Genomic DNA, 57016 nt, shown 5'->3' on the forward strand with positions numbered 1-57016 from the left:
CTTCCAGCAAACGCTCGTCTCCCACGGGCGCCGCCGGATTGAAGCTAATTGACCGGCTTCAATCCGGCGGAACAACCGGGACAGCACGGAGACGGGATGTGGCCACGGTGGGGAATTCCCGCGCTAGCTATGTGGCTGGGCAACGGCCCAACGCCCGACTCTAGACAAGGATAGCCCAAGACGGATTACGGAAGTGCGGTAGCCAACCCGCGAATAAGAGCATGATCGACCGTCGTCTCAAGGGCTCATCCCGTCCCCGTGCTGTCCATCAACGGCAAACATCCTGTGGCAAAGACATGGGGCGGAAAAGTTCATCTACCACGCTTGACCACGGTCATAAGAGCTAGCAGTCGATAACCGGTGGTCGACGCGCATCACGGCCAAGGCCCTGAGGGCGCTGGAGCCCGGCCAGGGCATGAGTGCCAGCATGCGGCTCAGCTGGCGGCCGATCGACGCCTGAGGCTCACCGGATCGGCGTCTCGCCGCGAAACAGCGGCTGGTGCGCCCGCATCAAGGCCGTAATCCGGTCGGCGACTTTTCGTACCGGCGGGGAGTGACGTTCCTCGTGGTGGGTGACGACCCATTGGTCGGTTTCGAGTTCGGGGATAGGCTGAGCGACGCGAACCAGCCGCGGATCGCTGTCACCGACGAAGCACGGAAAGATCGAAAGGCCGGCGCCGGCGGCCACCAGTTCGCGCACCGAATGGGTGTTGTTGCCGCGTACGGCGATGCGGTCGCCGTGATGGGCTTGCAGCCAGCGCGCCGAGGCAATGTTTGCCCCTTCGCCGGTGACGCCGACGAACAACCCGGCGGCGATGCCGTTGATCATGTGGCGTCCGGAATAAATGGCGTGGGCGACCTTGCCGCTCTGACGCCCGGCCAGCCACTGCTCGGTCGGGCGCTCGCTGCGGATGCCGATGTCGGCGGCACGGCGGCCGATGTCGACCCGGTCGGTGGTGGTGACGAGCTCCACCCTTATGCCGTCATCGACCGTCCAGATCTCGCCGATATGGGCGGAAACGAAGGCTGAGGTCCATGGCCCGGCCGAGATGCGGACAATGCGGTCGGGCAGGTTTCCCTCGCGCCAGCGGGTCAGCGACTGCATTGCTGCCTCGACGTCTTCGGCGCGCCGCAGCAGTTCTTCACCGACCGGGGTCAGCCGGTAGCCGGTCTGCTGACGCACGAACAGCGGTTCGCCGATCTGCTTTTCGAGCGCGGTGACGCGTCGTCCAAGGGTGGCTGCGCTGAGGCGCGTGGTTCCCGTCGCTGCGCTCAAGCCACCCAGCCGCGCAACGTCGAGAAACAACCTCAGATCGTCCCAGCCGATATCCATTTTGCAGAAATGAAAAACTCCTTGCGACCGTGGCTGTAGCGCGAAGCGGGCATCACGCGCAAGTATGCAGGTATTGGAGGCGTTGGACAATCCTGCTTGGCGGGACAGTGACAAGCGCCTCGGCTGGCCAAGAAGCCAGCGCAATCCTTTCGATCGCGCATGCGCTTCGCGCAGATGCTTTGCGCTTTCGACCAACCCAAGCGCTCGGGCATTCTGCGCGCCAAAGGAGACGATCATGTTGTATGAACTTCGACACCGTTTCGCCCGCTGGCTTGCCTATCGCCAGACGCTTGCGAGCTTGAGGCAGGCCCCGGACAGCGCACTGGCGGATGCTGGCATTTCTCGCGAAGAGATCCGCGAGCGTGCCCAGCACGCCAGCCTGCGTCGTTGAGATAATGGAGGCGGGCATGCAGATGATGGAGCTTTGGGATGGCCGCTCGGTACCGCGCATCGGGATCGGCACCTGGGCGGCGGGTGGCGCCGCGCGCTGGCGTGACACGGCGACCATCTATGGCGAGGTCGACGACATCAGGTCGCAAGCCGCGCTGGCGATGGCCTATGACATCGGCGCGCGGGTGTTCGACACGGCTGCCGCCTATGGCGCCGGCAATGCCGAGCTGATCCTCGGGCGGGCGTTGAAGGGCAAGGACGGAGCCGTCATCGTCACAAAGGTCGGCTATTTCGGCGATCCCGAAACGCGCAAGATCGCTCCCGAGGATGCCTCTGCCGCGGCGATCCGGACATCGATCGACAATTCGCGGCAGCGCCTGCAGCGCGATTGTATCGACGTCGCGCTGCTGCATATCAACGAGTATCCGATCGAGCGCGCCGGCGAGGCGTTCGATACGCTCGGCCTGTTGCATCAGGAGGGCAAGATCGGCGGCTTCGGCTGGAGCACCGATCACCGCGAACGGCTTGCCGCCTACGCGCCGCGCGAGGGTTTCGTCGCCGTAGAGAACGACTTCAATGTGTTTACCCCGGCGAACGAGCTGATGGCCGTTGCGGTGCGCGAGAACCTCGTCTCGTTCAGCCGGCTGCCGCTGGCAATGGGGCTGCTCACCGGCAAATACACGCCGGCCATGAAGCTGCCCGCCGATGACGTGCGCGGCGGGAATGCCGAATGGATGGTGTTTTTCAGGGATGGCGCCGCCAACCCGCAATATCTGTCAAGGCTCGCGGCAATCCGCGACCTGCTCACCTCGGACGGACGCACGCTTGCGCAGGGCGCGCTCGGCTGGATCCTCGCCAAGTCGGCAATCGCCTTGCCGGTTCCCGGCTTCACGCGGCCCGAGCAGGTCGAGGACAATCTCGGTGCGCTGGAAAAAGGGCCGCTGCCGGCAGCGGTGATGGCCGAGATCGACGCCGTGCTGAATATTGCCGAGACCGCCTAGAGACGCGCGAGAGCTTGTGCGCCGTTAATCAGGGCGCTGCCGAGAACTCCCGAGCTGGACCAAGCGAATGCCGTAGTGGAGAGGTGCCATCGAGGTCTGTCTGCAAGACCAGAAGGGTCAGGTGAGACCGCCTAAAGGCGTCCTTCTTCCGCCGCGCCGAATGATTACAGAATACTAGCCTGCCGAATCTCGGCGTGGCCAGGTGCCGGTCATTGGGCGAGCGCGGCCGGGGTCGCCACTTCGTCCATGGAGTCGATCGTCGCAGCGGCGATGGGGTCGCTGACGACAAGCGCGTCGCCATTTCGCAGGATCTCGAATTCGATGGCCGGTTGGCCGATCGTTTGGGGCACCGAGATGACAATGCGCTGCCCCTGCCCGAGCGTGGAAATGAAGCGGATCGGCAGCTCGTCTGCGCCTGAAGCCAGCGTCGCAACGACCCGGTAGCCAGCCTGCTCGACCGTGTAATAGATAACGCCGTCGAAGCCAGGCAAATGAATGCTGTTTCCGTTGCCGGGCGTCATCTCGGCCGCCGCGGACGCGCCTGTTAGGAAAAAGCCCCATAATGCAAATGCTGTCAAAAGTCTGGTCATCATCATTCCTCCTGAAGGCAGAATTCTCGAACAGTTCGGCTGTCACTACGCAGGTGATCTGCGGCGGCTTGGCCGGGTGCTGCGTGCCGAACGGTTTCTCGCCGATACCTTGGCGATTTTGGCAACGGGCGTCTGTGACCTTCCTCACGAAGTGACGCGCCGGCTCTGCTTTTAGCTCTAGTGTCCAGTGCTTGCCTTCAACAGATCATCCGAATGGAATTTCCTGGAATTCTCTGGCGTTACCCGGAAGAATTGCTGGTCGCATCGCATTGTGGCCAGTTCCGCTTCTGCAGGCGAGCTCACGGGCCACAAGGTGAGACCGTCGATCTCGGCAGCTTGCTGCGCACATCGGAGCGAAGGCACGCAATTAAAGAGCTAAAAGTTTGGTATGATTCCAGGATGAATCGTATCGTAACCTAGGCGCGGCTCCGATTTGCCTTTTTGATTGGCTTGCGGAATTGCGCCTGAGACAGTTCCGGTCGAACGGCAATCCAACTCAGTGCCCCTCTTTTTCTTGATCGTGCCTGACAGATCGGCGCAGGGTGGCGTTACTGCTTTTCTGACCACCACCTTTTTCTCGTGCGCAACGGTGACGCTGGATCCGGCAATCACAATTGCCGCGCAAATCATGGCTGATCTCATTTTAATTCCTCCCTACAGCGCATCCCGCAAAAATGTGGGTCGACTGTCCTTGAGGCGACGGCGGGCACGGGCAGTCGAGCCTGGCCGGTCGGTGCGGCTTCCGGCTTTCTAAGGTTGTAACTATATTAGCTAACGTGCAAGTAAGGCTTTCCGGAGTCGGGCATGGCTTCACGCGGCGAAGTGGACTGTCAATTTTCGGCCATCTATCTTCGCGCGATGCGTGGACGAGTTCATTCGGAGAGCAGTTTGGGGAAGAACGTTGTTTCCACCTCTCCCGAGCCGCACATCAAGTAACTGGACTCGGAGAGGCAATCCACGTCGAGCCGACAGGACCGCTTGGGGTTTTCCGCCTACGCCTACCGGTTCATTGACTTGCGATACAGTCGATTAACTGCGTACAATACCACTTAGTTAGCCTGTGCGTCTGTATTCCAGGATCGGGGGAGCAAATGGCAAAGGGGTTCACTAGGCGTAGCGCTCTGATCAACGGGGTGGCGCTCACCGCCTCCTTCGCCATCACCGGGGCATTCGCGATAGCACCTTCGGCAAAGGCAGAGGAGCAGATCGAATCGATCACGTGGGCGCTGCCCAGCATACCCGACACGCTCTTCATTCCGCATGCCTGGACGATCTATACCGGGGCGATCATGTCGCTCGTCCAGGAAGGACCGCTGGCCTTCGGCGACGATCTCGCTCTCAAACCCGCATCGGCCGACAAGTGGGAGCAGGTCGATCCGACGACGATCAAGTATCACCTGCGGAGCGCCGTTAAATTTGGCGACGGAAGTCCGCTAACGGCTGACGATATCGTCGCTACTTTCAAGTATCACATGAACCCGGATTCCGGCTCGCAGCTCGCCTCCTTCTACAACTCTGTTGTGACCGTCGAGGCGACGGCTCCCGATGAGGTGACCGTCAAATTGAAGGCGCCGAACGTCCAGTTCGCCTATACGGCCGCTCACATGGCGGGTTTCGTCTTCAAGCAAGAACAGCTCGCAGATAAGAACATCGGAACGCCCGAGGTTCTGCCGCTTGGTACCGGCCCCTATAAGCTTGTTGAATTCGTCCCGACAGATCATGTCATCCTCGAAGCGCGCGACGACTACTGGGGGTCGAAGCCAGTGATCAAACGGATCACGATCCAGGCGATTCCAGATCGACAGGCCCGGCTTCTCGCCATGCAGAACAGCGACATCGACGGTACCTTCGACCTCGCCATCTCCGACGTCGACCAGTGGAAGGCGTTAGGCAACGTCGACATCGTCACCGCGCCGTCGCTTGGCATGTTCTCGCTGATTCTCGACCATTCGGCGCCGCCGTTCGACGATATCCATGTGCGCCGTGCCGTCGCCTATGCCGTGGATCGGGAAGGTCTGGTCAAGGCGCTCCTCAAGGGCAACGGCGAGGCGGCGACGGCATTGAACCCACCCGAGATGTGGTCGGGAGTTCTGTCTCCTGACGAGGTCCGCGCCTTCTACGCTACCTTGCCGAGCTACCCGTTCGACCTGGCGAAGGCGAAGGCCGAGCTAGCACAATCCAGCCATCCGGACGGCTTTGACGTCACCATCCCCGCACCGACCGCCGATCCTTATATGGTCAACATCATGCAGTCGGTGGTGGAGAACCTGAAGCAGATCGGTATCCGTGCAAGTATCCAGGAGATCGACCATAACACTTGGCTCGCGCAGTACTTTCGACACGAGAACCTTGGCATGCAGATCATGGCGTATTATCCGGACTTCGCCGACGCGGCCAACTACCCCTACCTATTCTTTTCGAGTGCGACGGCAGTGAAGGATGGTATGAACGGCTCGAACTTCAAGAACGCCGAAGTCGATGCATTCCTGAAGACCGCCAACGAGAAGGCCGATCCGAAGGCGCGTGCCGATGCGCTGAAGGGCGTGTTTAAGATCGCCAACGAGGACGTCGCGATCGTGCCGATCTTCTGGCCCGCCTCGGCGATGGCGATCAACAACAAGTACAAGCTCACCGGCTATACCGCCTTCTGGTACACTATCCCGTGGGCGATCCGGGGTTTTGGCCTTAAATAAGGGGGATCGCGGGGCCACTTGGCCACGGATATTTTCATCATTTTCGCCGCATCGACCTGCGCGCGCTCGTGCGTCTGGCCGAGAATTGCTAAAGGTGTCGGCAGATGGACTTTTTTGAAGCGAGCCTCGGACGACTTCACCAGCTGCGCTTCCCTTCGGATCTCTCCTTCACCCGCGATGGCACGGCGGTCGTTGCCGCTGTTCGTCCCGCCGTGCACGAACCGCGGCAATCGCCGCAGAGCCGCGTTTGGCGCTTTTCCCTGGATGGAGCCGAAGCGGTGCAGCTGACCAACGGGCCAGGCGGCGACGGCCTGCCGCATCTGTCGCCGGTCGACGGTACGCTGGCGTTTGTTTCCGATCGCGCTTTGCAAGGAAGAATGTCGCTGTTCCTCAAGGACGATCAGGGCGAGCGGCCATTAGGGGACGTCGCCGGCACCATCGAGGACATGCGGTGGGCGCCCGACGGCGAGAGCCTGATCGTTATGGCCGCTGATCGCGGCCTCGACGGCGGCGCGACCAATGGTGCGCAGCGCCTGACCTGGGGAGAGCCCGACGATCCCGCGGTGACGAGCCCGGCGAATGCGCGGCGCCGCCTGTTCCGCGTTAGGACGGACGACGGATCGACGGTCGAGGTCGGGCCCTCCAAGCTCAGCGTCTGGGAATTCGAACTCCTCGGCGATAATGCCGCCCTTGCGATTGTCTCCGCCGACCCGAGCGAGCGCGGCTGGTATCATGCCGCACTAGCCAAGATCGATCTTGCGACACGAGGCGCTACGATCCTGCATCGCTCGTGCTGGCAGCTCTTGGCCCCCTCGGCCAACCCGTGCGCCAAGCGCATCGCCTTCCTCGATGGGTGGTCCAGCGACCGTGGCCTCGTTGCCAGCGACATCAGCATCCTCGACATTGCCACAGGCAAGATCAGTACCGTCGCTCCGAGCGGCATGTCGAGCATTACGTCGATGAAGTGGCGTGACGACGACAGCCTCTGGTTCACCGGCTGGTCGCGGCTCGGCTCCGTCTATGGAGTCACACGCCTCGACGGTAGCATCGAGTGGATGACGCGGGAGGATGCGATCATCGGCATGAACAGCTTCAGCGCCGGCATAACGACCGCGCCCGACAAGAAGGGTTTCGCAGCGGTGCGCGAGAGCGATGGAGCGCCACCTGAAATAGTATTCAAGTCCGGCGCGGAAGCTTTCGCATGGTCGGCGGTCTCCAATCTGAACGGCGACGTAGCCAGGGACTTCAACGCCTACCCGGAGGTCCGCGCCATTGCCTGGAAAGGCGCAGATGGTGTCGAGCTGGAGGGGCTGGTCCTGCTGCCACGCGATGGCGCTAAGGAGCCGAGGCCGACCATCGTGGACATCCACGGCGGCCCGAGCTGGGCGGTTAGACGCGCCTACAATCCGGGCGACGCGCTGCCGTTCGCGACGGCCGGCTACGCCGTGTTCCTTCCCAATTACCGTGGCAGTGTTGGCTGGGGGAAGGCGTTCGGGATGCTGAATATCGGCGACCCAGCGGGGGCCGAGTTCCAGGATATCCTCGCCGGCCTGGACAAATGCGTCGCAGCGGGCATTAGCGACCCCGACCGGCTCGGCATCAGCGGCGCCAGCTACGGCGGCTATCTCACGGCGTGGGCGGTCGCGACGACCAACCGGTTCAAAGCGGCGGTGATGGTCTCCGGCATCGCCAATCAACTCTCGAGCCACTATTCCTGCAACCACGACTTCCATGCTTTCATCAACGGCGGGCCGCTTTCGGAGGAGCGCTATCGCCGCGTAGCGGTCGACCGTTCGGCAATCACACGGCTCGACAAACCCACGACGCCGACATTGATGATCCATGGCGACGGGGACCGATGCACCCCGCTCGGCCAGGCGCAGGAATTATATGCGGCGCTGCTCGAGCGCGGCGTCGAGTCGGAGCTGGTCGTCTATCCGCGTGAAGGCCATGGCGTGCGCGAGCGCGATCATCAGCTCGACGCATGGCGCCGTACGATTGGCTGGTTCGACCGCTATCTCGGGTCGCCCCGGTGAAGGGCTCGAGCGTCGTCGTCTTTGTCATGCGGCGGTTCGCCGTGGCGATCCCGCTCCTCCTCATAATCTCGTTCGGCGTCTTCGCGCTGGTCCACATCGCGCCCGGGGACCCAGTGCGCTCCCTGCTCGGCGCGCGCGCGTCAGACCCGGCAACGCTCGCTGCCATCCGCGAGCGCTACCACTTGAACGATCCATTGCTCGTGCAGTACTTCAAGTGGCTGTCGCAGGTGGTCCAAGGCGACCTGGGCGTCTCAATCCAGGGCAACCGGGCGGTGACGAGCACCATCGCCGATCGGCTCCCCGTCACTGTCTTCCTGAGCTTGATGAGCACCGTTCTCGTTCTCGGCGTCGGAATCGCGCTCGGGGCGGTCGCCGCCTTCCGCCGCGGTACGCGGCTCGACCGAGCAGTCGTCATGTTCGGCGTTGTCGGCATCAGCTCTCCGGCCTTCGTCACCGGCATTTTCCTTCTCTATGTCTTCGGCTCTCTTCTGCACTGGTTCCCGATCTTCGGTCCGGGGACCGGATTCCTCGACCGTGCCTGGCACCTGACGCTTCCGGCGCTTGCTCTTGCGATCTCGGTCATGGCGATCGTCGTCAAGATCACGCGCGCGGCGATGATCGAGGAGCTGGACCGAGACTACGTCACCTTTGCGCGGGCGCGCGGCCTGAGTTCGCGGCGCATTGCGTTCGCCTACGTGCTCAGGAACGCCCTGATTCCCGTGGTCACGGCAGCAGGGCTCATCGTCGTCGGGATCGTCGCCGGCGCGATTTACGTCGAGGTAACCTTTTCTTTGCCAGGTCTCGGCGCCTTGACGGTCGATGCGGTCCAGAAGCGCGACATCCCGACGATCCAAGGCACCACGCTGCTCTTCTCTGTCTTCGTCGTGCTGGTCAACCTGGCGATCGACGTGATCTACACGCTGATCGACCCGCGTATCCGCTTCGGCAGAGTCGAGTCATGAGCGCCCCAGCCATCGCAGAGACGCGAAAGACGAAGCTGCCACGGCACCTGCCGATCGTCATTCTCATTGCCGCGCTAATTATCACGGTGGTGGTGATCTGCGCCGTCTTTGGGGAGGGGATCGCCCCCTATTCGCCCTTCCTCCAGCGTCTCGGGGTCGGCGATACGCCGCCTTCCGCTGCCCACATCGCGGGAACGGATCTTCTCGGCCGCGATGTCCTGTCGCGCGTAATCTACGGGGCGAGGACGGCCTTGGTCGGCCCAGTCGTCGTCGCCACCGGAGCTTTCGCGATCGCGACCCTGCTTGGCCTTCTTTCGGGCTATCTCGGTGGCTTGGTCGATTCGGCGATCATGCGCTGGGTGGATTTCATGGTCGCGTTGCCGGGACCGCTCGTGGCAATCGTCGTCGTCGGCGTGGTGGGCGGCGGATATTGGACCGCCGTCTTCGTTCTGGTCGTCCTTTTTACCGCCCCCGATACGCGCATCGTGCGGAGCGCGGTCCTCGAACAGCGGCCGCTTCCCTATATCGACGCCGCACGCACGCTCGGCATCTCGAAGGCGCGTATTCTGTTCGTTCATATCCTCCCTAACGTGCTGCCGATCATCCTGGCCTATGTCGTCCTCGACTTCGCCTTCGCGCTGGTCAATCTCGCCGGGCTGTCGTTCCTCGGCCTCGGCGTTGAGCCCGGGACCCCTGACTGGGGTCGGATGCTGTTCGAGAACCGCAATATCCTCTTCTCCAATCCGGTTGCGCTGCTCCTGCCCGCGGCAATGATCATCCTTACCGCGGTCAGCATGAACCTCATCGGCGACTGGCTGTTCGAGCGGATTGCAAAGTGAACACGGCCGTAGCGCGCGCGGGTCAGGAGGGTCCGCTCCTCACCGTCGAGGGGCTAGCGATTTCACACGGCGCGGTGCCCATCACGACCTCCTTGAGCATCGTAGTCGAGCGGGGCGAGACCATTGCGATCGTCGGCGAATCGGGCTCCGGAAAATCGCTCACTGCACGAGCGATCGCCGGCATCTTGCCGCCGGGTATAAATGCGGCAGGCGCCGTCACGCTCGACGGCATGCCCCTGATGCGGCTTGCCGAGAGGGAACTGCGCAAGATCCGCGGTTTTCGCGTGTCGATGCTTATGCAGGATCCGTTCACGATGCTGAATCCGCTCTTGCGAAGCGGCGACCACATCGACGAGATGCTGCGCGGGCGGCCTGATTTCGCCTCGCGCGCTGCGCGCGCGGCGGAGGTGAAACGCCGCCTCGCGGAAGTCGGCATTGTCGACGAGGATGTAGCCCGCCGCATGCCATTCCAGCTGTCGGGCGGCATGTGCCAGCGCGTGGCACTTGCCGCCGCCCTTGCTCGCGACCCGGAGCTGCTCATCGCCGACGAGCCCTCGACGGCGCTCGACGTAACGACCCAGGCGGAGATCATCAGGCTCCTGCGGCGTGTCCAGCGCGAGCGGCACATGAGCCTCATCCTCATTACCCACAACCTGCGGCTCGCATTCTCGACCTGCGAGCGCATCTATGTGCTTTACGCCGGTTCGCTGCTCGAAGTCGGCGACGGTGCCGCCGTCGAGCGCCAGCCGTTCCATCCTTACACCTTAGGACTTCTGCTGTCGGAACCGCCGGCCGATATTCGCGTGCCCCGGCTCGTCGCGATCCGGGGCTCCGTGCCGCGCGCGGCCGATGTGATCGACCGCTGCGGCTTCGCCGACCGCTGCGACTGGGCGAAGCAGATCTGCCGCGCCAGCAAGCCGCCGCTGGCCGCCCGCGATGCGAGCCGGTTCACCGCATGCGTTCGCCAGGACGAGATTCAGGGCGAACTCGATGCGCTGCGCACGGCGGCGCTCTCCGCGGCACCGATAACGCTGCGCCGGGACGAGACCGAAGGGCCTCTCGTCCGCGTCGACGCGCTCGTCAAGACGTTCGTCGGCCCGCGGGGCCGTGCGATCCGCGCGGTAAAGGACGTATCGCTGCGCATCATGCCCGGTGAGAGCGTTGGCCTCGTCGGCGAGTCCGGCTCGGGCAAGACCACTCTCGGGCGCTGCCTCGTCGGCCTCGAAACGCCAACTGCCGGCGACATCCGCATCAACGGCCTCGCGGCAGCAGATTTCGGCGCCATGGCGAAGGCCGACCGCGCCCGCGTTCGCCAGACAATCCAGATGATCTTTCAGGATCCGTATTCGACACTCAATCCGAGGCACAGCGTCGGCCAGGCGCTGAGCGAGGCGCTCGGAGCCTCCGCGGGCGCCACCGGCCCGGCGACGCCGGAACGGATTGCGACGCTGCTGGCGGAAGTCGGCTTGTCCGCCGCGTACGCCACGCGCCGTCCGGCGTCGCTCTCGGGCGGCGAGCGCCAACGGGTCGCCATCGCGCGCGCGCTTGCCGTCAAACCGGCAATCCTCGTCTGCGACGAACCGGTATCGGCCCTCGACGTCTCGGTGCAGGCGCAGGTGCTCAACCTCTTCAAGCGCCTGCAGGCTGAGCATGGGCTGTCATATCTCTTCATCACGCACGACCTCGCTGTCGTCCGCCAGATCGCCGAGCGCATCTATGTCCTTTATCTCGGCGAGATCGTCGAGGAGGGACCGACGGAGAGGGTCATCGGCGACCCGAAGCACCCCTATACGCGTCGCCTCATCGAATCGATCCCCCGCTCGGCCAACCAAGATGCGCCGTGACGCAACTCACCAGCATGGCATTCGGTGCATCCCTGCGTGCGCCTGCTGGGCACGCCGCGCCAAGTTGAGCGCGGCGTCCGCGGATCGCAGCGCACACCCGAATGCAGTATCGTGGGATGAATCCGATGCCGTCGTTTCGCGTTTCGTTACCGCACCCACAGCCCAAGTGTTGCGGGCGCGCAATTGGACTCCTCCCAACACATTGCTTAGACTGAGCGGTGAGCCATGCCAGCCAGGAGCCTCTGCAATGATACGGGAGGAGAGTATCCGGCGGCTCGCCGCCATTCTCTCTCTATTGACGTTGCGGGCTGTAGCCGGCTGATGCACAAAGATGACTCAAGTGCTCCTCGTTCTGCAGTTGCCAATCGAGGAACTCGGCGCGCCGCTGGAGCGCGCCGGGAGCGAGTGCTATTGTCACCGAGCGTTGACCGAACGGAAGGCCTCAGATGAAATTTGGCGTCCTCGGCCCCCTGGAAGTTAGAGCCGACCATGGCGTGCAGGTACAGGCCATCCTCGGCCAGGGCACGGCGTTCCAACCCGAAACGCCGCGGAGGCCGGAAGCGGCTTCCTCGGCTCCGGCTAAGCCGGCAGCGCCAGAAGCGCGGGAGCCGAGGCCGGACGCCCGCAAGACGGTCACGATCCTCTTCACCGACATCGTCGACTCCTCGCGGCTCAGCCTCTCCCTCGATCCCGAAGCGCTCCGGAACCTGCTCACCCGTTACTTCGGCGAGCTGAGCGCCGTCGTTCAACGGCACGGCGGAATCGTGGAGAAGTACATCGGGGACGCGATCATGGCTGTGTTCGGCGTGCCGCTCCTCCACGAAGACGATGCGCTGCGGGCGGTGCGGGCGGCGGTGGAGATGCGCGACACACTTGCCATCCTCAACCACGAGCTCGAAGCCGGTTGGGGCGTCCGCCTTTTGAACCGGATCGGCATCAACACCGGAGAGGTGGTCGCCGGCGACAACACGCAGGGATATTTGTCAGTCGCCGGAGATGCCGTCAATGTCGCGAAGCGCCTCGAGGAGGCAGCGACGGCGAATGAGATCCTGATAGGGGAGCCGACGCACAGGCTCGTGCGCGATGCGGTCGTCGTCGAGCCGAGCGGGCCGCGCGCGCTCAAGCACGGTGGGACCATCCGCGCCCTCGTCGTGGTAGAAGTCCTCGCCCACGCTCCCGGCCTTGCGCGCCGCTTCGACTCGCCTTTCATCGGGCGGGAACGCCAACGAGCCTTGCTCGCGACCGTCTTCCGCAACGCGGTCGGCGACAGGACCTGTCACCTGGTCACCATTCTCGGCGACGCGGGTGTGGGAAAGTCGCGGCTCGTACGGGAGTTCGCGAGCGACCTTGCCGAAGGTGTCACGGTCTTGCGCGGCCGCTGTCTGCCCTATGGCGAGGGCATCACCTACTGGCCGTTGGCCGAGATCGTCCGGGAGCTCACGCGCGCGGAGGGACTGGACTCCAACGAGCAGCTCGCAGCGGCGATCGGGGCGCGGCTCACAGGCGACGAGAAAGCCGGGCTGATTGCCGAGCGTGTGACCGGGGCGCTCGGGCTTGACGGCGCGGGACAAGGGACGACCGAGGAGACCGCCTGGGCCGTCCGGAAGCTGTTCGAGGCGCTCGCGCGAGCGGGGCCGCTCGTTGTCGTGGTGGACGACGTCCATTGGGCCGAGCCGACGTTCCTCGACCTGATCGAGCACGTCGCCGACTTCTCACGCGATTTCCCGATCCTGCTCATCTGCATCGCGCGGCCGGAGCTCTTAGACACGCGTCCTGGCTGGGGGGCCGGCAAGCGCAACGCGACGTCGATCCTCCTCGAGCGGCTCAGCGACGCGGAATGCCGCGAGCTGATCTCCAACCTGCTTGGCCGCGCGCCTCTGCCGCCAGCTGCCGAGTCGAGGATCTCCAGCGCGGCCGAGGGCAATGCGCTCTTCGCCGAGGAACTCGTGGCGATGCTCGTCGACGACGCGTTGCTCAGGCGCGCGCCCGACAGCTGGGTCGCCTCGTCGGACCTCGCCGAGCTGCCTGTTCCCTCGACGATCAACGCGCTTCTCGCTGCCCGTCTCGAGGGCCTCCCGTCCGTCGAGCGCGCCATCCTGACGGCCGCAGCGGTCGAGGGAGCAGTATTCCATCGGAGCGCCGTCAGCGAGCTCGCCGGCCTCGTGCTCGACCCACTCGAGGACGGCTTGCTCGCGCTCGTCCGCCGGGATCTGATCCGCCCGCAGGCGCCGTCGTTCGCCGGCGAGAAGGCCTATCGCTTCCGTCACGTCCTGATCCGCGACGCCGCGTATCGCTCCCTGCCGAAGAACGCGCGCGCCGATCTGCACGAGCGCTTCGCCGCCTGGCTCGAGCTAACGGCCGCGGACCGGCTACGCGAGTTCGAGGAGATTGTCGGCTATCACCTCGAACAGGCCTTTCAGTACCGTGTCGCGCTCGGCCCGCGCGACGTGGGCGCGGCCTCGCTTGCCGCCCGGGCGTGCGAACGGCTCGAGGCAGCCGGGCGGCGGGCGCTTGTCCGCAGCGACCTGCCAGCGGCGATAAGCCTGCTCGAGCGGGTTTCCCGGCTGCTTCCCACCGATAATCCACAGCGGATCGCGCTGCTCGCCGAGCTCAGCGGCGCGCTGATCGAAAGCGGCCGGCTGGACGATGCCGGGCGCGTGCTGGACGAGGCGGAGCGCCTGGCTGCTGCCGCGAACGACCAGCGCGTGGCGTCGCATGTGCTCGTCCAGCGGCAGTTCCTCCGGTCGCTCCACGGCGAGGAAGGCGGGCTGGAGGAGGCGGCGCGGGCGGCGGCCATGGCGATCCCGGTTTTCGAGCGTTTCGGGGACGACCTCGGCCTGTGCCGTGCACAGCGGCTCGAGGCGTGGTATTTTTTTAACGAGGCCCGCGCCGAGGCGGCCGCCACGGCGTGGGAGCGCGCGGCTGCCCACGCGCGACGGGCAGGGGATCGGCATGAGTTGTACGAGTCTCTCAGGTGGATCGCGTCCATGCTCTGGTTCGGGCCGACGCCGGCCGCCGAGGGCATCCGCCGTTGCGAGGCGATGCGCGCGGAGGTGCGCGAGAGCCCCGAGTCCGAGGGAGTGATCCTCCGCCAGCTCGCATGCCTCAACGCGATTGTCGGCCGGTTCGCGCTTGCCCGCGAGCTGATCGCGACAAGCAACGCCACCTACGCCGACCTCGGCCTCACGCTATTCCTGGCGGGCTCCGAACACGAGGCCGTCGTCGAGCTGCTCGCCGGGAACCCGGCTGCGGCCGAGAGGAGCGCGCGCGCGGCGTATCGCGCGCTCGAGGAGATGGGCGAGCGCGCGTTCCGCTCGACGATGGCCGCGACCCTCGCCTTGGTGATCCTCGAACAGGGACACGACGAGGAGGCCGAGGCCCTTGCTGAGGTCAGCGCCCGGCTGGGTGCGAGCGGCGACCTCGTGACGCAGATCCGCTGGCGTCGCGTGCGCGCACGCGTGCTCGCGCGGCGGGCAGAGATCCCGGCGGCGGAGGCGCTCGTGCGCGAGGCATTGGCGATCGCCGAAGCGACCGACTTCGTCAACGAGCGAGCGGATGCACTGGTCGATCTGTCGCACGTGCTCGAGGCCTCCCGCCGAGGCAACGAGGCGGTCGCCGCCGCGTCCCGAGCGCTGCATCTCTACGAACTGAAGGGAAACGTGGTCGCCGCGGCCGCGACCCGGCTCCGCCTAGGCAAGATCGTAACAATATGAGACTATACAGCACGCGGCAGGTTCCACCGCACATCCTGTGAACCGCTCCAAACGGAGGTGATGCGATGCCCGCGAGCTTCGATGATGTACTGACGATCGACGGGGATGGATGTCTCTCACCTGCCGGCCCCCTGGTGCTCGATCCGGGCGAGACGGTGTTGAGGTTCGATGCTTGGGTCTTCCAGACCGGTGGCGCCTGCATGGCCTTCGTACTTGGTCCCTTCGGCGGGACAAGGTGGACGACGAACCCGGACCCCCACGACGATCACTTTGGAGACAGGTTCCAGCCCGGCCCGGCAACCGCCATGGGGCTGATGGTCTCGAAAAAAGCGACCGGACAGACCGTCACGTTTCAGTGGACGAGGGGTATCCTGCTGAAGTAGCGCGCCCAGGGAAAGCGACGAAATGGCGGAGGTCATCGGCGGGCAAATAGAACCCGCCGAGGCGCGGATCCGAGTCGTAGTCGACTACCGTCCTGATGCGCGGCCGGTTTTCCCCACCCTTTCCAATCGTTTCCTCCATGCCTGCCCGCCGAAGGCTGCGGCGGGCATTTTGTTTCGATAGGAAGTGTTCTGAGCCAATGTACAGAAATTACCGACGGTCCAGGACACTGGGACCTCCCATTCAAGCCGGTATTTTATTGAAGACCGCCGGGATTCCCCCTCACCGGCGGCCAGTCGCAAGGCGCATCCCAGGACTCGCACCCTGACATGCCGTTTGCATTTACGCGGGTTAAGACACCCATCTGAGGTTAAAGACCTGACTGAAGTTCAAGCGCTCCAGAAAATAAGATCGACATCGGTCCAAGCTTCTTTTGGATCATGAAGGGCGGTGACCGGTTTGCTGCCCAAGAGCCCGTTGGCTCCCGGCAGCGGGCTCTGATTTTTCGGCTTATGCTTCGCGACTGGGTCGAGCATCGTGCCATTGAAGAGCGGCTGGCGACTTGGAGTCAGTGCCGATCGGGCCAGACAGGAAAAAATCCCATAGCTGCCGGGTCACCCGGCTATCGATTCCCGACCCTTAGTGCCTCATTTTGGTACGGTTTTTACCAACATTTGATTCCTCTCGCTGCGGCACTAAAAGCGGTTCAAAGTGATCCCTTCGGAGGGTCTGGGAGGATCAGATGGGCATCGTCCACTGGGTCGGTCCGGTAGCCATGGCAGAGGAGATAGTTGTCCTACTCCTCGACACTCCAGCGCATCCCTATATCGTCTCGGTCAAGGCTGCGATGAAACAGGCTCGGGAAGCTGCACCGAATTTGCTGGTATCCGACGAAGAGCTAACCGAGGCGATTGTCAATGTCGCGACGGCATTGGACCTGTCCGTAGCTTTTGACGGTCGCGAGTAGGCAGCATCAACTCAATTTCCGGTGTCGTCATAGCGCAGCGGCCTATGACGTTTTGAGGCATGGTGAAGGACCTCGCCAAGGTTCCGCATGTCGATCTCCCATCCGCAAACCGGGCAGATCATGAATTGCTCCGTTTCGGGCTTATAAGGCGCGTGGTGGTCGGCACCTTCGTACGGTGATGGCGGAACCATATGAGACAGTACGGGAAACTCTCTGATTTTAGGCCCACGAAGCTGACAGCCTCATCTTAATGCACTTGAGGAGTGAGGGCGCCGGGCAAGCGGCACCACTGCGTGTTAAGCTTCCGGTAACTCTCCTAAATCGAAGGTCGCCAAAAGTTACTGGCTGCTCTTGCCCTCCACAACTATTAGGGCTGAGATCGAGGCGAGGCAAAGGAGAAAAGCCAGAATGGCTACCGTACTGAACGCCAAGGGCGTTCCACTCGCCTACAGCGGGTCCTCCGTAAAGTGGTACTCGGCGACGAATTCCGGCCCGACACTTTATGGCAGCATATACAACGATACGTTGTATGGCGACGGTAGCGTCAGCGTCACAATGTATGGCGGCAAGGGCGATGACATTTATTATCTGTATTCCTTGAAAAACAAGCCGGTCGAACTGGCCAATGAGGGTATCGATACGATCTCGACCTGGATGAGCTACAAGCTCCCGGCGAATTTCGAGAACCTGACGGTCACGGGCGACAAACACTACGCATTCGGAAACGAGCTAAACAACATCATTACCGGCGGCTCCGGCCAACAGACGCTCGACGGCTTACGCGGCGATGACGTTCTCAAGGGCGGATCCGGGGCGGATATTTTTGTCGTGACCCCCGGCAACGGCAGCGACCTGATCCTGGACTTTGGCGCCGACGATACCGCGCGCGTCGGAAGCTATGGCTTCACCTCCTTCGAGGCGGTGCACGCCAACATGGTCCAGACGGGAGCGAACGTCCGACTTAATCTGTCTGACGACGAGTTTCTGGTTTTCGCCAACAAGACCATCGACCAGTTCACCGCAAGCCAGTTCGATCTGGCCCTGGACAGGTCGCATCTGAAACTCACCTTCTCGGACGAGTTCAACACGCTGGACCTGTGGAATGGTGAGAGCGGCACCTGGGACTCGAACTTCTGGTGGGGAGGCGCGAACGGCAGTACGCTCACGGACAACAAAGAGCTTCAATGGTATATCGATACCAACTACGCGCCGACGAGTTCCGTCAATCCGTTCAGCGTTGAGGACGGTGTTCTCACGATTACCGCCGCCCGGGCTCCTGAGGCGATCAAGCCTTACATAAACAACTACCAATACACGTCGGGTTTGCTGACGACCTACGAATCCTTCGCACAGACCTACGGCTATTTCGAAATGCGGGCCGACATGCCCGAAAAACAAGGTGCATGGCCGGCCTTCTGGCTTCTCCGGGCGGACGGCACCTGGCCACCGGAACTGGACGCCGTGGAGATGGTGGGTCAGGATCCAAACAAGCTCCTTTTGACAAGCCACTCGAACGAGACGGGAACTCATACGACAGTGTCCTCGACGGCCTATGCCGCGGATACCGAAGGGTTCCACACGTACGGCGTGCTGTGGACAGAAAAGGAACTCGTCTGGTATTTCGACGACGTCGAAGTTGCTCGTGCCGCAACGCCTGCCGATATGCACGACCCGATGTACATGCTGGTCGATCTGGCGGTTGGCGGTATCGCAGGAACGCCCGCCGACGGGCTTGCGACACCTGCGGAAATGCAGATCGACTACATCCATGCCTATGCGTTGAACGATTGGGTTATCTAAGCGCAACACCTGACGGTGGGGGCGGTATGGACACATTCGTCATCAAGGCTGATTTCGGGCGCGATCATTGCCGCCTGAAATTGAACTGGAACTGACGTGAAGGTGGCAACGCATCCCCATTCCTCCGAACCGCCGCGAACAACCCTCGCTGCGGTTTTGGCTTCCTTCCGGCGAGCATTCGCGGGCATCGCTTTGATGAGCGGCGTCGTCAATGTTCTGGCGCTGACCGGCTCGTTCTTCATGCTGCAGGTCTATGATCGCGTCATACCCGGCCGCAGCGTGCCGACGCTTGTCGGACTTGCGATATTTGCCGGCACGCTTTTCGTTTTCCAGGGTCTTCTTGAACTCATCCGATCGCGGTTGCTGGTGCGTATCGGGATGGCTCTTGATGCGCGATTGAGCGGACAGGTCTATGTCGCGCTTATGCGTTTGCCGTTGCGCACCAAGCTCGCAGGCGACGGCCTTCAGTCATTGCGGGATCTGGACCAGGTGCGGTCGTTTCTGTCGAGCGCTGGTCCGACGGCGCTTTTCGACCTGCCGTGGATGCCGCTCTATCTCGGAATTTGCTTCCTGTTCCATTTCTGGATCGGAATGACGGCGCTGGCCGGCGCTGTCATACTCGTTGGCCTGACGTTGTTTGCCGAAGCTCGCACAAGGGAGCCTGCGAAAAGGGCCAACAGCCAGGCTGCAGCACGCAATACGCTTGCCGAGGCGACGCGCCGCAATGTCGAGGTGCTGCAGGCGATGGGCTTTGGCGCGCGCGTCGCCGAGCGCTGGTCCAGCGTCAACGCAGATTATCTCAACACAAATGCAAGAGCCAGCGACCTGGCAGGCACGCTCGGTACAATCTCGAAGATCCTGCGCATGATGCTGCAGTCGGGCATCCTGGCGATTGGCGCCTATCTTGTCATTCATCAGGAAGCGACAGGCGGCATCATGATCGCCAGTTCGATTATGATGAGCCGGGCGCTCGCACCGATCGAACTGGCAATCGCCCATTGGAAGGGCTTCGTCAACGCTCGCCAGGCATGGGCCCGGCTGACCCAGCTTTTGGCCCTGCTTCCAGAAACCGCCGCGAGCGTCTCGCTACCGGCACCGATATCTGCACTTTCGGTCGAAGGCATCAGCGTCACGCCGCCGGGCGAGCGCCGTGTGGTGGTGCAGGATGCCGGCTTCGCGCTGGAGAAGGGCGCCGGCCTTGGCATCGTCGGACCGAGCGCGTCGGGAAAATCGTCGCTTGTCCGGGCAATTGCCGGGATATGGCTCCCGGTCCGTGGAACCGTCAGGCTGGACGGAGCAACGCTCGACCAATGGTCGCCGGAAGAGCTGGGCAACCATGTCGGTTATCTCCCGCAGGATGTCCAACTGTTCGATGGCACCATTGCCGAGAACATAGCACGTTTCGAACCGCAAGCGCCGTCGGACAAGATACTGGCGGCTGCGCGCGCAGCGGGCGTTCATGATCTCGTCGTCCATCTTCCAGAAGGCTACGAGACGCGGATCGGCGAGGCTGGGTCGGCGCTTTCGGCGGGGCAGAGACAGCGGGTTGCGCTTGCACGAGCTCTCTATGGCGATCCGTTCCTCGTCATCCTCGATGAGCCTAATTCCAACCTCGATTCCGAAGGGGAAGCCGCGCTGACGGCGGCAATCGAGGGCGTGCGGGCGCGAGGCGGTATTGCTGTCGTGGTGGCACATCGGCCAAGCGCGCTTGCAAGCCTGGATCAGGTCCTCGTCATGGCCAACGGCCGTGTCCAGGCGTTTGGCCCAAAGAATGAGGTCCTGAGCAGGGTAACCCGTCCGGCAGGCGTTCCTCTGAAGGTCGTCTCCAGCCCTGAGGAGGCGACACACTGATGACGCAACGCACGGCATCCGCGATCGACCGAACCATTCGACGCTATCTGCTCGGCGGCGTCGCAGCCTGCATTTTTCTGGTTGGTGGCGCGGGAAGCCTGGCCGCGGTCACGGAGCTTTCCGGGGCCGTCATTGCCTCGGGAAAGCTGGTCGTCGATTCCAGCGTCAAGAAGGTGCAGCATCCGACAGGTGGCGTTGTCGGTCAAATCCTCGTTCGAGAAGGCGATGCCGTGAAGGCGGGCCAGGTTTTGATCCGCCTCGATGAAACCGTAACCCGGGCCAATCTGGCGATCGTCACGAAGAGCCTGGACGAATTCGAGGCCCGCTTGGCCCGCCTCGAAGCCGAGCGCGATGGCAATGAAACCATCGCCTTTCCATCGTCGCTGACCTCGCGGCAGCACGATCCTGAGATCGGGCGTGCGATGGCCGGCGAGCAATCCTTGTTCGAATTTCGTCGCCAGGCTCGCGCTGGCCAGAAGGCTCAGTTGGGAGAGCGCGTCGCTCAGCTTTCCGAAGAGGTTTCCGGCTTGACCGAGCAAAGAGATGCCAAAAGCCAGGAAATCAAGTTGATCGGGTTTGAGCTCGAAGGCATGCGCAAACTTTGGCAACGCAAGCTGGTCTCGATCGATCGCATAACCGCGCTCGAACGTGATGCCGTCCGGCTTGAAGGCGAGCACGGGAAGCTGACTGCGGCCATAGCGCAATCGAAGGGTCATACGTCCGAAATCCGCCTGCAGATCATCCAGATCGACCAGGATTTGCGCAGCGAGGTGGCGACCGAGCTCCGCGACGTCCAGGCAAAGATCTCGGAGTTCCTCGAACGCAAGGTTTCGGCCGAGGATCAGCTCAAGCGTATCGATATTCGCAGCCCGCAGAACGGCGTCGTTCATCAGCTTGCCGCACACACGGTTGGAGGCGTTATATCTCCTGGCGAGCTCATCATGCAGATTGTCCCTGTGACAGACGACCTGACCGTCGAGGCGCGTGTGGCTCCGCAAGATATCGATCAGTTGACACCAGGGCAGGGCGCAACCCTGCGGCTTTCGGCCTTCAATCAGCGGATAACGCCAGAGCTGAACGGTGTGGTCAGCGAGATCTCTCCCGATCTCAGCATCGATGAGCGAAGCGGCGCCAGCTTCTATACTGTGCGTGTCAGCTTGCCACGCACCGAGCTTACGAGGCTGAAAGGCCTGGCCCTGGCGCCAGGCATGCCTGTCGAGGTGTTTCTTTCGACGGGCAATCGGACGATGCTGTCTTATCTCGTGAAACCCCTGGCTGATCAAATCCAACGGGCTTTCAGAGAGGAGTGACGTCGCGGCTCTCGGTCGCTCTGGCTGATCGAAATACCGGCAATCCACCCTCGCATCGGCCATCATCCCACCGCACCTATCACTCCAGCCGATCAGGCTGCCCGCGTGACTACGGCTCGCGGCTCCTGGCCGCTTCGATATCCGTGTCCGGCCGGTCGCCCAGCAAGAGGCCGACCAGTCGGGGCCAGCGCCTGGATCAAGTTGAGCTGCCCGATCCGGGCAATGCCATCCGCTGTCAGTCCTTCGTACCAGGCAACCGAACCAAGAAACAGCTGATGACGCCCGCTGCTCACCGGTACGGACGACTGACAGAATTGCGGTAGCGGTGGGCGCCAGACCGACTGCGACGGCTCCGTGAGATGCGGAAACCCGCTCCACCGCCAGGGCGACAAACACGGGATAGCCCACCGCCAGTCCGGCTCATGAATGCGGGAGCTCCGACATGCGCGAGAGCTTCAGAGCTGTCAGGTCGATGGTGATCGCCGGCGACGCATGTCCAGTAGCCTGACCGTTGGTGCAATCACCTATTTCCAGTTGACGTAGGACATTTATCAAAATATGTATGATATTTACTGCTTTGGGAGGAGCTGTTGAAGATCAAGTCGGTCACCGCGCATGTTTGCAATGCGGAGATGCGCAACTGGGTATTCGTGCGCGTCGAAACCGACGAGCCGGGCCTGATCGGCTGGGGAGAGGCCACGCTCGAGTTCAAGACGCGGGCGGTCATCGGCGCTATCGCCGACATCGAGCCGATGCTCGTCGGCCAGGACCCGCGCAACATCGAGCACTGTTTCCAGATCATGACGAAGCACGGCTTCTGGCGCATGGGCATCATCGGCATGTCGGCGATCAGCGGCATCGAGCTGGCGCTCTGGGACATTTTGGGAAAGCATCTCGGCGCACCGGTGTGGCAACTGCTCGGTGGCAGCGTGCGCGAATCCTTACGCACGTACACGCACCTCGGCCTCGGCGACATGCGCGCCGTCTACGAATCGAGCTCGTCCGCAGCGATCGTCGAGCATGCGCGGCGGGTCACGCAAGCCGGCTATGATGCACTCAAGGTAGTGTGCATTCCCTATAGCCACTACGTCTCGCCGACAGCCGACGTCGACCGCGTCGGTCGCATGGTCGGCGATCTGCGCGACGCTGTCGGCCCCGGCATCGACATCATGGTCGACTTCCACGGTCGGCCAGCCTCGGTCAACGCGGCGATGGACTACATCAACGCAATTGCCGACCAGCGCGTGATGTTCGTCGAGGAGCCTGTGCCGCCCGAGGATGTCGCCGGGCTTGCTGAAATCACCCGCCGGTCGCCGGTGCCGATCGCCTCGGGCGAGCGGCTGGTCGGGCGGCGCGAGTTCGAGCCGTCGCTCAGGGCGCGCGCCTTCAACATCGCCCAGCCCGACATCTGCCACACCGGCGGGCTATCGGAATCTAAGAAGATCGCTGCCATGGCTGAGACCGCCGGCATAGGACTGGCGCCGCACAATCCGCTCGGGCCGATCGCCGGCGTCGCGGCACTGCATTTCGGCATCTCGACGCACAACGTGATCATCCAGGAGGAAATGTCGGGAGCCGTCCCTTGGTATGGTGAGGTTGTATGTTGGCCGATCGAGCGCCGGCCCGGGCGCTGGGACAAGCCCATGAAACCCGGTCTCGGGATCGAGGTCGACGAGGCCGTGATCGACGCGCACCCGTTCCAGCCCGACATCCTGCATGCGCGCAGCGCCGTGATGCCCGACGGCACGGTGGTGGACTGGTGAGCGCCATGGCACGCAGGCTGGAAGGAAAGCGCGCCATCGTCACCGGTGCGGGTCAGGGCATCGGCGAGGCGATCGCCCGGTTGTTCGCCGACCATGGCGCGACTGTCTTCATCGGCGAGCTCAATCCGGCGACGGGGCAGGCCGTCGCAAACGCCATCGCCGAAGCTGGCGGCAGCGCCGTATTCGTCGAGACGGACGTGACCGACAAGGCGCAGGTCGCGCGCCTGATCGAGGCGGCAGTTGCGCGCGCCGGCGGCATCGACATCCTCGTCAACAATGCCGGCGCGAATGTGTTCTACGAACCGCTCGGCATGCCAGAAGAGGCGTGGAAGCGATGCATGGATCTTGATCTTGAGGCCGCCTGGACATGCTCGCGCGCGGTGCTGCCCGCTATGCTGCGACAAGGCGGGGGCGCGATCGTCAACATCGCCAGCGCCCACGCCTTCAAGATCATCCCGCACTGCTTCCCCTATCCGGTGGCCAAGCATGCGCTGATCGGCCTGACGCGTGCGCTGGCAATCGAATATGCTGCGCGCGGCATCAGGGTGAACGCGATCGCGCCGGGCTATATCGATACGCCGATCGCAGAGGCCTACTGGGCGACGTTTGCCGATCCTGCCGCCGAGCGCGCGCGGGCCGAAAGCATTCATCCGCCCAAGCGAATTGGCCGGCCCGAAGAGGTCGCCAATACGGCGCTATTTCTCGCATCGGACGAGGCGCCGTTCATCAACGCCGAGACGATCGTCATCGATGGAGGCAGATCGGCGCTCTACCACGAATAGCTGTCAAAAAAACGCAGGAGGAGACTTCCAATGAAATTGTCAGGTTTGAGTTCGCTGCTGCTGGGCACCGGTCTGGTTCTGTGCTCCCACGCACTCGCGGCCGATACCAAGATCGGCTATATCAACAAGATGGGCGACCACCCCTGGTTCGTCGCCGAGGTCGCCGGCGCCAAGGCGGCGGCCGAAAAGGACGGCGCCGGGTTCGTCTCGCAGGACGTTCAGTTCAATGCCGACCTCACCGTCACGACGCTTGACACAATGATCGGCGACGGGGTCAAGGGCATCGCCATCGTCGTCCCCGACAAAGGGCTCGGCCCGGTCGCCGCGCAGAAGGCCAAAGACGCTGGCATCCCGCTGGTCGCAGTCGACGACGACATCTACTTCAAGGACGGTTCGCCTGTGCCCTATGTCGGACTCAACGCCTACAACATCGGCAAGCAGGTCGGCACTGAACTCGCCAAGCTCTACCAATCCGAAGGCTGGGCCGGCAAAGAGGTGCGCATCGCCTCAATCGAGGACCGCAAGGCGGATACCTGCATGCAGCGCAACAAGGGCGCCGAGGAAGCCTTCCTCGCGGCAGTGCCGGACTTCGATCCAGGCAAGATCATCCGCGTCGCCTACGACAATACGATGGTCAACTCGATCGACGTGATGACCACGACGCTGACCGCCAATCCGCAGGTCACCAACTGGATCTTCTACTCCTGCAACGATGACGGCGTGCTCGGCGCGGCGCGTGCGCTGGAGAACTCCGGCTACACTGCGGACCAGGGCATGGGCATCGGCATCGATGGCAGCCGCGCCTGCGACGCCTTCGGTAGCGGCAAGCCCTCCGCCTTCCGTGGTACGATGTGGCTGAACTCGGCCAATCACGGACGCATCGCCGTCGAGCTGCTGCTTGCCTCGATCAAAGACGGCAAGCCGCTGCCGGAAAAGACGTTCAGCGATCCCGAGCTGATCACGCCGGCGAACTTCGCCAGCGACTACAAGGCCAAGCTCTGCAAGTGAGCGGCATCTGAACCCGGCGCCGGCCAAGGAAAGTCGGCGCCATCGCTGCTACCGAGGTTCGAGGGACGTCATGCCGGACGGCACGGAAATCGCAAAAGTCGAGCGGCTGTCGAAGGCCTTCGGCGTCGTGCAGGCGCTGAGCGATGTGTCGCTCGGCTTTCGCGCCGGCGAGATCCTCGGCCTGGTCGGCGAGAACGGCGCCGGCAAGTCGACGCTAATGCGTCTGCTCGAGGGTGTGCATGCGCCGGACAGGGGCAGCATCTCCATCGACGGCGTCGCGCAGAGCTTCCGCGAGCCGAGGGAGGCGCACGCCGCCGGCATCCGCGTAATCCACCAGGAGCCGGACATCGTTCCGGACCTGACCGTCGCCGAGAACATCTTTGTCGGGGCAATGCCGCGCCGACTGGGCGTACTGCTCGACTGGCGCCTGCTCGAGGAACAGACGCGCGCCGTGCTTGCACGCTTCGGGATGGGTGAGGAGCTGCGCGCTCGCGATCTCTGCGCCCGCCTCGGCCCGGCGCAGCGTCAGATGATCGAGATTATGCGGGCGGTGCGCGCCGGAGGCCGGCTGATCGCCTTCGATGAGCCGACTTCGTCGCTGACCGACGAAGAGGCGCGTCATCTCTACCGTATCATCCGCCAGCTCAAGTCGGACGGCGTGTCGATCGTCTACATCTCGCATCGCCTCAACGAGGTCATCGACCTTGCCGATCGCGTCGCGGTGCTGCGCGACGGGCGGCTGGTCGCGGACCAGCCGGCGGCCGGGCTCAGCGAGCGAGCGATCTCGCAGCTGATGGTCGGGCGCGAGCAGAAGGATTTGTTCCGCCGCCAGAAGGCCGTCAAGCATGATGCGATCCTCACTGTTTCCGGCCTGAGTTCCGAGGCGGTTCACCAGATCGATCTTACCCTGCATCGCGGCGAGGTGCTCGGCATCGGCGGCCTGATGGGCGCCGGGCGCTCCGAGCTGGCGCGCGCCATCGTCGGCTTCGACCGGCGGCTTGCCGGCGAGATCTTAATCGACGGCAAGCCGCTCAAGCCCAACGACGTTGCTGCCTCGATCGCGGCGGGCATCGGACTTGCACCGGAAGACCGCAAGAGCGAGGCGCTGCTGCTCGCCCGCTCGATCCTCGACAATGCGACGCTTTGCGTGCCCGAGCAGATTTCCACCGCCGGCCTCTTCGATCGGCGCAAAGCGTTTGCAGTGGTCAGCCCGCTGTCGACAAAACTGTCGATCCGCACGCCGAGCCTTGACCAACTGGTGTCGAAGCTTTCGGGCGGCAACCAGCAGAAGGTCGTGCTGGCGCGCTGGCTGGCGCGGCAGCTCAAGGTCATCATCCTCGACGAGCCGACGCGCGGCATCGACATCGGCGCCAAGGCCGAGGTCTACCAACTGATCGCCGAGCTGGCGGCAGGCGGTATCGGCGTGCTCCTGATCTCGTCGGAGATGCCCGAACTGATAGGGCTCGCCGACCGCGTGCTGGTGATGGCTGAGGGGCGGATCACCGGGGAACTCGGCGCCGATGCCGATGAACAATCGATATTGGCGCTCAGCATGCCGCAAGCGGCTCGAAGCGCAGCGTGAGGTGAGGAAGATGACGTCGAGTGATCACGCACAGATGGGCAGCAGCGCGCCGAGCGCTCCGAACAGGCGGGGTCTTGCGCAGCGTATCGCCGACCGCGTCGGAGTGCACAACATCAGCCTGATCTTTGCCCTCATCGTACTATGCATCATCTTCGGAACGCTGCGCGGCGACGTCTTCTTCTCGTCGCGCAACATTCTGAACATCGGCCTTGCCGTGACCATCCTTGGCGTGCTCGCCATGAGCCAGACGGTGGTGATCGTCGCCGGCGGCCTCGACGTGTCGGTGGGCTCGACCGTGGGCTTTGCGACGGTCGCGACCGCCATGGTCGCGCAGTCGACCGGATCGGCTGCGGTCGCGGTCGTTGCGGGCCTGCTGATCGGCGCGGCCTGCGGCCTCGTCAACGGCATCATCATCACCTATGGCCGTGTCAATGCAGTGATCGCGACACTCGGCACGATGGCGATTTTTCGCGGCGTCGCCTTCATCCTCTCGGACGGGCAGTCGATCTCGATCTTCGACGAGACGTTCCGCTTCATGGGCAATGGCCGCGTGCTCGGCTTTCCATTCCCGATCTGGATCCTGTTCGTGACGGCGGTGCTGTTCCAGATCTTCCTGTCGCGGTCGATCGCCGGCCGCAACGTCTATGCCATCGGCGGCAATCCGGTGGTCGCTCGCTTCTCAGGCATCAACGTCAACCGCTATCGGGTGGCGATCTACATCATGAGCGGCTTCGCCGCCGGGCTTGGCGGCATCATCCTGGCGGCGCGCACCGGTTCCGGGCAGCCGATCTCCGGCTCGCAAGGTCTGGAGCTCGAGGCGATCACGGCGGCGGTGCTCGGTGGCTGCGCACTACAGGGCGGACGCGGCACCATTGTCGGCGCGCTGCTCGGCGTGCTGATCATCGGCGTCCTCAACAACGGCATGATCCTCACCGCCGTGCCGACGTTCTACCAGCTGCTTGCCAAAGGCGCGCTGCTCATATTGGCTGTGCTGGTGGCCGAATATCGCCTGAATCGCGCCTAGGCTGAGGGGCAAAGCAGCGTTCATGACACGTCCGGACCCGGCGATTGCATACCAGAGAGGCAGGTCGCCGGGTTTCGTCAGCCAGCGTGTGCTCTCCGAACTGGGGCGTCGCATCCTCGCCGGGCAATATGCCCAGCATTCGGCGCTGCCGACGGAGCTGCAGCTTTGTGCCGAGTTCGGCGTCAGCCGTACCGCCATGCGCGAGGCGACCAAGATGCTCGCAGCCAAGGGGCTGGTGGTTTCGCGCAAACGGGCCGGCACGCTGGTACAGGATTCCAGCCTGTGGAACCGGCTCGATCCGGACGTGCTGTCATGGATGAGCGCGACCGACCCCGATCCCGAATTCGTGCGCGGGCTGATCGAGGCGCGTCTCGCCATCGAGCCGGCGGCGGCTGAGCTCGCGGCCAGGCGTGCGTCGGCCGGCGACCTCGCCCGTATCGAGGCCGGATACCTCGCCATGCGCGCGGCAGATCTCAGCGACCTCGCGGCGTGCGCGGAGGCCGATGTCGCCTTCCATGTCAGCATTCTCAACGCCAGCCACAACCCGGTGTTCGCCGGCCTTGCCAGCCTGATCGGCCAGGCGTTGGAGAACTCATTCCGGCTGACGACCTCGGTCAGCCGCAACTATGCCGAGACGCTGGACGCCCATGGCGACGTGCTGGAGGCCATCCGCCTTCGCAAGCCGGATCAGGCGAGGGCGCGCATGCGCGCGCTGATCGATATCGCTTCCGCGGACCTTGTGAATGCCACCGCCAAACATCGCCCGTAGAGATGAGGCCAGGCCCTTGTCAGCTCATGCGGAAGCGCGGCGGACCAGCTGCCACGAAACGTCGAACAGGGTAGGCCTCGCGCGCGGCGTTCCCGAGATCAGTGCGATCAGATGATCGGCAAGGCGCTCGTAGTGGGTGGTCTCGGGGCCGATCGTCGTCAATGCCGGATGACTGAATTCTCCCTCATCGATATTGCCACACCCGATGACCGCAATGTCGGCGGGTACGGAGAGGCCAGCCGCCGAATGCGTGCAGCGCGGTCACTGCTGCAAGATCGGATTCGGCGAAAAGCGCGGTCGGCCGCTCTTTGCGAGCGGCAAGTGCCCTGGCATTGGCAAAGGCTGCCTTGCGCGCTTCTGCGCCGCCGATCAGCAGGTCGGCTCGCAGCGGAACGCCGCGTGCTTGCAGGAACCTGTGATAGGCGGCGAGACGGCTCCCGTCCACCGCCCGCTCATGCAGCATATAGGCGATGCAGCGATGGCCGGCTTGGTAAAGATAGTCGAGCGCCTCGAAGACGGCATCGCCCGTATGTTGGCGCACGACCGAGAAGCCTGCCGGCTCGATCGATGGGTGGAAGATCACGCCCGGCCGACCCGCGACCGCCAGACGCGCGGCTAAAAGCGCAACATCTCGCTCCGAGAGATGCTGCCAATCGGCGATAACGCCATCGGCGAGCCCGCTTTCGATCTCGCGCACGATCCTGTCCATGCGCTCCATGGTGTCGCCCGCGGCGATGATCGTCGAAAAGCCGTTCAGCGCAGCCGCGGACTGGACATCCTGCGCGATGCGGTCGCTGAAGGGGACGCCGAGCCGCGGCAACAGCAGGCAGATCCGCTCGGCCTGTCGCCGGCGCAGCTGACGCGCGGTGCGGTTTTGCACGTAGTTGAGCTCCGCGACGGCGTCCAGGATACGCTGGCGCGCCTCCTTGCCAACGAACTTCAGGCGCGCGCTGTCGCCACTGAGCAGATAAGACACGGCAGCGGTCGATACCTTGGCGCGACGGGCGACATCGGCCATTGTCGGCGCCTTTTTTCGATTGAAGTTGCTCTCGCCCATCTCAACGCCCTGCAGTCCGGAGAGGGCGTGTTTAGCCCTCACTCAGAACATCTCCATGCCAATTTTCGTGCTCTACGGGAAGGATCTCGGGCCCTGCCTCGCCGGCCTCCTCCATGAGGGCAACGATGCGGCCTCTCAGCCACGCACGCGTCTGTGCGTGATCGGGCGAAGCTATGAGATTGCGGAGCTCGTTCGGGTCTTCCTCGAGGTCGTAGAGCCGCGCCTCGGCATAGAAATCGCTGCCCGAATCGCGCCAGCCGTCCTTTCCCGGCGCCTCGATCTCGTATTTCCACCGTCTGGTGCGCAAGGCGCGGCCGACATGATGCTCGCTGATCTGGATAAATATCTCGTCGCGCGGCGGCCGCTCGCCCCGCAGCGCATCGAGAAGCGAGATGCCTTGCATCGAATCGGGTACTTTCAGGCTGGCCGCGGCGAGCAGGGTCGGCGCGAGATCGACGAGGCTGACCAGCCCGTCATAAGTCCCGAGGCGCTCGAAGCCGGGGCCATGGAAGAGCGTCGGTACGCGGATCGACGCCTCGTGACAGGAGCGCTTGTATTCATTGTTGCGGGTCTTGAAGTGGCATCCGTGGTCGGAGGTGAAGAGGATAATGGTGTCGTCAAGGCGGCCAAGACTGTAGAGCGCCTCGATCAGCCGTCCAAACGCCTCGTCGAGGCGAGCGACCATGCCGAGATAGCCGGGAAAATGCTCGGCTGTTGTGCCGCCAAGCGCGGCGAGATCGCCGGGGATGGCGAGCTTCTTGCGAATTCTCTCCTCGTATCCGAGCGGAGCAGGGTAGTTGTCCGTCTGGTTTTGGTGATGCGGCTCGAGGAAGGAGAGGAATAGGAAGAACGGTTCGTCTTCCTTAGAGGCGACGTAGCGGATTGCTGCGTCGGTGAGGGCATCGACGCGATATCCCGGCAGCTTCACCGCCTTGCCGTCATTGTCGTGGACGACGGTGTCAAAGGGGCCGGAGGTGAACTCCAGGATGTTGGAGGCGAGCCAGTAGCTGTAGCCGCCGCGCTCTTCCTGCGTCACCGGCTCGGCGGACCCCAGGTGCCATTTGCCGATGTATGCGGTGTCGTAGCCAGCTGCTGCGAAATGATGCGCGAGCGTGCGTTCGCCCTTCGGCAGTGGAATATCGTTGCGGTAGCAGCCGGTCATGGTTGGGTACCGCCCCGTCTGGAAGACGGAGCGGGCCGGCCCACAGACGGGTTGGCATGTAAACGAATTCGCCACGAACGTGCCGGTCCCGGCGAGGCGGTCGAAATTCGGCGTGAGCTCGAGCGGGTTGCCGTGTACGCCGACGGTGTCCCAGCGCTGCTGGTCGGTGAAGAAGACGACGACGTTTGGTCGGCGGGATGTCATGGAAGGGCACTCACTCCGGATGGGCTATTTCATGCCCGCCAGCATGACGCTGCGGACGAAGTAGCGCTGTGTGGCGAGGAACAGGAGAAGACTTGGGATGAAGAGGATGACGCCGCCCGTCGCCGTCAGGTTCCATTGGGTGAAGTATTCCTGGTTGAAGAGCGTCAGCCCCGTCGTTATCGGCCGCATCTCGGTCGTGCTCACAGCGACGAGTGGCCAGAGAAACTCGTTCCACTGGAAGACGAAGGTGAGGAGCGCAAGCGTGACGAGCGCGGGGCGGACCTGCGGCAGCACGATCCGCCAGTAGACGCCGAGCTCCGAGCAGCCGTCCAGGCGCGCGGCGTCGATCAGCTCGTCCGGGATCGGACGGATGAACTGCCGCATCAGGAAGATGCCGTAGGCGCTCATGGCGAAAGGCACGATGAGGCCTTGATAGGTGTTCAGCCAGCCCATCCGCGCGGTGAGCACATAGAGCGGGATCATGCGGATGAAGAAGGGGATCATCAGCGTCGACAGGATAGCGACGAACATGAACCGCTTGCCGGGGAAATCCATCTTGGCGAACACGTAGCCGATCAGCGGATCGAAGATCAGGTGGAGGAAGGTAATTCCGCCGGCGATGATGAAGCTGTTGAGCGTGAAGCGGGCGAAGGGCGCCTTCTGCCAGATGTCGACATAGTTCGAGAACTGCAGCATCTCGGGAACGAGGATCGGAACGCCGCTGAGGATGTCGGCATCGCTCTGGAGCGACAGCGAGAACATGTAGAGAAAAGGGAAGATGCAAAGCGCGACACAGAGCATCAGTAGCAGATAAATGGAGGCCGTCTTCATCAGTTTCATTCGGCCCCTCAATAGCTGACTTCGCGGTTGAGCAGCCGAAACTGGACGAAGGTGATGGCCAGGATCAGCAAGAACATGAGGAAGGAGAGCGCGGAGGCATAGCCGATATTGAGCTCGAAGAAGGCTGCCTCGAATACATGCAGGCTGAAGAGCCGGGTGGCATCGGCTGGCCCGCCCTTGGTGATGAGGTAGGCCGGCGCGAGTTCCTGGAGCTGGCTGATCGTGCTGACGACCGCGATAAAGAGGGTCGTCGGCGTCAAGAGTGGCCAGGTCACGTGCCGGAACTGCTGCGCCGGTGATGCGCCGTCAATCGAGGCCGCATCGTAGAAGTCGCTAGGGATCGACTGGAGCGCCGCGAGGTAGATCAGCATCGCATAGCCGACATCCTTCCAGACCGTGATGGCGATAAGTGTCGGGAGCGCCGTCGAGGTCTCGGAGAGCCAACTCTGCGTCGGCAGGCCGAGTTCCGCGAGGATGCTGTTCAATATCCCCGTATAGGGGTCGAGGATCGCCTGCCACATTAGCGCGACGATCACGAAGGAGATGATGTAGGGGAAGAAGATGATTGCGCGGATTGCCGCGTGTCCGGGTATCGGCCGGTTGAGCAGGACCGCGAGGCCGAGCCCTATGGCGATGCTCGCCGCCGTCACACCGATGGCGAAGGCAAGCGTCACGATAACGGATTGCCGGACCCGCGCGTCCTGAAATGCCGTCATATAGTTGTCGAAGCCTGCGAACCGGCTTTCGCCGATCAGCGGCTGACCCGTGTGGAGGCTTGCCAAGAATTCCAGGCCGATCGGATAGAAGAAAAAGACGGTGAAATAGACGATCGCCGGCGACAGCAGGAGGTAGGCGACGAGCGCGCGGCGCGTCCGTTGGCTAAGACGGTCCGCTCGCAAGAGCGCCGCCATCCCGTTACCGATGCCCGCGACGGCCACTACACCTGCGCTCCCGCCGGAGGCCATCCGCCTACTTGCTCGCCAGGATGGCGTTAGCCTCAGCCGCGAATTTCGGCATCACCTCGGCCGCAGGCATCTGATTGAAGACGATCTCTTCGAGCGCGCTCTGGAGGAGCTTGTCGATCCGCGCGTGCTTGCCGGTCAGGCGAAGCGCGGCGTTGGTGTCCTGCGCGTATGGAAGGCACTTGCCGAAACTGCCGATGACCGGGTCGGCCTGAACCTCAGGGTTTTCCGCCCAGGATTTGCGTGGCATCGTCATGCCGGCTTCCTTCGTAGCCGCGAGTTCCGTGTCGAGGGCGACGAGCCGCTTCAGAAGGTCCCAGGCTTCCGTCGGATGCTTGGCATTCTTCGGGATCATCAGGCTGACGCCACCGGCAAACGTCGCCTGCGCCTTGTGCTTGAGAGAAGGCGCGACCGCCCAGTTGAGCTTGGGATTGCCGGAGCGGATCGGCTTAACATCCCACGGCCCGGTGATGATCATGGCCACACGATTGGCAGTGAAGAGCTTTTGCGGTCCCTCGTAGTCCGCGCCCACTACCGGCTTGGTTGCGGCCTTTTCCTTGTGGATCAAGTCGGAGAGGAACTGGATTGCTTCGATTGCCTCGGGACTGTCGAGATTAACCTTGTTCGTCTTGGCGTCATAGTAGCTGACGCCGTTCTGGAGAAACCACGACCAGTAGTAGCCGATGCTCGGATTGGGCGCAAAACCGAAGCGTGCGCCGCCCGTGGTCGCCTTGGCGACCTTCCGGAATTCCTCCCACGTCGTCGGCGGTGCGTTGAAGCCTGCGGCCTTCAGCATGTCGACATTGTAGACGAGGGTTGCGCAGGTCAGATGGATCTGGACGCCGTAGTATTGGTCGCCGAGCTTGTTCCGCTCGACGGAATAGGCTTGCCAATCGTCGGGATAGCCGATCGCCTTGCCATCTTGCTCGACGAAGTCGTTGAGCGACCGCAGGAGGCCCTGCTGGCCGAATTCCTGCACCCAGCCACCTGGCTCGGCAGCGAGATCGGGCGAGTTCTTGGCGGCGAAATCCGCCACCAGCTTGGGGGCCGTACACGGTGGCCAGGCAGCATCCGCTAGGCCCGACGAGGCAAGAACAACAGGTTCTCACCTTGATTGCCGAAGGTTTGGGCAACAAGGAGGCCGCTCGGCGGCTGTCGCGCTCGCCGCGGACAGTCGAGCATCAGGTTTCCGCCGTGCTCGGCAAATTCAACGCAGCAAACCGGATGGAGATTCTGCTCCGCCTTCGCGGCGAGCCCTGACTTCTGCCGCCGGAAGGCGCGCTGCGAGCCAGTGAAAACCGGGCAAATTCGTGAAAACTGGGCAAGTTCGCGAAAATTAGGAAATCAGTCGTCCGAAAACTAGGTGGCCGTACCGATGTGCGCGCACGCCGCTGCGCGCAGGATGAACTCGAGAGTTTGGAAAGGACTGCAAAGCAGTTCATGAGCTCGCCAATCCGAGAGGAACAGCAATGATCAAACGTTCTACCGCATTTGCAGTGACCCTGCTCACCACCACGAGCGTGGCGGCGGCCTCGGAACTTGCGCCGGGGAACGGCCACAGCATCCATCGCGGCCGCTTCAACGGCGCTGTCTACTATACGGTCGAGCAAGAGGGCTACCGCGTCGTTGCGACCCTGGCTTCCGGGGCCGATGTGCAGCCGATCCGGTTCGTCTCCACGCTCGGACCGAAGCAACGCATGACGATCTCCGTGCCACAAGCCGTCGGCCAGCCGCCCGTCGATTTCGAGATCCTGCGGGATGGCGCAACGGTTCTCGTAAGCGAACCCGCCTCCACTCCGATGGGTGATCCGGCGGAACAAGCCTCGGCCGAGGAGGCTCTCGATCGGTAACGGTCTCGTAGCCGCGTCCGGAACCTAATGGTTTCCATCCGTTCCGGCGCGCGGCTATGCAGGTGCCCACGACTGTCGGAGGCCAGCGGCCGCTAGGGCACGACGATAAGGAACAGGTAGGCGACAAAGACGACGAGATGAACGAGCCCGGTCAGCATCGTTGTTCGCCCCGTTCCAAAGCTCACAATGCTGATGGCAAGCGCGAGGATCAGAAGCACGGTATCCCCCGAGCCCAGACCAAGTATCAGGGTTCGTCCTGTGACTAGGCTCGCCGCACCGATGGCCGGGATCGTCAGGCCGATTGTGGCGCAGGCGGAGCCAAGGGCGACATTCAGCCCTCGCTGAAGTTCGTTATTGAGCGCTGCGCGGACGGCCGATACCGCCTCCGGCATAAGCACAAGCGCAGCGACGAAGAAGCCCACGATTGCGTCCGCCTGGGGAACTTGAAGAAACTCGAGCCCATCCTCGATGCTGCCGGCCACCTGCTCGGTCAGAAGAACGATCCCTGCCAGTCCGACCAACAGAAGCAGCACGTTGACGGTTGCTTTCCCACCCTCAGGTGCGTGCTCCTCATTCTCCGCGCCGGATGTCAGGTCCTCGATAAAATCGCCCCGATGACGCACCGTTTGAGCAAAGATGAACGCACTATAGAGGAGGATTGAAAGAATGCTCACAAAAGCGAGTTGCAATGCGGAGAACGTGCCGGGACCTGTTGCAAGAGTGTAGTTTGGCAGGATCAGGGTAAGAACCGTCAGCGCCATGAGGACGGTAAGGGAAGCGTTGGTGCCCTGTCGTTTGATGTCCTGATATCGATGCTTCAGCCCACCCAGGGTGAGGCACACGCCGACGACGCCAGTACACACTATCATGACCGTCGAAAACACGGACTCGCGTGCCAGCGTCGGGTTGTTCTCGCCGTGCAGCATCATCGAAACGATTACGGATGCTTCGATGGCCGTGACCGAAAATGTCAACAGCAGCGTGCCAAAAGGCTCACCGAGCCGCAGTGCGGCGGCTTCCGCATGGTGCAAAACCACGAACACTGTCGCGAAGATGAAGACAGCAACCGCGACCAACGCCAGAATCTTGATCGAAAGCGGCGAATGCTCGATCGACGTTGCGCCGAAATAAATTACTGCGGCCAGGCCCAGGGACCCGATTGGGAACAGATATTGGCTAATCGGCAGTCGATGAACAGCCAAGCCGGATTTCCTTCTTCGCCATCGATAGTCAGGTCATCACAGAGACTGACCAAAGTTATCCGCAGCGGGTCTCGCCAACATAGAGGGAAGTTGACATTGCGTCGGGTTGTTGTCGAGCAAGAGCCGAACCGCTGTATGGACCCAGCCCCATTTACCACATCACGCTGATATCAGGGCCTCTTCATGACGACAGCGCCGCGCGTTCGTTGGGACGCGCAAAGGACACTGTAGCACTTTGATTTCGCGCATGATCCTTTCCGAAAATCGATTCCGATTTTCGCTGGCACCGGTTCGGTGTCATGCACCAAGCGGCGCGGCGTTGCCGGCCGATGTTTCGAAATCGAAGAGCTTCTGCGTAACGAGTGCCGCCGCACCTCTTGCCCAGGAATTGTCTTCCCAATCCAGTCAAGGACAGGCCGGTTGCGGTAACAGGCATTCCTGCCGGCAGGAACCTGCTCGACGGCGAAAGGCCGGTTTCCGGTGCACTGACGCTCGACGGATATGGCTGCGCCATCGTCGAATTTGAACTGAACGCGAGTAGAGGTGCGCTGCAAAGCTGATCGCCATCATCGGGGGAGGGGGCCGGCGTCCTAGAGCGCGTCGCATGAAGCGACGCGTTTAAGCCTTTGCTTTTATGCATATCGTTGTCGCAAAACCGCTGCGTGCTTTTTGGGCGGCACACACCAGACAGGGCAGCAGCGGTCGGCGGCGAAACCGGTGTCGATGAATGGAACTCGGCGCTGTGCTCAGCTTGTCCGCCGATCGGCCAAGGTCGCTGGCGGAACTCTTTCACAGCATGGAAGCCCGCCATATCAATCTCTCACACGATGATGCCCGCTGGTTGGAAAAGGGTGACAAATGAGTTCTGCTACCTCATCAATGTCATCGGTATCGGGAGAAGACCATGCGAAGAATCGGTATCGGCATCATCGGCTGCGGCAACATTTCAGACGCCTACCTGAAGGCATCGCCACAGTTTCCGGTGCTCGACATCGTCGGTGTCGCCGACATCAACCCGGCGGCGGCTGAGGCAAAGGCGGCAGCCTATGGCGTGGCTGCTTTAGCCGTCGAGGTGCTGCTGGCCGATCCGCGCGTCGAGATCGTGCTCAACCTGACGACGCCGCAACACCATGTGCCGGTCGGCCTGCAGGCCGTGGCGCAAGGCAAGCATGTCTATTCGGAAAAGCCGCTGGCGACGACGCTTGCCGATGCGCAGCGGCTTGTCGCGGCCGCGCGTGAAAAAGGCGTGCGCATCGGCTGTGCGCCCGATACTTTTCTTGGCGGTTCCCACCAGACGGCGCGCCGGCTTGTCGATGAAGATATCATCGGCACGGTCGTCGCCGGCTCGGCCTTCATGCAGGTTCCGGGCCACGAGCTCTGGCATCCGAACCCGGATTTTTACTATCAGCCCGGCGGTGGGCCGATGCTCGACATGGGTCCCTATTACCTGACCTGCCTCATCAACCTTCTGGGCCCGGTGAAATCGGTGACAGGGCAGGCGAAGTCATCCTACGCCACCCGCACCATCGGTTCTGGACCACGCGAGGGCGAGACGATAGACGTCGAGGTGCCGACCCACGTTTCCGGCCTGCTCACGTTCGAGAATGGCGCTGCGGTCTCGATCACCACCAGCTTCGACGTCTGGAAACACGAGCACAATCACATTGAGCTCTATGGCACCACCGGCTCGATGATCGTCTCCGATCCGAACCAGTTCCAGGGCGACATCAGGACCAGCCTCCGCAAGGGCGACTGGACGGTGGCCGATCAGGTCCACTCCTATGGCGACGGCAACAACCGCGGCCTCGGCCTTGCCGACATGGCGCAGGCGATCGTGTCCGGAAGGGAGCACCGCGCCAATCTCGACCTTTCCCTACACGTCCTGGAAATCATGGAATCGATCATCAATTCGGCTAAGACCGGACAGCGGATCGATCTGATGCATGGTTGCAGCCGGCCGGCGCCGATGCGCTCCGACCTGCCTTTTGGAATTCTGGAATAGGAACGATATCATGAGCAAAACGGCACTGGTTTTCTGGGGTGGCTGGGAAGGTCACACACCCGCCCGGAGCGCCAACATCGTTAGGGATATGTTGGCCGGCCACGGCTTCGATGTGCGGCTGGAGCAGGGAACCTCGACTCTCGCCGACCCGCAGATTTCCAAACTCGATCTGATCGTCCCGGTGATCACCATGTCGGCGATCGAGAAGCCGGAACTGGAAAGCCTGACCAGCGCCGTCAGAGGCGGAACCGGTCTTGCCGGCTTTCACGGCACCATGTGCGACAGCTTTCGCAACGAGCCCGAGTACCAGTTCATGACCGGTGGCCAGTGGGTCGCCCATCCCGGCAACATCATCGACTACAGGATCGACATTGCCAGGCCTGACGATCCTATCGTGCAGGGGATCGACGGTTTCGCCTACCGTTCGGAACAGTATTACATGCACGTCGACCCGACCAACGAGGTGCTGGCGACGACGACCTTTACCGGCGAACACCTCGACTTCATCGCCGGCGTCGTCATGCCGGTCGTGTGGAAGCGCCGCTACGGCCAGGGCCGCGTCTTCTACAGCGCGCTCGGCCACACGGCTGATGAGTTCGAGGTGCCGCAAATGCGCACGATCTTCGAGCGCGGTGCACTTTGGGCCAGCGGTGCCGCGTTCGCCGAATGACACGCTGGCAGCTTGCCCACGGGCGATATCTCGATCTTGGCGCGAGATCGGTGTTGATGGGAATCTTGAACGTCACGCCGGACAGTTTTTCCGACGGCGGAGAATTCGACCGGCCCGAGCGGGCGCTCGAACAGGCCCGGCGCATGATCGGCGAGGGCGCGGCGATCATCGATGTCGGCGGCGAGTCCACCCGGCCGGGCGCCGGCGCCGTTTCGGCGTGGGAGGAACAATCGCGCATTCTCCCGGTCATCGAGGCGCTGTCGGCCGACGGCGGCAGCCTCATTTCGGTCGACACCTATCGGGCCGAAACGGCGCGCCTGGCCATCGCGGCGGGCGCGCACATCGTCAACGAGGTGCATGGCCTGCAGCGAGAACTCGACATCGCACACGTTGCGGCGGAAACCGGCGCCGGCCTCGTCATCATGCATACTGGGCGCGGCCGCGAAAAACTGGCAGACGTGATCGCCGACCAGTTCCTGTTCCTGAACAGATCGCTGGAGATCGCGCGCGAGGCCGGCATCTCGGACGACCGGATCGTGCTTGATCCAGGTTTTGCATTCGCCAAGAACGGAGAGGAAAACCTTGAGCTCATGGCTCGCTTCAGTGAACTGCGCGCTCTCGGCTTTCCATTGCTCGTCGGCACGTCACGCAAGCGTCTTGCCCGTCACCTGGTCGGCGAAAGTGACGAGGGACGTGACGTCGGCACAGCGGCAACCAGCGTCATCCTGCGGTTGAAGGGGGCTTCGATCTTTCGCGTGCACAACGTTGCGGTCAATCGCGATGCACTGGCTTTCGCCGACGCAGTGCGCGAACGCACGGCGGAATAGAGCAAGGATGCTCAGGCAGGCTCGGTTACGACGCCTATACGCCGATAGACGAATGGCTCGTCCTTCACAGGGCCTGCCGCAGCACGTTGGGCTTCGTCGATCAGCATCGCCATGCGTGCATGGATCGGCGATTTCGCGCAAGCCGGATCCGTCGCGGCGGCATCACCGGCGATCGCCATCGCCTGGCAGCGGCAGCCGCCCCAGTCGATCTCACGCCGTTCGCAGCTGCGGCAAGGCTCCTGCATCCAGTCCGTGCCGCGAAAGGCGTTGAATGCTGGCGAATCGGTCCAGATCGCGGACAGGCTGCGCGGTCCGAAACGCTCGAAGCTGAGCGATGGGATCGTCTGTGCCGCATGGCACGGCAGCACGGTGCCGTCCGGCGTCACCATGAAGGCGTCGCGCGCCCAGCCGCCCATGCACGGCTTGGGATAGATGGCGAAATAATCCGGTGGGACGAAATCGATGTTGATGATGCCGGTGAGCCGTTCGCGCGCCGCCGCGACGATCTCCGCCTGGCGGTCGACCGCATCTCGCTCGGGCATCAGCGCGTCGCGATTGGTCAGCGCCCAGCCGGCGTACTGCACGTTGGCGATCTCGAGCCGCTCCGCACCCAGCGAAAGGGCCATTTCGATGAATTCCGGCACTTCCTCGATATTGTGACGGTGGATCGGCGCGTTGATGGTGAGCGGTAGGCCGGCCGCTCGAGCCCGGCGTGCCGTCTCCAGTTTCTTGTCGTGGCTGCGTTTGTGGTTGCCGATGCGGTCGGTGGTCGCCGGCCGTGCACCCTGAAAGCTCAGCTGCAGATGGTCGAGCCCGGCTTCGGCAAACGCCTCGATGCGGCCTTCGGCAATGCCAACGCCGGCGGTGATCAGGTTGGTATAGACACCGCGCGCAGAGAGCCCGGCGATCAATTGCTCAAGGTCGCGGCGCAGCGTCGGTTCGCCGCCGGACAGATGTACCTGGAGAACACCGAGATCGGCGGCCTGCGAGAACAGGTCGAGCCAGGTCTGGGTATCGAGTTCGCGATTGGCCTTCAGCAATTCGAGCGGATTGGAGCAATAAGGGCATTGCAACGGGCAGCGATGCGTCAGTTCCGCCAGCATGCCGATCGGAGGGAGAAAGGGCTCGCTCATAGCTTCACCAGCAGCTTGTCCGACCATTCCTGCAGGAAGGCGATGACGTCGGCCGCCACGGCCTCCTGTTCGGCGTCATATTCAGCGGCAAGGTCGGCGATGATGTGGCCGACCGAGGATCGCCCGTCGCAGCGGCGCAATATGTCGAGACTGATCTCGTTCGGCCAGAATATTTTTTCCGGTGAAAGTACAGCGAACGCCTGCCGCACCGGGTCGTACTGTATGCGCACGTGCCTCGGCAGCGATGGCACCGACCGCAGCGACACCAAGGCTCTTTCGCGCAGCGCCATCATTGGGCCGCCTCCGGACGGAAGGCGCCGGGCGGTATGTTTCCCGGCTCGCTATAGGCGTGTTGAAGCGCGTCGAGCATGGCCCAGAGTATATCGCATTTGAACACCAGTGCGTCGATGGCCTGCTGCTGGCGTTCCGCCGTATCGGCATGGCCGAGCACGTAGGCGAGGGCGAAGTCGGCGTCGCGCGATGCCTGTTCGGGCCGCCGGCTGAAATAGGCCAGCGTATCCTCGGTGATGTAATCGTATTTGGCCAGCATCGCCGGCACCCGCTCGCCGATGATCAGCGGCGAGAACATCTCGGTCAGCGACGACGCGACCGCTTCGAACAGCGTCCGGTTCGTGCAGAAGGAGAGGTAGGCGCCGACCGCGAAACGTGTCGCCGGCAGCGCCAGCCTTTCGCTCTTGACGGCGTCGGCATCGAGGCCGAGCGAGGTCGCCAGATGCAGCCAGCGCGCGATACCGCCGCTCCAGCCGTCCGCGCCGTCATGGTCCTCGATGCGTTTGCGCCAGACGGCGCGAAACGCCGGGTCCTCGGCATGTGCGAGGATCATGGCGTCCTTGCGCGGGATGACGGCCTGATAGCAGTAGCGGTTCAGCGCCCAGGCTTGCATCTCGGCCTTCGACAGCGCACCGCTGGTCATCTTGTGGTGGAAGGGATGGCGATTGTGATAGCGCTCGGCACCGACCTGCCGCAGCACGGCTTCGAGCTCGCTCGTGGACAGGCCGCCTCTGGCGGCATCATGGAAATCGCTCAAAATTCCATCTCCATCCCATCGCGGGCAACTTCCCAGCCAGCCGCCTTGACCGCCGTGTGTTCGGCGGAATTCTCGTCGAGAACAGGATTGGTGTTGTTGATATGGACGAAGACACGGCGGCCGATCTTCACATCGGCCAGGCCGGCAATCGAACCTGCTTCTCCAGACATTGCCATATGGCCCATGCGCGCACCGGTTTTTTGGCCGACGCCGGCAGCAATCATCTCGTCGTCGGTGTAGACCGTGCCGTCGAACAGAAGGCAGGCGGCATCGGCCAGGCGCGTGCGCAGGGTGGCATCGATGCGCGCGCAGCCCGGAATATAAAAAACAGAGCCGCGGCTGCCGGCACCGGTGATACGGACCCCGATCGTGTCGCCGGCGTCGGAGCTGAAATTGGCATCCGGGTGGCCTCTTTCCTCGAGATAGAGCGCTATCTTTCCGGGCACGGGAAAGCTCTCGACAGCCACGCCGGTGTGGTGGCCGTCTGCATCGCAGATCGGCAAATCTTTCGCCGGCGACAGGGTGCGTCGCGGCACGACCGCTGGATCAAGAACATTGAAAATCGAATTCGCCTCGAGCGTCGCCAGAACCTGTGCCGTTGCGTAGATGGCAAAGGGCTGCCGTTCACGCAGGCTGAGCAGGCCGGCGACATGGTCGACGTCGGCATTGGTCAGCACCACCGCGCGGATAGGAGTCGAACGCGGTGGCGCATCGTGCGCGGGCTGCAATTCAGGCGTTTGCGCAATTTGCTGGCGAATGTCGGGCGAGGCGTTGAAGAGTACCCAGCCGGCCCCATCCGCCGATGCGGCGACGCTTGATTGGGTTCGTGAATGCACACCAGCCATCCCGGTGCGAGCCGCGCGGCTCAGGCGATAATTGCAGTTCCATTGCGGAAAGCCGCCGCCTGCCGCCGAGCCGATGATCTTCAAGCGCATGGCAACGCCTGCTCCGCGGCTTGTTCAACCAGTAGGATATTTTCGGCCGTGAACAGCTTCGCACCCGCATTGCCCGCGTCAAAGCCTTTCGCGAAGACCTCACGCGGCAATGGGGTGCGTGTCCCTGCTGCCAGGGACACGCACCTCTGCGGCCTACTTCCTGGGAGGAACTTCAGCAGGCAGATACCGCGAAATTTCGAAGCCCGCAGCAACATGGCACATGGTCGGTTTGGTCCAGCTCTTCTTCATGACATCTCTCCTCTTCTGCCAGCCCGAAGGGGCCGGTCATGTCGTTAGCACCATTGCGGGCGATGCAATGGCTCGTCCATCACCTCTAAAATGGACAAATGAAACGCTAGGTCCTCAAACACCGAAAAACAAACGAGCGAAAATAACAACGGTCATGCTTCAAAGATCAGGTAAGGCTTTTCTCTCCTTCAGCTTCCGCGGAGATAGCGCTGTAGCCGGCATAGGCCAGCCGTAGCGATCAGCAAAATGGTCTCCTTTCTCTTCATTACCTATCGCGTTTTCGTGCCGATCAAGCTCACCCCGGTATCGTGCCTAACCGATATCGTCATTGCGTGATCGGATTGTCATGTTCGTCGATCAGCGGCACATTGTAGCCCAGCAGGATCCTGTTGATCTCCGCCTGGCTTTCCCTGATTACCCGATTGAGCATTCGCTTCCATTCCTGGTCGGACGGACGTACGCCCATGGTGATGCGGTAAGACATGCGCGAGCTGGTCTTTTCCTTCACCAGCGGAACGATCGTGACATCGGCCCTGAGTTCCTTGGCATAATAACCTGCCATCGGCCCCCACAGGATCGCCGCGTCGATCTTGCCGGCAAGCATGTCCTTGATCACGACCTCTCCCATCGACGGGGTAACCCGCGTATCGACGGCCAATGGGTAGATTTTTGCCGTTCGCAAGAGCTTGTTGGCGGCCATGTTGGCAGTTGGCGGCGTGCTTTGGACGACCCCGATCCTCTTGCCGGTCAGTTTCGGATCCTCGATCGTCTCGACGCCTTCCAGGTCGCTGCCCCTCGGGTGCACCAGCACATAGGAGGAGCGATAGTAGGCGTTGGTGTTCTGTACCAGTTCATCACCCTGGGCATAGCCCATGATGACATCGCATCGGTTGGCCCCGAGCGTGTTGCGCACGAAGCCGATGACCGTGGGAAACCATGTGTAAGCGACTGACTTTCGCCCCGTCTTCCTGGCAACCAGTTCAGCCAGCTTGTTTTCGAAGCCTTGGCCGTTCTGGTCGGTGAAAGGCATGTTCGAAGGGTCGGCGCAGACGCGCAGGATATCGGGATCGACCAGTTCTCCGGCAGCTCCGAGACCGGCGCCTTGCGCCTGGGCGTTCGACGGCAACAAGGCGAGCGCGCCGAGGAACGGCAGGACAAAACGCAGCTTCGTTGCATCGCAGCCGATCATGTCATCCACCCATGCAGGACGCTTCGGCATCTTTGGCCGCCTTAGCCTTGTCTTCGTGCTTGGGCGGCCTGCCGCGGGGCGCCGCACCATCGGCGCGGGCGCGCAGATAGATGTAGAGATCGTCCAGGTAGCAATAGACGTTCTTGTTGTCGCCAAAGGCAGGCATGACGTTTTCCTTGCCGCCGCCGACATTCTTGCGGCCCTCGGCGACGATCGAGAGGAACGTGGGGTAATCGATGTTTTTCAGGCTATTGGCCAGGGCCGGCGCATAGCTCGAACCCGTTCCGTCCTGTCCGTGACAGACATGGCAGTCGGAGTGGTACCGGCGGTAACCGCTGAACGTGTACCAATCCACGGTTCCGTTTTCGATCTTGTAGGTTGGGTTTCCGTCCGCGTCCAAATACTTTCCGCCATCTTCCTTCACCGGCTTGGCCTTTTCCATGCTGTCTTCGGCCTGCGCCAGACTTGAGCTGGCCAGAGGCAGCAGAACCAGGGCGAGAGCGGAAATTATAATGCGAACGGACATTCAAACTCTTCCTTCATTTGCCACGGACACGGGTTTCGTGAAGCGGCATTGATCGATGTTTTGGGTGCGCGGCAGAATCGAGAGCCCGGTCCTGGCTTCCCGGTGATCCGGGCTCTCGTTTTTCAAGCAGCCTTCAGTCTTAAGGCCCTTCCCGCAATCAGTCCGGAAGACCGAAGACGGTAAGCTGGCCGCCAAGCGTTGTATAGTCGGCAAGTGCTGCGTAGCCACCGACCGCTCCGAGGCCAGCGGTGCCAACGACCGCGGCCTGATCGCCTTGCGCACGGCCCTGATCGACGGCGCCATGCCAGGCAGCGGCGTTATCGGGTGAAAGCAGTCCGCCTGCCAGACCAATACCGGCCCATCCACCGACGCCGGACAGAACGGCGATGTACTGCTTGCCGTCGTGCTCGTAAGTCGTGATGTCGCCGATGATGCCGGACGGGGTCTTGAACTTGTAGAGTTCCTTGCCGTCCTTATCGACTGCCTTGATGTAGCCTTCGAGCGTGCCGTAGAAAACGACGTCGCCTTCGGTTGCCAGCGCGCCCGACCACACCGAGAACTGCTCGGGCTTCGACCAGACGATCTCGCCCTTGGCGGCATCCCAGGCAATGAAGTTGCCCATGTTGCCGTCACCGCCAGGCGCAGGATACATCGACACGGTGGCGCCCACATAAGGCTGGCCGGCGGTGTAGCTCACCTTGTAAGGCTCGTAGTCCATGCAGACATGGTTGGTCGGTACATAGAACAGCCCGGTCTTCGGCGAATAGGCCGCCGGCTGCTGGTCCTTGGTTCCAAGCGCCGCCGGGCAGATGCCCGTCGAGTTGGTGTCTTCGCCGTTCTGCTGGGTCGAATACTTGGCCACGACCTGCGGGCGGCCATACTGGTCGCTCTTGGGGTCCATGTTGACTTCCGTCGCCCAGTTCACTGCCGGATCGTATTTCTTGGCGACGAGAAGTTCCCCGGAGGCGCGATCCATAGTGTAGGCAAAGCCGTTGCGGTCGAAGTGCACCAGCACGTCGTGCTTGGCGCCGTTGACCTCCATGCCGTCGACGAGAATCATCTCGTTGATGCCGTCATAGTCCCACTCGTCATGCGGGGTCATCTGGTAGAGCCATTTGGCAACACCAGTATCCGCATCGCGGGCCATGATTGTCATCGACCAGCGGTTGTCGCCGGGGCGCTGAACCGGGTTCCACGTCGAGGGATTGCCGGTACCGTAATAGACGAGGTTCAGCTTGGGATCATAGGAATACCATCCCCATGTCGTGCCGCCGCCCGTCTTCCACTGTTCGCCTTCCCAGGTGTTCGTGCCGGAATCCTTTCCTACCGGCTTGCCGAGCTGGGTGGTCTTCTCGGGATCGATCAGGGTTTCTGCGTCCGGACCTTCCGAATAGGCTTTCCAGGCGAGCTTGCCGTCACTCAGATTGTATGCGGCCAACCAGCCCCGAACGCCGAATTCAGCGCCGGAGACGCCGACGAGCACCTTGTCCTTGACGACCACGGGCGCTGACGTACCGGATTCGCCCTTTCCTCCGTCGGTCTGGTCGCCGTTCTTGACCGACCAGACGACCTTGCCGGTCTTGGCGTCCAGCGCGACGACGGTGGTGTCGGCCTGGTTGAGAATGATCTTGCCGTCACCATAGGCGACACCGCGATTGACCGTGTCGCAGCACATGATCGGAATGACATTCGGGTCTTGCTTGGGCTCGTATTTCCAGATGATCTTTCCATCATTGTTGAGATCGAGAGCGTAGACGGTGTTCGGGAACGGCGCGTGCACATACATCACATCGCCGATGATCAGCGGCCCGCCTTCATGGCCGCGCAGCACGCCGGTGGAAAAGGTCCACTTGACCTGCAGGTTCTTCACATTGTCCTTGGTGATCTGGTCGAGCTTGGAAAAGCGGGTGTTGGCGTAGTCACCCGTTTGCATTACCCAGTCCTTGGGGTTTTCGGCCATTTTCATGAGCTCTTCATTGGCCGACGTCATGTAGACCGCGCCGAACGACATGAGCGCCGCGGTCGTTAGTACGTAAGTGGTTTTCGCTAGTACACGCATCAAAATCCTCCCAGGGTTCACAATGACGAATCGTCCGTTGAGCCCACGAGGGCTTGCCCAAGCGATTCATGTGGGGGAAGTATTTCCGGCAGCGTGTCACGACCTAAGCCAGATGAGCAGAGGGCACCGTTACTGCCCACCCCACTTGGCCTACGAAAGACTGTCGCCGCTCCCTAATGACGGTGACGCCCTTGAAGCCGGAAACAGGGAGGAAGCTATGTCATCCCGGAACGGAAGGCAAGAAAAATCACTTCTGGCAATGCTGCACCGCAATATAGAGAAATAGACATGAAAAAATCATGAGCGAAAGCTATTTATCCACTGCGTACCTATCGAGATGTATATAAGACAAATCGTCTTTTGTATTATCAGCGCGAAGGTGTATTGGTATTATTTGGAGATATTTCTTGGAATGCCTGGCCTGAAGTATGCGCGCCTCGCGCCATGGGCCGATAGTGAAGGAGATATGAAATGAAGTTTGTCAGCACGATTCGGAGCGGATGATGGTGCCGTCGGGGAGGCCGCTTGCCGGCCGCTATGGCATTGCTCCTTTGGTACTATAAGGCGACCGTGGCAACTTGACTGGCCAGGCTGCACGACGCCAACTGGTGCGGTGATCCTGTCCCGTTCTATCGCGTCCCAGGTCAATCCGAGGGTTGCTCATGATGATCAGATATGTTGGCTTTTCCACCTTGCCGCTGTGGCTTGTATCGACCCTGGCATTGGCAAATCCGGCCGGTGCCGCCGGAGACTATCCGACAGCGACGGTTGTCGACTACGTGCTCGGCTGCATGCAGACGAATGGCCAGACGCGTCAGGCGCTGGAGAGCTGCTCCTGCTCGATCGACGTCATCGCCTCGATCCTTCCCTACGACCATTACGAGAGGGCCGAGACCTTCAAGAGGATGTCCCTGACGACAGGCGAGAATGCAGGAATGTTTCGCGAAAGCGCGCCGGCGCGAGCCGCGCGCACGGAACTGAAGCGTGCGCAGGCGGAAGCCGACGTGCGCTGCTTCTAGCCGGAGCATTTCTTCCGGGCGGAGACTGGTTCAGGTGACGCCTGGAAATTTCTGGTGGAACGACCGCAAAAGGTCGCTCATCACCTGTGGGCTGCGGTATTGCCGCGGCAGCGGCACGTCGAACAGGCCGAGCACATGGGCTGGCCGCGGCGCGAGCACGATAATGCGGTCCGACAGCATCAGGGCCTCGGACAGATTGTGCGTTACCATCAAGGCGGTCGTAGGCCGCTCAGACCACACCGTCAAAAGCAGGTGCCGGAGTCGCTCGGCGGTCCGTCCATCAAGTGAGACGAAGGGTTCGTCCAGGAAAAGCACGGCCGGTTCGGTAGCGAAGGCCCGCGCCAGTGCTGCCCTGCGCGCAAGGCCGAGGGAAAGCTCAGCCGGATAGAGCGAGCGCATGCCGGCGAGGCCGAGAATGTCGAACAGCCCGTCGAGATCTTTCGTTCTCAGGCTTTTCGGCAGCGCTAGCCTGACATTCTGCTCCACTGTCCGCCACGGCAGCAAGGTCGGCTCCTGGAATACGGCGGCGATCCGGTTGGAGCCGCCTTCAGGCAGTTGGAAGGAGCCGGAAAACTGCTTGTCGAGGCCAAGCAGGATACGCAGCGTCGTGGTCTTGCCGCAGCCCGATGGCCCGAGCAGGCAAGCGAATTCGCCTTGCCGGACCTCGAAGGAAAGGTCTTTGAGCGCCGTGACGGAGACGCCTTGCGCGGACCTGAAAATCTTTTCGGCGATGTCGACCCTAAGCGGGACGACGGCGCCAACGGGTTGCATGTTGTTCAACGGGCTGCACCAGAAGAAGTTCGATGACAAGCATTACCGCCACGAACGCCAGCGTATAGGCAAGAATGGCGGCGACGTCGAAGAGTTGGAAATTGACATAGATCTGGACGCCGACACCATTGGAGCGGCCGAGCAGTTCGACCACCAGGACGATCTTCCAGATGAGGGCGATGCCCGATCGCGAGGCCGCGGCCAGATAGGGCTGCAGTTGCGGCAGCAGGACGTGGCGGATGCGGTCGAGGGGACCGAAGCGGTAGACGGCGGCCATCTCGGCGTAACTCGGATCAAGTGCCCTGGCGCCCTCGCGCATGGTCACCACGACATTCGGGATCTTGTTCACGGCAACCGCGCCTATCGCCGCCGCCTCGTTGAGGCCGAACCAGATGTAGGCCAGCACGATGACCACCAGCGCGGGAATGTTGAGAAACAGGATCACCCAGGGACTGAAGAACCGGTCCGCGCCCCGGTAGCTGCCGAGGAGAACGCCGATGACCGAGCCGATAACCATCGCGACGACGTATGCCGCCGCAACCCGGCTAAGCGTCGCGCCGAGATGGTAGAAAAGATCGCCGCTCGCCGCCTCCCTGAGCAAAACCTGCCAGACCTTGCCAGGCCCTGGAAAAGCACGGCTTTGCCAAGCATTTGCCGCAAAGGCCCACAGCAGGCAAAGCCCGAAAAGAGAGAGCGCTACCGTCAGCACAGGTATCAGCGCCGTTGCAGGGCTGGGTTGGCCGGACATGTCGGCCGCGGCGCCGCGCATCCGATCGCCGGTGTCCGGCGTGGTCATTTCAGGAGTTCCTGCCAGAACGTGCCGGGCGCCATTTCCGGCGCGCTGCCGACCAGCTTTTCGCCGCCGATCTCGGCCAGCACGTGATAGAGCCTACCGGCGTCGGCGGCCTCCTCTGCGACCGGCCGTCTGGGGATGCCCTCACGATAGCGGTCACGCAGTTTTGCCAGTTCCTCGCCTTCTGCGCGGACAATCGGGGCCAGGCGCAGCCATTCGTCGTCGGATCTGGTCAGCAAATCCCTGGCCTGCGCGGAAGCCTTGAGGAAGCCGCGGACGGCGTCCGGGTTTTCGTTCGCCCATTTATCATGGAAAACATAGCCGAGCGCCGACACGGCGCCCGAGGCTCCGAGCGCTCTCGCCGCATCCTCCGCGCCGACCAACCGACGAAAGCCGTTGGCCTCGAGCCGGGCGCAAAAATGCCAGAAATTGAGCACCGCATCGAGTTCGCCCTGAATTGCCTTTTCCGAGATCAGCGGCGGCGCGCCAAAGACGATGTCGCTGGTTGCCGGCAGGTCTAGACCGTGATCGCGCCTGGCCAGCGCCTGTATCAGCAGCCAGCTTTTGTCGAGAGGGCCGCCGGCGACGCCGATCTTCTTTCCCTTGAGGTCGGCGATCGTGCGGATCGGCGATTCCTGCTTCACCATGATCGCCCCGACGGCGGTCGAATAGGGGGCCAATGTGACATCGCTGCCCTCCGAGCGCTGGCGCGAGACCCACAGCCAGTCGGTCACGATCATGTCGATCGCGCCGGCCAGCATCGCGACGTTGGTCGCATCCTCGCCGGCGAAATAGATAATCTCCAGATCGATCCCGTTGGCTGCGTCGAACTTGTGTTGCTTCAGCGTATCAAGCGCCCAGCTCACGGTGCCGAACTTCAGCACACCAATGCGAACCTTGGCTGTAGCGAAGGCGGTGACGGGCCTTGAGGCGAGAATCGCGACTGTTGCAAGGGCTGCCAGATGCAGCATTCCCCGACGCGAAATCATCATGATGTCTCCTCCCGGGCTGCAACAGGGGCGCCGATCAGATCGCTCGGTCCTTGTTCGGGAAAGCGCATTTCCAGCGCCTGACCTTTAAGGTCGGGTGCTCCTGCGACCATTTCGCGATTTCGGTTGGCGCCAGGACCATGCATTGGAGCAGAGAGCCGCGGCTCTCGAAATAGAGATGTTCGTCTCGGCAATTGCCCGGATTGGCACTCAGGCAAACCGTCAATATGAGGTCGACCATATCCATTCAGCACCTCTTGCGCGCTTAAAGATGCCCGCTTGGCGAGATCGGGCCCGATCCGCGAGCCTGACGAAATCATCGCTTGCTGGTCTCCCGAGGTGCCCATGGGAAACCAGAATGGCTTGAAGCTACGCGTTCGCCCGATAGCCGTCAACAAAGGCGAATGGACAGGCTGGCACTCTATCGGAGCCGAGCTCCTCTGCACCTATGCATGGTTGACTTCCGCCGTCTGCCGGCTAGCTTTCAGCGATGCAGGCGCCGCAACTCCGTAATGGGAGGAGCGGATTCCGCTCTGCCTTATAGAGACGCATGCCGGTGGGTCAAAGCAAAGGCGTGCGCAAATTGTCCAGGGCACCTTGACGATCAATGAGGAAATGCCATGCGCGCAATCGCATTTTTCGCCGTCGTGTCCGTTGCGACTTTCATTACCAATCAATCCCAGGCACAGGATGCCGCGGCGGGTGAGAAGGTCTTCACCAAGTGCAAGGTCTGCCACGTCGCAGACAAGGACCAGAACAAGATCGGTCCGTCGTTGAACGGCGTCATCGGCCGAACGGCCGGCACGCATCCGGGGTTCAGCTATTCGCCAGCCATGACCGAGGCCGGAAAGTCCGGCGTCAAATGGGACGAAGCCACGCTGACGACCTACCTTCACGACCCCAAGGCCATGGTCAAAGGGACCAAGATGGCGTTTCCCGGCCTCAAGAAGGACGAGGACGTCGCCAACGTCATCGCCTATCTGAAGCAATTCTCCAAGTAACACGGCTCCGCCGGCTGTTCGCGGCCGGCATCCGCTTCATGCGTGTCGCCCAAAAGTGCGCAGCGGTTTTGGGACAACGACATGCATAAGCAAGGTTCAAGGCGCTGCCGGTCAAGCAGCGTCTTGCAGCCTCTGCATCGCCGACGGCAGGTCGCGCAGGCTGTCGCAAACAAGGTCGGCGCCAAGGTCCTCAACGGGAATCTGGCTGTAGCCGCCACGCAGCAGAACGACGGGCATGCCGGCGGCGCGCGCGGCGCCCACGTCGGCGCCGCTGTCTCCCACCATCAGCGCGTCATAGGGTTCGACCCCAAGCTGGTCGAGGGCCAACAGCAGAGCGTCGGGCGCCGGTTTGAGATATGTCACCGCGTCGCCGCCGACGATCGCGCCAAGATATTCCGTCAACCCGAAATGCAGCAGGATTTCGCGCGTTGCCAACTGCGGCTTGTTGGTCACCAAGCCCATGGCTTTGCCGTTCAAATGGAAGTGCGTGAGAACTTCCCTGACGCCAGGCATCAGCCTTGTCAGGCCGGTCAGATGTCTGCGGTAGATCGGCGCCATGTCGCGGTTGGCCTCTTCGAGCGCGCTGCCGAGGAGCGGCGTTCCGGACGCTGCGAAGGCCCGCTCGACCAGTTTCCTGATGCCGCCGCCGATCATGGCCTTGACCTGATCCAGGCGCAGCGCCGGCAGATCGCGGCTGGCCAGCAACTCGTTGACGGCGGCCGTCAAATCGGCCGCCGAATCGACCAGCGTGCCGTCCAGATCAAACAGGATCGCCTTCGGCGATCGAAACGGCCTGCCTGCGCCGACGTTCATGCGGCCCCCTTCCATTTGATCGAACAGCCGATCGAAGCAATCTGGTCCAGCGGTCCGTCGCCGGTTCGGGCAACCTGTTTCATCGCCTCGAACAGATCACGCCTCAGTCCGGGCGGTCCGGCGTCCCGTCGCGATGCGTCCAGCCGGCCACGATATTGCAGCGTAAACTCGCTGTTGAGCCCGAAGAAATCCGGGGTGCACACGGCTCCATAGGCACGCGCCACCGACTGGGGCTCGTCGTGGAGATAAGGGAAAGTAAAGCCGTTCGTCTTGGCGAAGAGCTTCATGTTGTCGAAGGAATCATCAGGATAGGCGTCGGCATCGTTGGCGTTGATCGCGACAAAGCCGATGCCTTCGGCCTTGAGGTCATTGGCATCGCGGACGATGCGTGAAATCACTGCCTTCACATAGGGGCAGTGATTGCAGATGAAGGCCACGACCAGCCCGTTCGGACCGGCGTGGTCGAAGATCGAATGCGATTTGCCGTCGACGCCGGGCAAAACGGCATCGATGGCTTGCCAGCCGAAATCGCAGACAGGTGGGATTGCTGCCATTTTCGTCCTCCGAGGAAATGGTCTACGCGGCTTTTCGGATTGCTCCGTCTGCGGCCTGTCTGATGGCGCCGATATTGGCGCGATAGGCAGCCTCGGTGCCACCCTTGAAGACGGCCGAGCCGGCGACCAGCACATTGGCGCCGGCCGCGGTGACCAGGGGGGCGGTCTCGGGCGTGATGCCACCGTCGATCTCGATGTCGATCGGGCGGTGACCGACCAGCGCCTTGACTCGCCTGATCTTGTCGACGACCGCCGAGATGAAAGCCTGGCCGCCGAAACCCGGGTTGACCGTCATCAGGAGCACCAGATCGAGCCGGTCGAGCACATATTCGATAACGCTTTCGGGCGTCGATGGGTTCAGCGACACGCCGGCCTTCTTGCCAAGGTTCTTGATCGCCTGCAGCGAACGGTCGAGATGCGGCCCGGCCTCGGCATGCACCGTGATGATGTCACAGCCGGCGTCGGCGAAGGCGGCGAGATAGGGGTCGGCTGGTGCGATCATCAGATGGCAGTCGAAGACCTTGTCCGTTCGATCACGGATCGCCTTGATCACCGGCGGACCGAAGGTGATGTTGGGCACGAAATGGCCGTCCATGACGTCGAGATGGATCCAGTCGGCACCCGCCTGGACGACAGCTTCGATCTCGTCGCCGAGTCGCGAGAAGTCCGATGACAGAACGGAAGGGGCGATGATGGTTTTTCGCGTCATTTGCTTTCTCCTTCCCTTGGTTTTAGCGCAAAGACCCGGCTGGCGGTGATATCTTCAGCCGAGATCGTCGACAGCGCCTTGGCGTCGAGCGGTCCTTTGGCGCTTTCAAACAAGCGGTTTGCCTGCCGCAGCCGTGCCCGGTCGAGCGCGTTGCGGATCGAGCGGGCGTTGGCGAAATGCGGCTGCGCGCGCCGTCTTGCGATGTAGTCGGCCATTGCGGCTGCTGCCATATCGTCGAGCAGGTAATTCTGCTGGTCGAGCATCTTTCCGGCGATCCTGAGCAGTTCCTCGTCCGTATAATCCGGAAAGTCAATGTGGTGGGCGATGCGGGAACGAAATCCCGGATTGCTCTCGAAGAAGCGGTCCATCCGCTGCGCGTAGCCGGCAAGGATGACCACGAGATCGTCGCGCTGGTTCTCCATCACCTGCAGCAGGATCTCGATCGCCTCCTGGCCGTAGTCGCGCTCGTTCTCCGGCCGGTAGAGATAATAGGCCTCGTCGATGAACAGCACCCCGCCCATCGCCTTCTTGAGGATCTCCTTGGTCTTGGGCGCGGTGTGGCCGATATACTGGCCGACCAGGTCGTCGCGCGTCACCGATACCAGGTGGCCCTTGCGGATATAACCCAGCCGATGCAGCAGGTCGGCCATGCGCAGCGCGACAGTGGTCTTGCCGGTGCCGGGATTGCCGGTGAAGCTCATATGTAGCGTTGGTGTGTCGTGGGCGAGGCCCATGCGCCGCCGCGCCCGCTCGACCAGCAGCAGTGCCGCCGTCTCGCGAATGCGTTTCTTGACCGGGGCGAGCCCGATCAGCTCGCGGTCGAGCTCGGCCAGAACGTCCTTGACGCCGGAACTTTCGAATTCCTCGCGCAGGTCGATCGCCGCCGGGGCGGCGTTTGCGGGCAGTTCCGTTTCGGCCAAAGCTGGCGCCGACATCGCATTCTCCTGACGTTCAGCCGTACCTGGTTCCCGCCGGCCTGTCCGCCGCATAGGGCTTGGTAGTGTAGCGGATCATGCGGCCCGCCGCCTCCTGCCGTTCGAGCCGGTAGCCGGGTTCTTCGGCCGGGCGGTTGACGATGAAGGAGAGCTTCACCGATTCCCAGCCGTGCGAGGCGTCGAAGGCGACGACGCGGATGTAGCGGTCGCCGTAGGCCTTGCGGCACGCGTTCAGCTCCATGATCAGCGCCGCCGCATCGGGATTGTCGAACATCGGGTGGCCCCACATATCCCAATAGATGTTGCGCGGATGCGGGTCGTCGGTGAATTCCAGGCTGACAGCCCATTTGTTGTCGATGCAGTACTGCACCTGAGACCGAATCTGGTCGTCGGTCAGGTCGGGCAGGAAGGAAAAGGCGCCTTGGGTGATACGCATTGTCGATCTCCTTATTCAGCAGCCGTTGCCACCGGGACAAAGTCCGGCGTATCGGTCGAGGCGTAGTTGAAGGTCACGTCCTTCCAGACATCGAGTGCCTGTCGCAGCGGCAAGCATGACCGGGCGGCGTGCTCGAGAATCTCAGGCCCTTCCCGCACATAATCGCGGCCCTCGTTGCGGGCGAGGATCATGCATTCGAGAGCCACCCGGTTGGCCGTGGCGCCAGCGGCGATTCCCATCGGATGGCCAATGGTGCCGCCGCCGAACTGCAGCACCACGTCCTCGCCGAGCAGGTCGAGAAGCTGGTGCATCTGGCCGGCATGGATACCGCCGGATGCCACCGGCATCAGCTTGTTGAGCGATGCCCAGTGCTGGTCGAAGAAGATGCCGTTTTCGAGCCGCTTCGGGTTGAAGTCGTCGCGGCAGACATCGTAATAGCCCTTGGTCGTCGCCGGATCACCTTCCAGCTTGCCGACGACGGTACCGGCATGGATGTGGTCGACGCCGGCAAGCCGCATCCATTTGGCGATGACGCGGAAGGAAACGCCGTGGCTCTTCTGGCGCGTGTAGGTCGAATGGCCGGCGCGATGAAGGTGCAGGATCATATCGTTCCTGCGCGCCCATTTCGCCATCGACTGGATTGCGGTGTAGCCGATGACCAGGTCGATCATGACGATGTTGGAGCCGAGCTCCTTGGCGAAGTCGGCACGTTCGTACATGTCCTCCATGGTCGCTGCGGTGACGTTGAGATAGGTCCCCTTGACCTCGCCCGTCTCGGCCTGTGCCTTGTTGACGGCCTCCATGCAGTAGAGAAAACGCTCGCGCCAATGCATGAAGGGCTGCGAGTTGATGTTCTCATCGTCCTTGGTGAAATCGAGCCCGCCCTTCAGCGCCTCGTAGACCACACGACCGTAATTGCGGCCCGAGAGGCCGAGCTTCGGCTTTACGGTGGCGCCGAGCAGCGGGCGGCCAAACTTGTCGAGGCGCTCGCGCTCGACGACGATGCCCGTCGCCGGACCCTGGAAGGTCTTCACATAGGCGACTGGAAAACGCATGTCTTCGAGCCGCAGTGCCTTCAACGGCTTGAAGCCGAAAACGTTGCCGATGATCGACGCCGAAAGATTGGCGATCGAACCCGGCTCGAAGAGGTCGAGGTCATAGGCGATATAGGCGAAATACTGTCCAGGCGCGTTCGGCACCGGGTCGACCTGATAGGCCTTGGCGCGGTATTTTTCGGTCGCTGTGAGCCGGTCAGTCCAGACCACCGTCCAGGTTGCGGTCGAGGATTCGCCGGCGACGGCGGCAGCGGCCTCTATCGGGTCGACGCCATCCTGCGGCGTGATCCTGAACACAGAGATGATGTCGGTGTCCTTCGGCTCGTAGTCGGGCTCCCAATAGCCCATCTTCTTGTATTCCATGACGCCGGATCTGTAGCGGTCCTTGCCGGTGACGGTTTCGGATTTGTTGGCCATGGCACTGGTCCTTTCCTTTTTTGGTGGACCGCCGCTCAGGCGGCTTTCGCGGTTGTGATGTGCGGGTCGAGTTTTCCCGCGGCGTAACGTTTCGCCATCTCGTCCATGGCAATGACCCTGATCTTCGAGGCGTTGCCCGCGGTGCCGAAGCGTTCGAAGCGATCGCGGCAAAGGTCGCGCAAGGCGTCCATGGCGGGTTTCAGGAATTTGCGCGGATCGAATTCGCGCGGGTCCTGAATTGCCACGCGGCGGAACTGCCCGGCCATGGCCATGCGGCAATCGGTATCGATGTTGACCTTGCGCACGCCGTAGCGGATGCCGCGCTCGATCTCCTCGACGGGAACACCAAAGGTCTGGGGCAACTCGCCGCCATACTTGTTGATGATGTCCTGCAGTTCCTGCGGCACCGAGGAAGAGCCATGCATGACCAGATGGGTGTTCGGCAGCTTTTCGTGGATCGCCTCGATCACCTGCATGGCCAGGATGCCGCCGTCCGGCTTGCGGGTGAACTTGTAGGCGCCATGCGAGGTCCCGCAGGCGATCGCCAGCGCGTCGACCCGGGTGGCGGCCACGAAGTCGACCGCCTGATCGGGATCGGTCAAAAGCTGGTCGTGGGAAAGCGCGCCTTCGGCGCCGTGACCGTCCTCGGCCTCACCCTGGCCGGTTTCCAGCGAGCCGAGCACACCGAGCTCGCCTTCGACGGAAGCGCCGACCCAATGCGCCATGCGCGCGACACGCTCAGTGATGGCGACGTTGTAGTCGTAGCTGGCCGGCGTCTTGGCGTCCGCCATCAATGACCCGTCCATCATCACCGAGGTGAAGCCATGGCGGATTGCCGAAAGGCAGGTGGCTTCGTTGTTGCCGTGATCCTGATGGATGCATAGCGGAATGGCCGGGTGGATTTCGGTCAACGCCTCCATCATCTTCGCCAGCATGATGTCGTTGGCATAGGAGCGGGCGCCGCGCGAGGC

At 62.5% G+C, this 57016-nt stretch carries 55 protein-coding genes (1 of these 55 cut by a window edge); 28 read left to right on the plus strand and 27 right to left on the minus strand.

Going from position 1 to position 57016, the window contains the following annotated elements; genetic code table 11:
• Positions 1-463 precede the first annotated feature (463 nt).
• Entirely contained in the window at positions 464-1333 is an 870-nt protein-coding gene (locus tag EN859_RS19535; RefSeq protein ID WP_189502096.1) for a LysR family transcriptional regulator, read from the minus strand.
• Between the two features lie 235 nt (positions 1334-1568).
• Between EN859_RS19535 and EN859_RS38170 the strand changes: the two genes are divergently transcribed.
• Both EN859_RS38170 and EN859_RS19545 read left to right on the plus strand, forming a co-directional pair.
• Complete coding sequence (locus tag EN859_RS38170; protein WP_189502098.1) at positions 1569-1724, plus strand: DUF1127 domain-containing protein; 156 nt, start codon at positions 1569-1571, stop codon at positions 1722-1724.
• Positions 1725-1740: 16 nt separating this feature from the next.
• A complete protein-coding gene (locus EN859_RS19545; protein ID WP_245525625.1) occupies positions 1741-2724 on the plus strand; it encodes an aldo/keto reductase in 984 nt (327 codons plus the stop codon).
• Positions 2725-2933: 209 nt separating this feature from the next.
• Here EN859_RS19545 and EN859_RS19550 read toward each other — a convergent pair whose 3' ends face one another.
• A complete protein-coding gene (locus EN859_RS19550) occupies positions 2934-3245 on the minus strand; it encodes a hypothetical protein (protein ID WP_189502100.1) in 312 nt (103 codons plus the stop codon).
• Here EN859_RS19550 and EN859_RS38175 point away from each other — a divergent pair.
• Entirely contained in the window at positions 3220-3489 is a 270-nt protein-coding gene (locus tag EN859_RS38175) for a hypothetical protein (RefSeq protein WP_189502102.1), read from the plus strand. The two genes, EN859_RS19550 and EN859_RS38175, sit on opposite strands and share 26 nt — an antisense overlap.
• A gap of 200 nt (positions 3490-3689) precedes the next feature.
• On the opposite strand, the gene EN859_RS19555 is transcribed toward EN859_RS38175, so the two are convergent.
• Positions 3690-3956: a hypothetical protein gene (locus EN859_RS19555; protein ID WP_127854691.1), complete on the minus strand. Its 267-nt coding sequence runs from the start codon at positions 3954-3956 to the stop codon at positions 3690-3692.
• A gap of 449 nt (positions 3957-4405) precedes the next feature.
• On the opposite strand from EN859_RS19555, the gene EN859_RS19560 reads away from it, so the two are divergent.
• From EN859_RS19560 to EN859_RS19645, 18 genes are all read left to right on the plus strand, one after another.
• Positions 4406-6007, plus strand: a complete 1602-nt coding sequence (locus EN859_RS19560; RefSeq protein WP_127854690.1) for an ABC transporter substrate-binding protein — start codon at positions 4406-4408, stop codon at positions 6005-6007.
• A 104-nt stretch (positions 6008-6111) separates the two neighbouring features.
• Complete coding sequence (locus tag EN859_RS19565) at positions 6112-8043, plus strand: S9 family peptidase (RefSeq protein ID WP_127854689.1); 1932 nt, start codon at positions 6112-6114, stop codon at positions 8041-8043.
• A 26-nt stretch (positions 8044-8069) separates the two neighbouring features.
• Positions 8070-9005 (plus strand): ABC transporter permease, encoded by a 936-nt coding sequence (locus EN859_RS19570; RefSeq protein WP_281015620.1) that lies wholly within the window; start codon positions 8070-8072, stop codon positions 9003-9005.
• Positions 9002-9844 (plus strand): ABC transporter permease, encoded by an 843-nt coding sequence (locus EN859_RS19575; protein WP_127854687.1) that lies wholly within the window; start codon positions 9002-9004, stop codon positions 9842-9844. The genes EN859_RS19570 and EN859_RS19575 overlap by 4 nt, the downstream gene beginning before the upstream one ends.
• Positions 9841-11688 carry an ABC transporter ATP-binding protein gene (locus EN859_RS19580; RefSeq protein ID WP_127854686.1) on the plus strand — a complete coding sequence of 616 codons (1848 nt, stop codon included), beginning with the start codon at positions 9841-9843 and terminating at the stop codon, positions 11686-11688. The genes EN859_RS19575 and EN859_RS19580 overlap by 4 nt, the downstream gene beginning before the upstream one ends.
• 446 nt (positions 11689-12134) lie before the next feature.
• Positions 12135-15401, plus strand: coding sequence for an AAA family ATPase (locus EN859_RS19585; RefSeq protein ID WP_127854685.1), 3267 nt, complete (start codon positions 12135-12137; stop codon positions 15399-15401).
• Between the two features lie 65 nt (positions 15402-15466).
• Positions 15467-15784 (plus strand): hypothetical protein, encoded by a 318-nt coding sequence (locus tag EN859_RS19590; protein WP_127854684.1) that lies wholly within the window; start codon positions 15467-15469, stop codon positions 15782-15784.
• A 22-nt stretch (positions 15785-15806) separates the two neighbouring features.
• A complete protein-coding gene (locus EN859_RS38180; protein ID WP_189502104.1) occupies positions 15807-15965 on the plus strand; it encodes a hypothetical protein in 159 nt (52 codons plus the stop codon).
• A 559-nt stretch (positions 15966-16524) separates the two neighbouring features.
• Positions 16525-16749 carry a hypothetical protein gene (locus tag EN859_RS19595; RefSeq protein WP_127854683.1) on the plus strand — a complete coding sequence of 75 codons (225 nt, stop codon included), beginning with the start codon at positions 16525-16527 and terminating at the stop codon, positions 16747-16749.
• A 408-nt stretch (positions 16750-17157) separates the two neighbouring features.
• Entirely contained in the window at positions 17158-18549 is a 1392-nt protein-coding gene (locus tag EN859_RS19605; protein ID WP_127854681.1) for a family 16 glycosylhydrolase, read from the plus strand.
• 102 nt (positions 18550-18651) lie between these two features.
• Positions 18652-20400 (plus strand): type I secretion system permease/ATPase, encoded by a 1749-nt coding sequence (locus EN859_RS19610; RefSeq protein WP_127854706.1) that lies wholly within the window; start codon positions 18652-18654, stop codon positions 20398-20400.
• Positions 20400-21710, plus strand: coding sequence for an HlyD family type I secretion periplasmic adaptor subunit (locus tag EN859_RS19615; RefSeq protein WP_127854680.1), 1311 nt, complete (start codon positions 20400-20402; stop codon positions 21708-21710). Before EN859_RS19610 ends, EN859_RS19615 begins: the two co-directional genes overlap by 1 nt.
• A gap of 590 nt (positions 21711-22300) precedes the next feature.
• Entirely contained in the window at positions 22301-23473 is a 1173-nt protein-coding gene (gene dgoD / locus EN859_RS19620; RefSeq protein WP_127854679.1) for a galactonate dehydratase, read from the plus strand.
• Positions 23474-23478: 5 nt separating this feature from the next.
• The gene (locus tag EN859_RS19625; RefSeq protein WP_127854678.1) at positions 23479-24255 is read left to right on the plus strand and encodes an SDR family oxidoreductase; all 777 of its coding nucleotides are present in this window, start codon (positions 23479-23481) and stop codon (positions 24253-24255) included.
• 30 nt (positions 24256-24285) lie between these two features.
• Positions 24286-25263: a substrate-binding domain-containing protein gene (locus tag EN859_RS19630; protein WP_127854677.1), complete on the plus strand. Its 978-nt coding sequence runs from the start codon at positions 24286-24288 to the stop codon at positions 25261-25263.
• A 70-nt stretch (positions 25264-25333) separates the two neighbouring features.
• Positions 25334-26845 (plus strand): sugar ABC transporter ATP-binding protein, encoded by a 1512-nt coding sequence (locus EN859_RS19635; protein ID WP_127854676.1) that lies wholly within the window; start codon positions 25334-25336, stop codon positions 26843-26845.
• Positions 26846-26855: 10 nt separating this feature from the next.
• Positions 26856-27869, plus strand: a complete 1014-nt coding sequence (locus EN859_RS19640; protein WP_245525628.1) for an ABC transporter permease — start codon at positions 26856-26858, stop codon at positions 27867-27869.
• 22 nt (positions 27870-27891) lie between these two features.
• Positions 27892-28638, plus strand: coding sequence for a FadR/GntR family transcriptional regulator (locus EN859_RS19645; RefSeq protein WP_127854675.1), 747 nt, complete (start codon positions 27892-27894; stop codon positions 28636-28638).
• Positions 28639-28822: 184 nt separating this feature from the next.
• Here EN859_RS19645 and EN859_RS19655 read toward each other — a convergent pair whose 3' ends face one another.
• The 5 genes from EN859_RS19655 to EN859_RS19675 are packed head-to-tail and all read right to left on the minus strand — an operon-like array spanning position 28823 to position 33899.
• Positions 28823-29737: a LacI family DNA-binding transcriptional regulator gene (locus EN859_RS19655; protein ID WP_127854674.1), complete on the minus strand. Its 915-nt coding sequence runs from the start codon at positions 29735-29737 to the stop codon at positions 28823-28825.
• Positions 29727-31061, minus strand: a complete 1335-nt coding sequence (locus tag EN859_RS19660) for a sulfatase-like hydrolase/transferase (RefSeq protein ID WP_127854673.1) — start codon at positions 31059-31061, stop codon at positions 29727-29729. The genes EN859_RS19655 and EN859_RS19660 overlap by 11 nt, the downstream gene beginning before the upstream one ends.
• 24 nt (positions 31062-31085) lie before the next feature.
• Positions 31086-31901, minus strand: coding sequence for a carbohydrate ABC transporter permease (locus tag EN859_RS19665; protein WP_210237706.1), 816 nt, complete (start codon positions 31899-31901; stop codon positions 31086-31088).
• Between the two features lie 8 nt (positions 31902-31909).
• Entirely contained in the window at positions 31910-32839 is a 930-nt protein-coding gene (locus EN859_RS19670) for a sugar ABC transporter permease (RefSeq protein WP_245525629.1), read from the minus strand.
• A 31-nt stretch (positions 32840-32870) separates the two neighbouring features.
• Positions 32871-33899: an extracellular solute-binding protein gene (locus EN859_RS19675; RefSeq protein WP_245525630.1), complete on the minus strand. Its 1029-nt coding sequence runs from the start codon at positions 33897-33899 to the stop codon at positions 32871-32873.
• 20 nt (positions 33900-33919) lie between these two features.
• Between EN859_RS19675 and EN859_RS19680 the strand changes: the two genes are divergently transcribed.
• Entirely contained in the window at positions 33920-34123 is a 204-nt protein-coding gene (locus tag EN859_RS19680) for a LuxR C-terminal-related transcriptional regulator (RefSeq protein WP_281015621.1), read from the plus strand.
• A gap of 209 nt (positions 34124-34332) precedes the next feature.
• Positions 34333-34713, plus strand: coding sequence for a hypothetical protein (locus EN859_RS19685; RefSeq protein ID WP_245525632.1), 381 nt, complete (start codon positions 34333-34335; stop codon positions 34711-34713).
• 92 nt (positions 34714-34805) lie between these two features.
• Here EN859_RS19685 and EN859_RS19690 read toward each other — a convergent pair whose 3' ends face one another.
• Both EN859_RS19690 and EN859_RS38185 read right to left on the minus strand, forming a co-directional pair.
• The gene (locus EN859_RS19690) at positions 34806-35915 is read right to left on the minus strand and encodes an ionic transporter (RefSeq protein ID WP_127854671.1); all 1110 of its coding nucleotides are present in this window, start codon (positions 35913-35915) and stop codon (positions 34806-34808) included.
• 181 nt (positions 35916-36096) lie between these two features.
• Positions 36097-36726: a hypothetical protein gene (locus EN859_RS38185; protein ID WP_189502106.1), complete on the minus strand. Its 630-nt coding sequence runs from the start codon at positions 36724-36726 to the stop codon at positions 36097-36099.
• A 93-nt stretch (positions 36727-36819) separates the two neighbouring features.
• Here EN859_RS38185 and EN859_RS19695 point away from each other — a divergent pair, with 93 nt between their 5' ends.
• The 3 genes from EN859_RS19695 to folP are packed head-to-tail and all read left to right on the plus strand — an operon-like array spanning position 36820 to position 39414.
• Positions 36820-37917: a Gfo/Idh/MocA family oxidoreductase gene (locus tag EN859_RS19695; RefSeq protein WP_127854670.1), complete on the plus strand. Its 1098-nt coding sequence runs from the start codon at positions 36820-36822 to the stop codon at positions 37915-37917.
• A gap of 10 nt (positions 37918-37927) precedes the next feature.
• A complete protein-coding gene (locus EN859_RS19700; protein WP_127854669.1) occupies positions 37928-38587 on the plus strand; it encodes a ThuA domain-containing protein in 660 nt (219 codons plus the stop codon).
• Positions 38584-39414 carry a dihydropteroate synthase gene (folP, locus tag EN859_RS19705; RefSeq protein WP_127854668.1) on the plus strand — a complete coding sequence of 277 codons (831 nt, stop codon included), beginning with the start codon at positions 38584-38586 and terminating at the stop codon, positions 39412-39414. Before EN859_RS19700 ends, folP begins: the two co-directional genes overlap by 4 nt.
• Before the next feature lie 11 nt (positions 39415-39425).
• Here the strand turns inward: folP and pqqE are convergent, their stop codons facing one another.
• From pqqE to EN859_RS19745, 7 genes are all read right to left on the minus strand, one after another.
• Positions 39426-40547, minus strand: a complete 1122-nt coding sequence (gene pqqE, locus EN859_RS19710) for a pyrroloquinoline quinone biosynthesis protein PqqE (RefSeq protein ID WP_127854667.1) — start codon at positions 40545-40547, stop codon at positions 39426-39428.
• Positions 40544-40840, minus strand: a complete 297-nt coding sequence (gene pqqD, locus EN859_RS19715; RefSeq protein WP_127854666.1) for a pyrroloquinoline quinone biosynthesis peptide chaperone PqqD — start codon at positions 40838-40840, stop codon at positions 40544-40546. Before pqqD ends, pqqE begins: the two co-directional genes overlap by 4 nt.
• Positions 40837-41595: a pyrroloquinoline-quinone synthase PqqC gene (gene pqqC, locus EN859_RS19720; protein ID WP_127854665.1), complete on the minus strand. Its 759-nt coding sequence runs from the start codon at positions 41593-41595 to the stop codon at positions 40837-40839. Before pqqC ends, pqqD begins: the two co-directional genes overlap by 4 nt.
• A complete protein-coding gene (gene pqqB, locus EN859_RS19725; RefSeq protein WP_127854664.1) occupies positions 41592-42530 on the minus strand; it encodes a pyrroloquinoline quinone biosynthesis protein PqqB in 939 nt (312 codons plus the stop codon). Before pqqB ends, pqqC begins: the two co-directional genes overlap by 4 nt.
• A 574-nt stretch (positions 42531-43104) precedes the next feature.
• Complete coding sequence (locus EN859_RS19735; protein ID WP_127854662.1) at positions 43105-43998, minus strand: quinoprotein dehydrogenase-associated putative ABC transporter substrate-binding protein; 894 nt, start codon at positions 43996-43998, stop codon at positions 43105-43107.
• A complete protein-coding gene (locus EN859_RS19740; protein ID WP_127854661.1) occupies positions 43970-44494 on the minus strand; it encodes a c-type cytochrome, methanol metabolism-related in 525 nt (174 codons plus the stop codon). Before EN859_RS19740 ends, EN859_RS19735 begins: the two co-directional genes overlap by 29 nt.
• 157 nt (positions 44495-44651) lie before the next feature.
• The gene (locus tag EN859_RS19745) at positions 44652-46553 is read right to left on the minus strand and encodes a methanol/ethanol family PQQ-dependent dehydrogenase (RefSeq protein WP_127854660.1); all 1902 of its coding nucleotides are present in this window, start codon (positions 46551-46553) and stop codon (positions 44652-44654) included.
• A 665-nt stretch (positions 46554-47218) separates the two neighbouring features.
• On the opposite strand from EN859_RS19745, the gene EN859_RS19750 reads away from it, so the two are divergent.
• Positions 47219-47572: a hypothetical protein gene (locus EN859_RS19750; RefSeq protein ID WP_127854701.1), complete on the plus strand. Its 354-nt coding sequence runs from the start codon at positions 47219-47221 to the stop codon at positions 47570-47572.
• A gap of 30 nt (positions 47573-47602) precedes the next feature.
• Here EN859_RS19750 and EN859_RS19755 read toward each other — a convergent pair whose 3' ends face one another.
• The 3 genes from EN859_RS19755 to EN859_RS19765 are packed head-to-tail and all read right to left on the minus strand — an operon-like array spanning position 47603 to position 50128.
• Positions 47603-48343 carry an ATP-binding cassette domain-containing protein gene (locus EN859_RS19755; RefSeq protein WP_127854700.1) on the minus strand — a complete coding sequence of 247 codons (741 nt, stop codon included), beginning with the start codon at positions 48341-48343 and terminating at the stop codon, positions 47603-47605.
• On the minus strand, positions 48312-49139 hold the full coding sequence (locus EN859_RS19760; RefSeq protein WP_127854659.1) for an ABC transporter permease: 828 nt from the start codon (positions 49137-49139) through the stop codon (positions 48312-48314). The genes EN859_RS19755 and EN859_RS19760 overlap by 32 nt, the downstream gene beginning before the upstream one ends.
• On the minus strand, positions 49136-50128 hold the full coding sequence (locus EN859_RS19765) for an ABC transporter substrate-binding protein (protein WP_127854658.1): 993 nt from the start codon (positions 50126-50128) through the stop codon (positions 49136-49138). The genes EN859_RS19760 and EN859_RS19765 overlap by 4 nt, the downstream gene beginning before the upstream one ends.
• A 617-nt stretch (positions 50129-50745) precedes the next feature.
• Here EN859_RS19765 and EN859_RS19775 point away from each other — a divergent pair.
• A complete protein-coding gene (locus EN859_RS19775) occupies positions 50746-51126 on the plus strand; it encodes a cytochrome c family protein (protein ID WP_127854656.1) in 381 nt (126 codons plus the stop codon).
• A 111-nt stretch (positions 51127-51237) separates the two neighbouring features.
• Here the strand turns inward: EN859_RS19775 and gph are convergent, their stop codons facing one another.
• The 7 genes in view from gph to fba are tightly spaced (at most 35 nt apart) and all read right to left on the minus strand, a layout consistent with a single transcriptional unit that may run on beyond the window.
• Positions 51238-51939: a phosphoglycolate phosphatase gene (gene gph, locus EN859_RS19780; protein WP_127854655.1), complete on the minus strand. Its 702-nt coding sequence runs from the start codon at positions 51937-51939 to the stop codon at positions 51238-51240.
• Positions 51936-52493 (minus strand): thioredoxin family protein, encoded by a 558-nt coding sequence (locus EN859_RS19785; protein ID WP_127854654.1) that lies wholly within the window; start codon positions 52491-52493, stop codon positions 51936-51938. The genes gph and EN859_RS19785 overlap by 4 nt, the downstream gene beginning before the upstream one ends.
• A 22-nt stretch (positions 52494-52515) precedes the next feature.
• Positions 52516-53202, minus strand: a complete 687-nt coding sequence (gene rpe, locus EN859_RS19790; protein WP_127854653.1) for a ribulose-phosphate 3-epimerase — start codon at positions 53200-53202, stop codon at positions 52516-52518.
• Positions 53199-54137, minus strand: a complete 939-nt coding sequence (gene cbbX / locus EN859_RS19795) for a CbbX protein (protein ID WP_127854652.1) — start codon at positions 54135-54137, stop codon at positions 53199-53201. The genes rpe and cbbX overlap by 4 nt, the downstream gene beginning before the upstream one ends.
• A 16-nt stretch (positions 54138-54153) precedes the next feature.
• Positions 54154-54573, minus strand: coding sequence for a ribulose bisphosphate carboxylase small subunit (locus tag EN859_RS19800; protein ID WP_127854651.1), 420 nt, complete (start codon positions 54571-54573; stop codon positions 54154-54156).
• Positions 54574-54584: 11 nt separating this feature from the next.
• Entirely contained in the window at positions 54585-56045 is a 1461-nt protein-coding gene (locus EN859_RS19805; RefSeq protein WP_127854650.1) for a form I ribulose bisphosphate carboxylase large subunit, read from the minus strand.
• Between the two features lie 35 nt (positions 56046-56080).
• A protein-coding gene (gene fba, locus EN859_RS19810) for a class II fructose-bisphosphate aldolase (RefSeq protein WP_127854649.1) crosses the window boundary here: on the minus strand, positions 56081-57016 show its 3' portion. The gene runs 144 nt beyond the window's last position; 936 of the gene's 1080 nt are visible here — the last part of the coding sequence; its start codon lies off the right edge, out of view — the gene reads right to left on this strand; its stop codon occupies positions 56081-56083.

It is taken from the genome of Mesorhizobium sp. M00.F.Ca.ET.216.01.1.1, assembly GCF_004010325.2.
Classification (GTDB): domain Bacteria; phylum Pseudomonadota; class Alphaproteobacteria; order Rhizobiales; family Rhizobiaceae; genus Mesorhizobium.

Bases quoted from the DNA above. Each gene is read 5' to 3' on its own strand.
- EN859_RS19535 (WP_189502096.1), bottom strand. From the start codon at position 1,333: ATGGATATCGGCTGGGACGATCTGAGGTTGTTTCTCGACGTTGCGCGG.
- EN859_RS38170 (WP_189502098.1), top strand. From the start codon at position 1,569: ATGTTGTATGAACTTCGACACCGTTTCGCCCGCTGGCTTGCCTATCGC.
- EN859_RS19545 (WP_245525625.1), top strand. From the start codon at position 1,741: ATGCAGATGATGGAGCTTTGGGATGGCCGCTCGGTACCGCGCATCGGG.
- EN859_RS38175 (WP_189502102.1), top strand. From the start codon at position 3,220: ATGCTGTTTCCGTTGCCGGGCGTCATCTCGGCCGCCGCGGACGCGCCT.
- EN859_RS19550 (WP_189502100.1), bottom strand. From the start codon at position 3,245: ATGACGCCCGGCAACGGAAACAGCATTCATTTGCCTGGCTTCGACGGC.
- EN859_RS19555 (WP_127854691.1), bottom strand. From the start codon at position 3,956: ATGAGATCAGCCATGATTTGCGCGGCAATTGTGATTGCCGGATCCAGC.
- EN859_RS19560 (WP_127854690.1), top strand. From the start codon at position 4,406: ATGGCAAAGGGGTTCACTAGGCGTAGCGCTCTGATCAACGGGGTGGCG.
- EN859_RS19565 (WP_127854689.1), top strand. From the start codon at position 6,112: ATGGACTTTTTTGAAGCGAGCCTCGGACGACTTCACCAGCTGCGCTTC.
- EN859_RS19570 (WP_281015620.1), top strand. From the start codon at position 8,070: ATGCGGCGGTTCGCCGTGGCGATCCCGCTCCTCCTCATAATCTCGTTC.
- EN859_RS19575 (WP_127854687.1), top strand. From the start codon at position 9,002: ATGAGCGCCCCAGCCATCGCAGAGACGCGAAAGACGAAGCTGCCACGG.
- EN859_RS19585 (WP_127854685.1), top strand. From the start codon at position 12,135: ATGAAATTTGGCGTCCTCGGCCCCCTGGAAGTTAGAGCCGACCATGGC.
- EN859_RS19590 (WP_127854684.1), top strand. From the start codon at position 15,467: ATGCCCGCGAGCTTCGATGATGTACTGACGATCGACGGGGATGGATGT.
- EN859_RS38180 (WP_189502104.1), top strand. From the start codon at position 15,807: ATGGCGGAGGTCATCGGCGGGCAAATAGAACCCGCCGAGGCGCGGATC.
- EN859_RS19595 (WP_127854683.1), top strand. From the start codon at position 16,525: ATGGGCATCGTCCACTGGGTCGGTCCGGTAGCCATGGCAGAGGAGATA.
- EN859_RS19605 (WP_127854681.1), top strand. From the start codon at position 17,158: ATGGCTACCGTACTGAACGCCAAGGGCGTTCCACTCGCCTACAGCGGG.
- EN859_RS19615 (WP_127854680.1), top strand. From the start codon at position 20,400: ATGACGCAACGCACGGCATCCGCGATCGACCGAACCATTCGACGCTAT.
- EN859_RS19625 (WP_127854678.1), top strand. From the start codon at position 23,479: ATGGCACGCAGGCTGGAAGGAAAGCGCGCCATCGTCACCGGTGCGGGT.
- EN859_RS19630 (WP_127854677.1), top strand. From the start codon at position 24,286: ATGAAATTGTCAGGTTTGAGTTCGCTGCTGCTGGGCACCGGTCTGGTT.
- EN859_RS19635 (WP_127854676.1), top strand. From the start codon at position 25,334: ATGCCGGACGGCACGGAAATCGCAAAAGTCGAGCGGCTGTCGAAGGCC.
- EN859_RS19640 (WP_245525628.1), top strand. From the start codon at position 26,856: ATGACGTCGAGTGATCACGCACAGATGGGCAGCAGCGCGCCGAGCGCT.
- EN859_RS19645 (WP_127854675.1), top strand. From the start codon at position 27,892: ATGACACGTCCGGACCCGGCGATTGCATACCAGAGAGGCAGGTCGCCG.
- EN859_RS19660 (WP_127854673.1), bottom strand. From the start codon at position 31,061: ATGACATCCCGCCGACCAAACGTCGTCGTCTTCTTCACCGACCAGCAG.
- EN859_RS19665 (WP_210237706.1), bottom strand. From the start codon at position 31,901: ATGAAACTGATGAAGACGGCCTCCATTTATCTGCTACTGATGCTCTGT.
- EN859_RS19685 (WP_245525632.1), top strand. From the start codon at position 34,333: ATGATCAAACGTTCTACCGCATTTGCAGTGACCCTGCTCACCACCACG.
- EN859_RS38185 (WP_189502106.1), bottom strand. From the start codon at position 36,726: ATGGCGGGCTTCCATGCTGTGAAAGAGTTCCGCCAGCGACCTTGGCCG.
- EN859_RS19695 (WP_127854670.1), top strand. From the start codon at position 36,820: ATGCGAAGAATCGGTATCGGCATCATCGGCTGCGGCAACATTTCAGAC.
- EN859_RS19700 (WP_127854669.1), top strand. From the start codon at position 37,928: ATGAGCAAAACGGCACTGGTTTTCTGGGGTGGCTGGGAAGGTCACACA.
- folP (WP_127854668.1), top strand. From the start codon at position 38,584: ATGACACGCTGGCAGCTTGCCCACGGGCGATATCTCGATCTTGGCGCG.
- pqqE (WP_127854667.1), bottom strand. From the start codon at position 40,547: ATGAGCGAGCCCTTTCTCCCTCCGATCGGCATGCTGGCGGAACTGACG.
- pqqD (WP_127854666.1), bottom strand. From the start codon at position 40,840: ATGATGGCGCTGCGCGAAAGAGCCTTGGTGTCGCTGCGGTCGGTGCCA.
- pqqB (WP_127854664.1), bottom strand. From the start codon at position 42,530: ATGCGCTTGAAGATCATCGGCTCGGCGGCAGGCGGCGGCTTTCCGCAA.
- EN859_RS19735 (WP_127854662.1), bottom strand. From the start codon at position 43,998: ATGCCGAAGCGTCCTGCATGGGTGGATGACATGATCGGCTGCGATGCA.
- EN859_RS19740 (WP_127854661.1), bottom strand. From the start codon at position 44,494: ATGTCCGTTCGCATTATAATTTCCGCTCTCGCCCTGGTTCTGCTGCCT.
- EN859_RS19745 (WP_127854660.1), bottom strand. From the start codon at position 46,553: ATGCGTGTACTAGCGAAAACCACTTACGTACTAACGACCGCGGCGCTC.
- EN859_RS19750 (WP_127854701.1), top strand. From the start codon at position 47,219: ATGATCAGATATGTTGGCTTTTCCACCTTGCCGCTGTGGCTTGTATCG.
- EN859_RS19755 (WP_127854700.1), bottom strand. From the start codon at position 48,343: ATGCAACCCGTTGGCGCCGTCGTCCCGCTTAGGGTCGACATCGCCGAA.
- EN859_RS19760 (WP_127854659.1), bottom strand. From the start codon at position 49,139: ATGACCACGCCGGACACCGGCGATCGGATGCGCGGCGCCGCGGCCGAC.
- EN859_RS19765 (WP_127854658.1), bottom strand. From the start codon at position 50,128: ATGATGATTTCGCGTCGGGGAATGCTGCATCTGGCAGCCCTTGCAACA.
- EN859_RS19775 (WP_127854656.1), top strand. From the start codon at position 50,746: ATGCGCGCAATCGCATTTTTCGCCGTCGTGTCCGTTGCGACTTTCATT.
- gph (WP_127854655.1), bottom strand. From the start codon at position 51,939: ATGAACGTCGGCGCAGGCAGGCCGTTTCGATCGCCGAAGGCGATCCTG.
- EN859_RS19785 (WP_127854654.1), bottom strand. From the start codon at position 52,493: ATGGCAGCAATCCCACCTGTCTGCGATTTCGGCTGGCAAGCCATCGAT.
- rpe (WP_127854653.1), bottom strand. From the start codon at position 53,202: ATGACGCGAAAAACCATCATCGCCCCTTCCGTTCTGTCATCGGACTTC.
- cbbX (WP_127854652.1), bottom strand. From the start codon at position 54,137: ATGTCGGCGCCAGCTTTGGCCGAAACGGAACTGCCCGCAAACGCCGCC.
- EN859_RS19800 (WP_127854651.1), bottom strand. From the start codon at position 54,573: ATGCGTATCACCCAAGGCGCCTTTTCCTTCCTGCCCGACCTGACCGAC.
- EN859_RS19805 (WP_127854650.1), bottom strand. From the start codon at position 56,045: ATGGCCAACAAATCCGAAACCGTCACCGGCAAGGACCGCTACAGATCC.